At 72.9% G+C, this 44,766-nt stretch carries 40 protein-coding genes; 12 read left to right on the top strand and 28 right to left on the bottom strand.

Translation table 11 applies throughout. The features are described 5' to 3' along the window. Window positions 1-58: 58 nt before the first annotated feature. From proB to ABD993_RS26040, 8 genes are all read right to left on the bottom strand, one after another. Window positions 59-1,168, bottom strand: a complete 1,110-nt coding sequence (gene proB, locus ABD993_RS26075; protein WP_345423885.1) for a glutamate 5-kinase — start codon at window positions 1,166-1,168, stop codon at window positions 59-61. Between the two features lie 107 nt (window positions 1,169-1,275). Beyond that, entirely contained in the window at window positions 1,276-2,850 is a 1,575-nt protein-coding gene (gene obgE / locus ABD993_RS26070; protein ID WP_345423897.1) for a GTPase ObgE, read from the bottom strand. A gap of 69 nt (window positions 2,851-2,919) precedes the next feature. Continuing rightward, window positions 2,920-3,177: a 50S ribosomal protein L27 gene (gene rpmA, locus ABD993_RS26065; protein WP_345423882.1), complete on the bottom strand. Its 258-nt coding sequence runs from the start codon at window positions 3,175-3,177 to the stop codon at window positions 2,920-2,922. A 13-nt stretch (window positions 3,178-3,190) separates the two neighbouring features. Next, a complete protein-coding gene (gene rplU, locus ABD993_RS26060; RefSeq protein WP_345423879.1) occupies window positions 3,191-3,499 on the bottom strand; it encodes a 50S ribosomal protein L21 in 309 nt (102 codons plus the stop codon). Window positions 3,500-3,631: 132 nt separating this feature from the next. Then, on the bottom strand, window positions 3,632-7,327 hold the full coding sequence (locus ABD993_RS26055; protein ID WP_345423876.1) for a translation initiation factor IF-2 N-terminal domain-containing protein: 3,696 nt from the start codon (window positions 7,325-7,327) through the stop codon (window positions 3,632-3,634). 165 nt (window positions 7,328-7,492) lie between these two features. Then, entirely contained in the window at window positions 7,493-8,266 is a 774-nt protein-coding gene (locus ABD993_RS26050) for a TIGR03936 family radical SAM-associated protein (protein WP_345423873.1), read from the bottom strand. Window positions 8,267-8,400: 134 nt separating this feature from the next. Further along, window positions 8,401-8,922 (bottom strand): GNAT family N-acetyltransferase, encoded by a 522-nt coding sequence (locus ABD993_RS26045; RefSeq protein WP_345423870.1) that lies wholly within the window; start codon window positions 8,920-8,922, stop codon window positions 8,401-8,403. Beyond that, the gene (locus ABD993_RS26040; RefSeq protein WP_345423867.1) at window positions 8,915-10,849 is read right to left on the bottom strand and encodes a TIGR03960 family B12-binding radical SAM protein; all 1,935 of its coding nucleotides are present in this window, start codon (window positions 10,847-10,849) and stop codon (window positions 8,915-8,917) included. Before ABD993_RS26040 ends, ABD993_RS26045 begins: the two co-directional genes overlap by 8 nt. Before the next feature lie 88 nt (window positions 10,850-10,937). On the opposite strand from ABD993_RS26040, the gene ABD993_RS26035 reads away from it, so the two are divergent. Both ABD993_RS26035 and ABD993_RS26030 read left to right on the top strand, forming a co-directional pair. Further along, window positions 10,938-11,732 (top strand): class I SAM-dependent methyltransferase, encoded by a 795-nt coding sequence (locus ABD993_RS26035; protein WP_345423864.1) that lies wholly within the window; start codon window positions 10,938-10,940, stop codon window positions 11,730-11,732. A gap of 184 nt (window positions 11,733-11,916) precedes the next feature. Continuing rightward, window positions 11,917-13,446, top strand: coding sequence for a hypothetical protein (locus ABD993_RS26030; RefSeq protein WP_345423861.1), 1,530 nt, complete (start codon window positions 11,917-11,919; stop codon window positions 13,444-13,446). Between the two features lie 30 nt (window positions 13,447-13,476). Here the strand turns inward: ABD993_RS26030 and dapA are convergent, their stop codons facing one another. After that, window positions 13,477-14,355, bottom strand: coding sequence for a 4-hydroxy-tetrahydrodipicolinate synthase (dapA, locus tag ABD993_RS26025; RefSeq protein WP_345423858.1), 879 nt, complete (start codon window positions 14,353-14,355; stop codon window positions 13,477-13,479). A gap of 129 nt (window positions 14,356-14,484) precedes the next feature. On the opposite strand from dapA, the gene ABD993_RS26020 reads away from it, so the two are divergent. Further along, window positions 14,485-15,843, top strand: a complete 1,359-nt coding sequence (locus ABD993_RS26020; RefSeq protein WP_345423855.1) for a hypothetical protein — start codon at window positions 14,485-14,487, stop codon at window positions 15,841-15,843. Window positions 15,844-15,894: 51 nt separating this feature from the next. Here ABD993_RS26020 and ABD993_RS26015 read toward each other — a convergent pair whose 3' ends face one another. The 9 genes from ABD993_RS26015 to ABD993_RS25975 all read right to left on the bottom strand — a co-directional run bounded on the left by ABD993_RS26015 (window position 15,895) and on the right by ABD993_RS25975 (window position 24,828). Then, window positions 15,895-16,719 carry an ABC transporter permease gene (locus ABD993_RS26015; RefSeq protein WP_345423852.1) on the bottom strand — a complete coding sequence of 275 codons (825 nt, stop codon included), beginning with the start codon at window positions 16,717-16,719 and terminating at the stop codon, window positions 15,895-15,897. Then, a complete protein-coding gene (locus ABD993_RS26010) occupies window positions 16,716-17,522 on the bottom strand; it encodes an ABC transporter permease (protein WP_345423849.1) in 807 nt (268 codons plus the stop codon). Before ABD993_RS26010 ends, ABD993_RS26015 begins: the two co-directional genes overlap by 4 nt. Window position 17,523: 1 nt before the next feature. Continuing rightward, window positions 17,524-18,447 (bottom strand): ABC transporter ATP-binding protein, encoded by a 924-nt coding sequence (locus tag ABD993_RS26005; protein WP_345423846.1) that lies wholly within the window; start codon window positions 18,445-18,447, stop codon window positions 17,524-17,526. Between the two features lie 54 nt (window positions 18,448-18,501). Next, window positions 18,502-19,014, bottom strand: coding sequence for a GNAT family N-acetyltransferase (locus tag ABD993_RS26000; protein WP_345423843.1), 513 nt, complete (start codon window positions 19,012-19,014; stop codon window positions 18,502-18,504). After that, window positions 19,011-19,421, bottom strand: coding sequence for a nucleoside-diphosphate kinase (ndk, locus tag ABD993_RS25995; protein ID WP_345423840.1), 411 nt, complete (start codon window positions 19,419-19,421; stop codon window positions 19,011-19,013). The genes ABD993_RS26000 and ndk overlap by 4 nt, the downstream gene beginning before the upstream one ends. 27 nt (window positions 19,422-19,448) lie before the next feature. Continuing rightward, window positions 19,449-19,820, bottom strand: a complete 372-nt coding sequence (locus ABD993_RS25990; protein WP_345423837.1) for a DUF4233 domain-containing protein — start codon at window positions 19,818-19,820, stop codon at window positions 19,449-19,451. Window positions 19,821-19,912: 92 nt separating this feature from the next. Beyond that, complete coding sequence (locus ABD993_RS25985) at window positions 19,913-21,445, bottom strand: bifunctional folylpolyglutamate synthase/dihydrofolate synthase (RefSeq protein WP_345423834.1); 1,533 nt, start codon at window positions 21,443-21,445, stop codon at window positions 19,913-19,915. Next, window positions 21,442-24,069, bottom strand: coding sequence for a valine--tRNA ligase (locus tag ABD993_RS25980; protein WP_345423831.1), 2,628 nt, complete (start codon window positions 24,067-24,069; stop codon window positions 21,442-21,444). Before ABD993_RS25980 ends, ABD993_RS25985 begins: the two co-directional genes overlap by 4 nt. A gap of 66 nt (window positions 24,070-24,135) precedes the next feature. Then, complete coding sequence (locus tag ABD993_RS25975; RefSeq protein WP_345423828.1) at window positions 24,136-24,828, bottom strand: hypothetical protein; 693 nt, start codon at window positions 24,826-24,828, stop codon at window positions 24,136-24,138. 90 nt (window positions 24,829-24,918) lie between these two features. On the opposite strand from ABD993_RS25975, the gene ABD993_RS25970 reads away from it, so the two are divergent. From ABD993_RS25970 to ABD993_RS25960, 3 genes are all read left to right on the top strand, one after another. Then, window positions 24,919-25,341: a PPOX class F420-dependent oxidoreductase gene (locus tag ABD993_RS25970; protein ID WP_345423825.1), complete on the top strand. Its 423-nt coding sequence runs from the start codon at window positions 24,919-24,921 to the stop codon at window positions 25,339-25,341. A gap of 89 nt (window positions 25,342-25,430) precedes the next feature. Next, on the top strand, window positions 25,431-26,336 hold the full coding sequence (locus ABD993_RS25965) for an AurF N-oxygenase family protein (protein WP_345423822.1): 906 nt from the start codon (window positions 25,431-25,433) through the stop codon (window positions 26,334-26,336). Between the two features lie 13 nt (window positions 26,337-26,349). Further along, entirely contained in the window at window positions 26,350-27,768 is a 1,419-nt protein-coding gene (locus ABD993_RS25960; protein ID WP_345423819.1) for an FAD-dependent oxidoreductase, read from the top strand. Between the two features lie 3 nt (window positions 27,769-27,771). On the opposite strand, the gene ABD993_RS25955 is transcribed toward ABD993_RS25960, so the two are convergent. Genes ABD993_RS25955 through ABD993_RS25945 form a run of 3 tightly spaced genes read right to left on the bottom strand, consistent with a single transcriptional unit; the run spans window position 27,772 to window position 29,451 of the window. Beyond that, window positions 27,772-28,080 carry a DUF6457 domain-containing protein gene (locus ABD993_RS25955; protein ID WP_345423816.1) on the bottom strand — a complete coding sequence of 103 codons (309 nt, stop codon included), beginning with the start codon at window positions 28,078-28,080 and terminating at the stop codon, window positions 27,772-27,774. A gap of 16 nt (window positions 28,081-28,096) precedes the next feature. Then, window positions 28,097-28,228, bottom strand: coding sequence for an MFS transporter small subunit (locus ABD993_RS25950; RefSeq protein ID WP_345423813.1), 132 nt, complete (start codon window positions 28,226-28,228; stop codon window positions 28,097-28,099). Further along, the gene (locus ABD993_RS25945; protein ID WP_345423810.1) at window positions 28,225-29,451 is read right to left on the bottom strand and encodes an OFA family MFS transporter; all 1,227 of its coding nucleotides are present in this window, start codon (window positions 29,449-29,451) and stop codon (window positions 28,225-28,227) included. Before ABD993_RS25945 ends, ABD993_RS25950 begins: the two co-directional genes overlap by 4 nt. 9 nt (window positions 29,452-29,460) lie before the next feature. On the opposite strand from ABD993_RS25945, the gene ABD993_RS25940 reads away from it, so the two are divergent. After that, a complete protein-coding gene (locus ABD993_RS25940) occupies window positions 29,461-30,450 on the top strand; it encodes a CaiB/BaiF CoA transferase family protein (RefSeq protein ID WP_345423894.1) in 990 nt (329 codons plus the stop codon). Window positions 30,451-30,544: 94 nt separating this feature from the next. Here the strand turns inward: ABD993_RS25940 and clpX are convergent, their stop codons facing one another. From clpX to ABD993_RS25910, 6 genes are all read right to left on the bottom strand, one after another. Next, window positions 30,545-31,822, bottom strand: coding sequence for an ATP-dependent Clp protease ATP-binding subunit ClpX (gene clpX / locus ABD993_RS25935; RefSeq protein ID WP_345423807.1), 1,278 nt, complete (start codon window positions 31,820-31,822; stop codon window positions 30,545-30,547). Window positions 31,823-32,018: 196 nt separating this feature from the next. Further along, entirely contained in the window at window positions 32,019-32,672 is a 654-nt protein-coding gene (locus ABD993_RS25930) for an ATP-dependent Clp protease proteolytic subunit (protein WP_345423804.1), read from the bottom strand. Continuing rightward, complete coding sequence (locus tag ABD993_RS25925; RefSeq protein ID WP_345423891.1) at window positions 32,672-33,271, bottom strand: ClpP family protease; 600 nt, start codon at window positions 33,269-33,271, stop codon at window positions 32,672-32,674. The genes ABD993_RS25930 and ABD993_RS25925 overlap by 1 nt, the downstream gene beginning before the upstream one ends. Window positions 33,272-33,513: 242 nt before the next feature. Continuing rightward, window positions 33,514-34,944, bottom strand: coding sequence for a trigger factor (gene tig, locus ABD993_RS25920; RefSeq protein WP_345423801.1), 1,431 nt, complete (start codon window positions 34,942-34,944; stop codon window positions 33,514-33,516). Window positions 34,945-35,041: 97 nt separating this feature from the next. Then, window positions 35,042-35,371: an Asp23/Gls24 family envelope stress response protein gene (locus ABD993_RS25915; protein WP_345423798.1), complete on the bottom strand. Its 330-nt coding sequence runs from the start codon at window positions 35,369-35,371 to the stop codon at window positions 35,042-35,044. A 68-nt stretch (window positions 35,372-35,439) separates the two neighbouring features. Continuing rightward, entirely contained in the window at window positions 35,440-35,607 is a 168-nt protein-coding gene (locus ABD993_RS25910; protein ID WP_345423888.1) for a CsbD family protein, read from the bottom strand. 142 nt (window positions 35,608-35,749) lie between these two features. On the opposite strand from ABD993_RS25910, the gene ABD993_RS25905 reads away from it, so the two are divergent. Genes ABD993_RS25905 through ABD993_RS25895 form a run of 3 tightly spaced genes read left to right on the top strand, consistent with a single transcriptional unit; the run spans window position 35,750 to window position 37,313 of the window. Beyond that, window positions 35,750-36,346, top strand: coding sequence for an RNA polymerase sigma factor (locus ABD993_RS25905; RefSeq protein ID WP_345423795.1), 597 nt, complete (start codon window positions 35,750-35,752; stop codon window positions 36,344-36,346). Beyond that, a complete protein-coding gene (locus tag ABD993_RS25900) occupies window positions 36,337-36,987 on the top strand; it encodes an Asp23/Gls24 family envelope stress response protein (protein WP_345423792.1) in 651 nt (216 codons plus the stop codon). Before ABD993_RS25905 ends, ABD993_RS25900 begins: the two co-directional genes overlap by 10 nt. Beyond that, window positions 36,984-37,313: an Asp23/Gls24 family envelope stress response protein gene (locus tag ABD993_RS25895; protein ID WP_345423789.1), complete on the top strand. Its 330-nt coding sequence runs from the start codon at window positions 36,984-36,986 to the stop codon at window positions 37,311-37,313. The genes ABD993_RS25900 and ABD993_RS25895 overlap by 4 nt, the downstream gene beginning before the upstream one ends. A 51-nt stretch (window positions 37,314-37,364) precedes the next feature. Here the strand turns inward: ABD993_RS25895 and ABD993_RS25890 are convergent, their stop codons facing one another. Then, window positions 37,365-38,045, bottom strand: a complete 681-nt coding sequence (locus tag ABD993_RS25890) for a (2Fe-2S)-binding protein (protein ID WP_345423786.1) — start codon at window positions 38,043-38,045, stop codon at window positions 37,365-37,367. A gap of 506 nt (window positions 38,046-38,551) precedes the next feature. On the opposite strand from ABD993_RS25890, the gene gltB reads away from it, so the two are divergent. Together gltB and ABD993_RS25880 are read left to right on the top strand one after the other, a co-directional pair. Beyond that, complete coding sequence (gene gltB, locus ABD993_RS25885) at window positions 38,552-43,141, top strand: glutamate synthase large subunit (RefSeq protein ID WP_345423783.1); 4,590 nt, start codon at window positions 38,552-38,554, stop codon at window positions 43,139-43,141. Then, window positions 43,134-44,585 carry a glutamate synthase subunit beta gene (locus ABD993_RS25880; protein ID WP_345423780.1) on the top strand — a complete coding sequence of 484 codons (1,452 nt, stop codon included), beginning with the start codon at window positions 43,134-43,136 and terminating at the stop codon, window positions 44,583-44,585. The genes gltB and ABD993_RS25880 overlap by 8 nt, the downstream gene beginning before the upstream one ends. Window positions 44,586-44,766 lie beyond the last annotated feature (181 nt).

Raw genomic sequence — 44,766 nt, 5'->3', positions numbered from 1 at the left:
CATTCGCCTGGGCGTGTCACCCTGCCCACCGCGTCACCAACCTCCGTAAGTAGGACAGCTAGTAGGTCACGAGGTCGTCCGCGTGCACGATCTCCCGCCGGTACGCCCGCGGGAGGTCGGCGGACCGCTTGCCGATGATGCCCGCGAGCTCGGTGGCGTCGTAGTTCACGACGCCCCGGGCGACGACGACGCCACCGGGCCCGAGCAGGTCCACGACGTCCCCGGACACGAAGTCCCCGGCGATGCCGTGCACGCCCGGCGCGAGCAGCGACCGGTGCCGCTCGACGACGGCGGCGACGGCCCCCGCGTCCAGGTCCAGGCTGCCCCGCACATCCGCGGCGTGCCTCATCCAGAACCGGCGCGCGGACATCCGGCGGCCGGAGGCGCGGAACGCGGTGCCGACCTTGGGACCCTCCGGGTCCAACGCGTCCGCGACGTCCTCGGCCGCGGCCAGCAGCACCGGGATCCCCGAGGCCGACGCCATCGCCGCGGCGGTGATCTTCGTGGCCATCCCGCCGGTGCCGAGGCTGCCCCGGCCGGGCTCGGCGATGGTGACCTGCAGGTCCTCCGGCGAGTCCACCTCGGGGACGAGGGTGGACCCGGCGCGGCGGGGGTCGCCGTCGTAGAGCCCGTCGACGTCGCTGAGCAGGACCAGCGCGTCCGCCCCGACGATGTGCGCGACGAGCGCGGCGAGCCGGTCGTTGTCCCCCACCCGGATCTCGTCCGTCGCGACCGTGTCGTTCTCGTTGACGACGGGGATGACGTCCAGCCCGAGCAGCCGCTCCAGCGTGCGCTGGGCGTTCTTGTAGTGCGAGCGGCGGATCATGTCGTCCGCGGTGAGCAGGACCTGGCCGATCCGCTGGTCGTGGCGCAGGAAGCTCGCCGAGTAGGCGTGCGCGAGCTGCAGCTGCCCCACACTCGCCGCGGCCTGCTGGGTGGCGAGGTCCCGCGGCCGCTTGGCCAGCCCCAACGGCGCGAGACCGGCCGCGATCGCCCCGGAGGACACCAGCACGACCTGCGACCCGGAGGCCCGCCGCGCGGAGAGCGCGTCCACGAGCCGGTGCAGCCGCGCAGGATCGAGCCCGCCTGCGAGCGAGGTCAGCGAGGAGGACCCCACCTTGACCACGACGCGCCGGGCCTGCGCGATCAGCTCCCGCGTCTCACTCACGACGACGCCCCCCGTCCGACTCGCCCGTCAGGGGTGGGGGACTCGCGGGGCGGGGGACGGCGTTCCGCGAGTCCCGCACCGTCCGCGCTCGAGTCGGACGGGCGCGCTCACCGACCACCGGGCTCGTCCTTGTCGCTCCACACCTCGAACCCGTCCTCCGGGAGCGCGAAGACCTCGTCCTCGTCGACGGCGTCGTTCGTCCACCGCGCCTCGTGGGCGTAGCTCGCGCCCTCCGCCAGCTCGGCGTCCGAGAGGTGCTTGCGGCGAGCGAGCTTGGCGAGCTTGCGCTCCGTGGCCGGGATGCGGGTGGCGCCGCCCTCGACGCGGACGTCCGTGCCGCGGCCGGACATGACCCGCGCGATGCCCGCCGGGGTGCTGGGCTGCCAGTCGAAGGTGATGTCGCCGATCGTGACCGGGCAGCCGGGCTGGGCACCGGCCTCGGCCAGGGCGTCCTCCACCCCGAGCCGGGCGAGGCGGTCGCCGAGGTAGCCGACGGCCTCGTCGTTCTCGAAGTTCGTCTGCCTGATCCAGCGCTCGGGGCGCGCGCCCTTGACCAGGAACCCGCCTTCGAGCAGCGGGTCCGAGACGATGGTGAAGCCCTGGTCGTCCACCGCGGTCGGCCGCAGCACGATCCGCGTGGGCTCCAGGATCGGCTGGGCCGCGCGGTAGGCCGCGACCTGCTCCCCCATCGCGAACGACAGCTCGCGCAGGCCCTTGTGGGCGGCCGCGGAGATCGGGTGGATCGGCCAGCCGAAGCGCTCGGTGAGGTCCGCGGTGACGATGTCGACCAGGTCCGCGGCGTCCGGGACGTCGATCTTGTTCAGCGCGATCAGCCGCGGCCGGTCGGAGAGCTCGCCGCCGAGCGCGGGGGTGTAGCGGGCGAGCTCGTCCTCGAGCGCCTGGACGTCCGCGACGGGATCGCGGCCGGGCTCGAAGGTCGCGCAGTCCACCACGTGGACCAGCACGGAGCAGCGCTCGATGTGGCGCAGGAAGTCCAGCCCCAGCCCCCGGCCCTCGGAGGCGCCGGGGATCAGCCCGGGCACGTCCGCGACGGTGAAGATCTCGTCCCCGGCGGTGACCACACCGAGCTGCGGGACGAGCGTGGTGAACGGGTAGTCGGCGATCTTCGGCCGCGCCGCGGACAGGGCCGCGACCAGCGAGGACTTGCCCGCCGACGGGAAGCCGACCAGGCCGACGTCCGCCATGGAGCGCAGCTCGAGGGTGAAGTCCCGGGTCTCCCCCGGCTCGCCGAGCAGCGCGAACCCGGGCGCCTTGCGGGCGCTCGACGCGAGCGCGGCGTTGCCCAGCCCGCCCCGACCACCCTCGGCGGCGACGAACTTCGTCCCCGGCCCGACCAGGTCGGCGACGATCTCGCCCCGCTTGTCGAACACGACGGTCCCGTCCGGGACGCGCAGCTCGAGGTCCTCGGCGTTCGCGCCCGCGCGGAACCCGCCCTGGCCCTGGGTGCCGCTCTTGGCCACGGCGTGCGGGCGGTGGTGGAAGTCCAGCAGGGTGTGCACCCCGGGATCGACCACGAGGATCACCGAGCCGCCGCGGCCGCCGTTGCCACCGTCCGGGCCGCCGAGCGGCTTGAACTTCTCCCGGTGGATCGACGCGCAGCCGTTGCCGCCCGCTCCTGCGGTGGCGTGCACGACGACCCGGTCGACGAACCGCGACATGATTCTCCTTCTACACGCGAAAACGGCGGACCCCCACGGGGCCCGCCGCTCGCGAAACGGTGTGGTCGGGCCTCAGGCCTCGACCGGCACCACGTTGATGACCTTGCGGCCACGTCGGTGGCCGAACTCGACAGCACCCTCGACCAGGGCGAACAGCGTGTCGTCGCCTCCGCGACCCACGCCCTCGCCCGGGTGGAACCTGGTGCCGCGCTGGCGGATCAGGATCTCGCCCGCGTTGACGGTCTGGCCGCCGAACCGCTTGACGCCCAGCCGCTGCGCGTTCGAGTCGCGCCCGTTGCGGGAGCTGGACGCACCCTTCTTGTGAGCCATGGCGCAGGTCTCCTTACGCGCTGATGCCGGTGACCTGGACCCTGGTCAGCGGCTGACGGTGGCCCTGACGCTTGTGGTACCCGGTCTTGTTCTTGAACTTGTGGATGCGGATCTTCGGGCCCTTGGTGTGCTCGACGACCGTGGCGGTCACCGAGGCCTTGGCCAGCGCATCCACATCGGTGGTCAGCTTGTCGCCGTCCACGAGCAGCACGGCGGGCAGGCTGATCTCGGCGCCGGGCTCACCGTCGATCTTCTCGACGGTGACCACGTCGTCGACGGCCACCTTGTACTGCTTACCGCCGGTCTTGACGATCGCGTACATCGTTGACGCACGACTCCTGAAACTCTCGGGGGGACTGATGGGCGCCTGCTGTAGCGATCACAGCGCAGCGCACGCCGGACCGCACGGGCCCGACTCCTTGCGTCCCAGGGTACGGAAGGGGAATTCGCAGGGTCACACCGGGTCCCCCCCGGCTGTGTCCACCGCACTGTCCTGCGTCCCCGCCCCCGCGGTCACGGTGACCGCGGCGGCGTCCTCGCCGTCGACGGGCGGGCCCGCCGGCCGCGAGGCTCCCCGCCGCGACCTGCGCGGACGGGTCACGACGGCGATCTCCGGCTCCGGTGCGGGAGCCGGCGTCTCGACGACGACATTCTCGGGCACCGCGACGACGACCGGCTCGGCCGCCGTGCTCGGTGCCCCGGCCGACCGGGTCACCCGGCCCCGACGCTTGCGCGGGGCGGGTGCCGCGGCGACCGGCTCGACGGCCGCGGCCTCGGTCGAGGACACGTCCTCGGTCTCGGTCTCGGTCTCGGGCTCGGTCTCGGCTACGGACTCGGCCTGCGCGGCGGCCACGGGTGGGGTGCCCGTCGCCGGGAGTCCGGTGGCCGGGGCACCCGTGACGGGGGCCTCGGCGTCCTCGAGCGGCTCGACGGTCACGGGCTCGGTCTCGGGCTCGGTCTCCGGCTCGGTGACCTCGACCGGCACGGCGATCGGCGAGTCCTCGGCGGGGACCACCACGGCGGTCTCCTCCGCGGGCACCTCGACCGTCGTCGCCTCGGGAGCCTCGGGAGCCTCGACAGTCGCGGACGTCACGACCACGGCCTCGACCGCACCCGTCCCGCCCGCGGGCCGCTCGACCCGGCGACGCCCCCGCCGCTTGGCGGGCCGCCCGGTGTCCGGCTCGTCGAAGCCCACCGGGGCGGGCTCGGCGATCGGGGTGGCGGCGACGCCGGCGGGCACGTCCGCGGTCTCGACGTCCTCGACGTCCATCACGTCCGCGGCCCCACCCTGGGTCGCGGCGGCGACCATGGCCACCGCGGCGGCCGCGGAGGACCGGCCGTTCTGCGGCGGCTCCTCGGCGCGGTCGTCTCGCCCGCGGCGGTGTCGACGGCGCCCGCCCCCGGGCTCCTCACGGTGCCCGTTCTGGCCGGTGGGCGCGTGGTCGTGCACCGTGGGCTCGACGCCGTCGATGGTCACGACGACCCCGCGCCCGCGGCAGTGCTCGCAGGTCGCGGAGAAGTGCTCCAGCAGCCCGCCACCGACCCGCTTGCGGGTCATCTGGACCAGGCCCAGCGAGGTGACCTCGGCGACCTGGTGGCGGGTGCGGTCCCGGGCCAGGCACTCGGTGAGCCTGCGCAGCACGAGGTCGCGGTTCGCCTCGAGCACCATGTCGATGAAGTCGATGACGATGATGCCGCCGACGTCTCGCAGCCGGAGCTGGCGCACGACCTCCTCGGCCGCCTCCAGGTTGTTCCGGGTGACGGTCTCCTCGAGGTTGCCGCCCGAGCCGGTGAACTTGCCCGTGTTGACGTCGATGACGGTCATCGCCTCGGTCCGGTCGATCACCAGCGTGCCGCCCGACGGCAGCCAGACCTTGCGGTCCAGCGCCTTGAGCAGCTGCTCGTCGATCCGGTACTCGGCGAAGACGTCCTTCGGGCCGACGTGGCGGTGCATCCGCTCGGTCAACTCGGGCGCGACGTGCGAGACGTACTCGGACACGGTCTGCCACGCCTCGTCGCCGGACACGATCAGCGAGGCGAAGTCCTCGTTGAACTGGTCCCGCACGACCTTGACCAGCAGGTCCGGCTCCTCATAGAGCAGCGTCGGGGCCTTGGGCGCCTTGGGACCGGTCTTCGTGGACTTCTCCTTGACGACCTCCCACTGCGCCTGCAGCCTGCGGACGTCTCGCTCCAGGGCCTCGTGCGACACACCCTCGGACGCGGTCCGGATGATCACCCCGGCCTCGCTGGGGACGATCTCCTTGAGCATGTCCTTGAGCCGCTTGCGCTCGACGTCCGGCAGCTTGCGGGAGATCCCCGCCGCGCCGCCGCTGGGCACGTAGACCAGGAAGCGGCCCGCGAGGCTGATCTGGGTGGTCAGCCGGGCGCCCTTGTGCCCGACGGGATCCTTCGTGACCTGCACGAGGACGCTGTCGCCGCTGCTCAGGGCCTGCTCGATGCGCCGCGCCTTGCCGTTGAGGCCCGCGGCGTCCCAGTCGACCTCACCGGCGTAGAGCACGGCGTTGCGGCCGCGGCCGATGTCGACGAACGCGGCCTCCATGCTCGGCAGCACGTTCTGGACGCGGCCGAGGTAGATGTTGCCGACCATCGACGAGTTCTGCTGGGCGCCCCCGGCGATGAAGTGCTCCACGAGCACCCCATCCTCGAGCACGCCGATCTCGGTGCGCTGCCCCGTCTGGCGGACGACCATGGACCGGTCGACCGACTCGCGGCGGGCCAGGAACTCCGACTCCGACAGGATCGGCGGGCGGCGGCGACCGGCGTCCCGGCCGTCCCGGCGGCGCTGGCGCTTGGCCTCCAGGCGGGTGGAGCCGCGGACGGACTGCACGCCGTCGTCCTCGCGCTCCCGGACCTGCCGGACCTTGGTGACCGTGTGGGGCGGGTCGTCCTCGCCCTGCTCCTCCGCCGAGTCCGACGAGCCCTTGCGACGACGGCGGCGACGGCGACGGCGCGAACCGCCCTCGTCCCCGGCGTCCTCGGAGTCCTGTGAGTCCTCGGAGTCCTGTGCGTCCTCGGAGTCCGACTCCTCGCCCTCGTTCTCGGAGTCCTCGTCCGAGACCTCACCCGTCTCGTCCCCGGCCTCACCGTTCTCCCCGCGGCCACGGCCACGGCCACGGCGCCCGCGGCGACGACGACGGCGGCTCGCGCCGTCCTCGTCCTCGTCCTCGGAGTCCTGGTCGAGGTCCTCGGCCTCGGCGGACTCGTCCTCGGTCGCCTCCGCCTCGGGCTCGGGGGCGGTGTCCCGGGCGCCGCGGCCCCGGCGCCGCGAGCGGCGGGGGGTCTCCTCGGCGGTCTCCTCGGGGGCCTGCGCCTCGGCGGCCTCCTCGGCGGGGGCCTCGGCCTCCGCGGCAGGCTTGCGACGGCTACGGGTCCGCTTGGGCTCGGCGGCGGGCGGCTGGAACAGCGGCGCGGGCGGGGCGAAGAGCGGCGAGAGCGGGGCGTCCGTGCTGCTCTCGGCGGCGGTGTCGGTGGCGGCGGTGGAGTCGCCGAGCGTGGCGGCGGCCGTGACGCGGCCGGTCGTGTCGGCGCCGGTGGAGTCGGGGGTCGAGTCGGCGCCCGTGGTCTCGGCGGTGGAGCCGTCGAGGGTCGCGGTGGCGGCCGGGTCGGCCTTCCGGCGGCGGGAGCGGGAGCGGGCGGGCTTGGCGGGCGCCTCGGACGCGGCCTCGGGCGTCCCGAGCGCCTCGGCCGCACCGGCGGCGTCGAGAGCGTCCGCCGGGCCGGTGTCCGCGCCGGTCTCGCCGTCGCTCGTGGTGGCGGTCGTGGTGGCGGGGTCGGCCTTCCTCCGCCGCGAGCGGGTGGGCTTGGCGGGTGCCTCGACCGCGGCCCGCGGGGCCTCGGTGGCCTCCGCCTCCGCCTCGGAGGGCACCGGCGAGGCCGGATCGGCCCCGACCTCCGCGGCGGTACCGACGGGGGACCCCAGCAGGGCCGTGACCACCTGCTCGGCGGTCTTGCGGTCCACGCCCGCCTGGGCGCTCGACGCCGGGCTACCGACGTCGGCGAGGGCGGCGAGGACCTCCTTGCTGGTCTTGCCGATCAGCTTGGCGAGTGCGTGCACTCGCAGCTTCTCGGGCAGGTCCGACACGGAGAACAGCCCGCCGGTACCACCGGCGGGCGCATCGTTGATCGACATTCAGCTCCTTCGCCCCCGGGCGCCCCGGGAGGAGGCGGCCGCACAGGGGCCTTACGCGTTCTCCCGCCACGCGGTGCGGGGCGGGCAATCCTGGTCGCTACGGCGGTGCTCGGCGACGCGTTGCCTTCGGGTCTGGCACCGTTCCGCGCTGTCGGGGCCGGGTCGTCAAACCCTGCCGGGGCCGAGCGGATCGGCGAGGCGGTCCCGGTCGTCGAGCAGGCCCTGAGCCATCCGGGTCGCCTTCGCGGGCACCGGGGGCCTCAGCCCTGCGACAACGTCGAGTGCGCCCAACACGTCGTCGGGTCGAACAGCGGGTGTCGTCTGCCGTACGACCGCCGTCAGTATCGCACAGACTCGGCCCGCGGCGTCCGCCTGCGGTGTGACGCCGGCCGGCGCATCCCCGCCGACCTCCGCCCACGCCACCGCGGCGCGGACGTCGATCTGTCGCTTCCCCGACGGCATGATCCGGTCCACCACCAGGGAGTCCTTCGCCATCAACGCGTCGACGGCGGCACGCAGATCGCCCTCGGCGACCCCGTCCAGCTCGATCCGCCAGAGGCTCGCATCCACCCGGTCGGCGAGGGCGGGCGGTGTGGCGACGACCGCGTCGAGGATGTCCAGCCCGTCCGGGAGGACCTCGTCCAGGGCCGTCCGGACCAGCGTGGGATCCATCTCCCGGGTGAGGCCGATCTCGAAGTACTCGGCCTCGCTCGCGGTCCCGGTGGGCGCGGCGCCGATCCAGGAGATCCGCGGGTGGGGCGAGAAGCCGTGCGAATGCGACACCGGTACCCCGGACCGCCGCACCGCCCGCTCGACGCTGCGCGCCACGTCCCGGTGCGACAGGAACCGCAGCCGCCCGCGCTTGGCGAACCGCACCCGGATGCGCTGCACCGTGGGTGGGGCGGGGTTCGCGGCCTCCCCGGGCCGGACTCGAGCCATGGTGGGCAGCGTAACGACCTGGTGCTCGGGGACCCCAAGCGCCATGCAGCGACGCTCGGGGACCCCCAGCGTCACCCCGACGCGGCACTCGGGGACCCCGGGCACCGCGGAGTGGCGCTTGGGGTCCCCTAGCGTCATGCCGGGCCGCCGCCCGGCCGGTCGGGTTCGAGGACCAGCAGGGTCTCCCCCGCGGGCCGGAACCCGGCGCGGCGGTAGAAGGTCGTGCTGCGGGCGGTCGGGGCGAGGATCAGCCGCCGGTACCGCCGCTCGCGGGCATGGTCGATCACGGCGTCGAGCAGCGCCCGCGGTACCCCGCGGTCGGCGAAGGCGGCGAGCACGAAGGCGTTCCCCACCTGCCCGACGCTCGCCGCCCGCGTCCCGGGCCGGGGCATCGGGACGATCTCGACGACGTTGATCGACCCGATCGGCGTCCACCCCGCCCGTTCGCTGCCGACCTCGGCGAGCCAGAACGTCCGCCGGGGCTGTTCGGTGCGGGCCCACTGGGCGAAGCCGGCCTCGAAAGCCGGGTCGTCCACCGGCCGTCCGGCGCGCTCCTCCGCCCAGGCGCGACGGAGCCCGGCGAGGGCGTCGACGTCCCGCTCGTCCGCGACCCGGATGGTGATCTCCCGGGTGCCGGCTGACCCCTCCTCAGGCACCCAGCTCCCGTCCGATGGGGTTGACGACGGTCAGCGGGAGCAGGGGCTTCCCGCTCGGCCCGACCTCGATGTCCGTGCCGGTGGAGGGGCACACGCCGCAGTCGAAGCACGGGGTCCAGCGGCAGTCGTCCTGCTCCTGCTCACTGAGCGCGTCCTGCCAGTCCTGCCAGAGCCAGTCCCGCTCCAGGCCGGAGTCGAGGTGGTCCCAGGGCAGGATCTCGTCCTCGCCGCGCTCGCGGGTGGTGAACCACTCCAGCGAGACGCCCCGCGGCTCCAGCTCCGCGGCGGCCGCGGTGATCCAGCGGTCGTAGGAGAAGTGCTCGGACCAGCCGTCGAACCGGCCGCCCTCGCGCCAGACCCGCTCGATCACCGAGCCGACCCGCCGGTCCCCCCGCGCGAGCAGGCCTTCGATCAGCGAGGGCTGCCCGTCGTGGTAGCGCATGCCGATGTTCTTGCCCAGCTTGCGGTTGCTGTTGACCGCCTCGCGCAGCTTGCGCAGCCGGTTGTCGACGACGTCCGGGTGCGCCTGGGCGGCCCACTGGAACGGCGTGTGGGGCTTGGGGACGAACCCGCCGATGGAGATCGTGCAGCGGACGTCGTTGCGCCCGCTCGCGGCGCGGCCCGCCTGGATGACCCGGTGCGCCATGCCCGCGATCTCCAGGACGTCGGAGTCCTCCTCGGTGGGCAGCCCGCACATGAAGTAGAGCTTGACCTGCCGCCAGCCCTGCGCGAACGCCTCGGAGACGGTGCGGATCAGGTCCTCCTCCGACACCATCTTGTTGATCACCTTGCGGATCCGCTCTGACCCGCCCTCCGGGGCGAAGGTCAGCCCGGAGCGGCGGCCGTTGCGGCTGATCTCGTTCGCGAGGTCGATGTTGAAGGCGTCCACACGGGTGGACGGGAGCGACAGCGAGGTGTTGGTGCCCTCGTACCGGTCCGCCAGGCCCTTGGTGATCTCGGCGATCTCCGAGTGGTCCGCGGAGCTCAGCGAGAGCAGGCCCACCTCGTCGAACCCGGACGCCCGGACCGCGGAGTCCACCATCGCCCCGACACCCTGGAGCGACCGCTCCCGCACCGGGCGGGTGATCATGCCCGCCTGGCAGAACCGGCAGCCGCGGGTGCAGCCGCGGAAGATCTCGACGCTGGCCCGCTCGTGCACGGTCTCCGCCAGCGGGACCAGCGGCGCCTTCGGGTAGGGCCACTCGTCCAGGTCGGAGGTGGTGCGCTTCTGCACCGAGGCCGGGGCGCCGTCGATCGGCGTGACCGCGGTGATCGCCGTGTCGTACGCGACCTCGTACAGCGAGGGGACGTAGCAGCCGGGGGTGTGGGCCAGCCTGCGGAGCAGCTCGCGGCGGTCCGTCCCGGACGTCTTCCACTCCCGGACGACGTCGGTGATGTCCCCGACGACCTCCTCGCCGTCTCCGAGCACGGCGACGTCCACGAAGTCCGCGATCGGCTCCGGGTTGAACGCCGCGTGCCCGCCCGCGACGACGACGGGGTGCGTCTCGTCCCGGTCCCGCGCGTGCAGCGAGATGCCCGCCAGGTCGAGGGTGGTGAGCAGGTTCGTGTAGCCGAGCTCGGTCGAGAACGACACCCCGAGCAGGTCGAACGCACCGACCGGGTGGTGCTGGTCGACGGTGAACGCGGGGACCCCGTGCTCGCGCATGAGCTTCTCGAGGTCCGGCCAGACGGCGTAGCAGCGCTCGGCGAGGGCGTCGGACCGCTCGTTGAGGACCTCGTAGAGGATCATGACGCCCTGGTTGGGCAGCCCGACCTCGTACGCGTCCGGGTACATCAGCGCCCAGTGGACCGCGGCGGCGTCCCATGGTTTGGCCTGCGCGTTCAGCTCACCGCCGACGTACTGCACGGGCTTCGACACGCGCGGCAGCAGGGGCTCGAGGTCAGGGAAAACGGACGCGGGGCTCACGCGGACCCAGGGTAGCCCGCCCCGTCACACGCTTCCGCACACGGTGGGTCGGCAGCCTCTGAGCTCCCACCGAGACAGGAGCACTCCCATGACCACCACCACCGCCATCGACGCCGTCCGCACCAAGCACCGCGCGCTCTGGGCCTCCGGCTCGTACGCGACCGTCGCCGCCGACCTGATCCCCACCCTCGGGGCCGCCCTGGTCGAGGCGTCCGGCATCGGCTCCGGCGACCGCGTCCTCGACATCGGCGCCGGGACCGGCAACGCGTCCGTCCCGGCGGCCCGGACGGGTGCGTCCGTCGTCGCCTCGGACCTGACACCCGAGCTGCTCGACGTCGGGCGGGCCGCGCACCCGGAGATCGAATGGGTGGAGGCCGACGCGCACGCCCTGCCGTTCGAGACCGCCGAGTTCGACGCCGCGCTGTCCTGCGTGGGGATCATGTTCGCCCCGTTCCACGCGCGGGCCGCGGGCGAGCTGCTGCGGGTGGTGCGCCCGGGCGGGCGGATCGCGCTGCTGAACTGGACGCCGGAGGGGTTCGTCGGGCAGCTGTTCGCGACGATGAAGCCCTTCGCCCCGCCGCCCCCGCCCGGAGCCTCCCCCGCACCGCTGTGGGGGCGGGAGGACCACGTCCGTGAGCTGCTCGGGGACGGGGTGCGCGGCCTGACCGCGGTCCGCGCCACGGCGACGTTCGACCTCGGCCTGGACCCCGAGGGGTTCCGCGAGTGGTGGAAGGCGAACTACGGCCCCACGATCGCGACCTACAAGGCCCAGGAGGACCCGACCGCCCTCGACACCGCGTTCCTCGGGTTCCTCGAGCGCACCCGGCAGCCCGACGGCACCTGGGAGTCCGAGTACCTCGTGGTGACGGCCGACCGGACCTAGCCGCCCTCCGGGCACGTTTCGTGCTGTCGGCGCTGCATGATCGCCGTTTCCGCGCGGTCGGCGCGGCGCGGACCGCGCTGTGAGCACGAAACGTGCCACCGAGGGCGGCCCGGATCCGCCGATCGGGCGTGTCGGGGTGTATCGGGCGGTGGGACTCCGGGGTCCTTCTCTGCGGGAGGAGCGCATGCGGACGGTGGTGCGGTTGCTGGGGCCGCCTCGGGTCGAGGGGCCGCCGCTGCCCGTGCCCCGGGGTCGCAAACCCTGGGCCCTGCTCGCTCTGCTGCTCACCTCCACCGGCCCGGTCCCCCGCGGCCGCGTCCTGGAGCTGCTCTTCCCGGACGCCGAGGATCCCCAGGCCGCCCTGCGCTGGACGCTCAGCCAGGCCCGGCGGGCGGTCGGCCCGGCGATCCGGATCACCGGGGACCCGCTGACCTGCGAGCTCGCCGAGGACACCGTCGTCGACGTGCACGACCTGCTCGCCGGCCGCGCCCCCGTCGGCTGGCCGCTCGCGGAGGCCACCCTCCCGCTGCTCGAGCACGCCGAGCCGGACGTGCCGGAGTTCGCGGCCTGGCTGCACGGGCGTCGGCACACCCTGGCGCTGGCCGGGGCCCTGCTGCAGCGCGCGAGACGACGGCGCGCCCAGTCCCCCGCCAGCCGGGTCGCCGTCCGGGAGCTGGTCCGGGTGGGTGAGCAGGTCATGGACGCGGGCGCGGCGCGGGACGGCACGGCCATCCTGCGCGGCGCCGTCCTGCGGGCCCGCGAGCTGGGGGACGACGTCGTGCTCGCCGAGGCCCTCGCGTACTACGGCCGCGCCTACGTCCACGCCGTCGCCAGCACGGACGCGGGTGCGATCGCCGCGCTGCGCGAGGCGGACCGGCTCGCCACCCGCGAGGGATCGGCCACGATCGCCGGACTGGCGCGGCGCGAGCTGGGGTTCGTGGCCACCGCCACCGGGGACCAGGAGGGAGCACTGCGCTGGCTCGCCCGGGCGGAGGCGGCCGCCGGGGACGTCGCGGAGGAACGTGCCGCCGTCGCCTACGGGCGGGGGTTCGCCCTGGTCGACACCGCGCTGGACGCCCAGGCCCTCCCCCAGCTGGACGCCGCGGTCGGGCTCACGACGACCGCCGAACGCCCCCGCGCCCACGCCGCCGCCCTCGCCATGCGGGCGCGGGCGAACCTCCAGCGGGACCTCGACGAGCAGGCGGAGGCGGACATCGCCGCCGCGCGCGCGATCACGACGGGCCTCGGCTGGCAGTCGATGCGGCCGTGGATGGACAACCTGTACGGCGAGGTGCTGCTGCGGGCGGGGCGCATCCGGGAGGCCGAACAGGTACTCGCCGACGCGCGGACCCTCGCCGAGGTCCTCGGCGACGCCTGCTGGGTCGCCCTGACCAGCCGGGGGCTCGCCACCGCGCGAGCCCGGCTCGGCGACCCGACCCGGGCGGCGGACGAGCTCGACGCCGCGTGCCGCACCCTCGTCGGGGACCAGGACGTGTGCTGCTGGATCGAGCTGCACCTGCGGGACACCCTGTGCGCCATCACCACCGAGCTCGACCGGGACGCCGCCCTACGGCAGGCAGCGACCCTGGCCCACCGCGCCGACCGCACGGGCCTCGTGGGCTACCGCGTCCGCGCGGCGGGACATCGCGCGAGGCTCGGCGACCCGGATGCGGCCGCCGAGGCTCGCGCGAGGACGGCCACCCTCAGGGCCTGAGACCAGGCCTCGTGGAGATCATCAGGCGGGTCAGGCGAGGAGGCCCGCCATCCGGAGCGCCGCGCGCACGTCCTCGTGGTGCCACTCGTCCAACGGCACCAGCGGGAGCCGGATGCCGAGCTCGATCAGCCCCATCTCCGCCAGCGCCCACTTCACCGGGATCGGGTTGGACTCGGAGAACAACGCGCGGTGCAGGCCCGCGAGGTCGGCGTCGATCGTGGCCGCCTCCTCGGCGTCCCCGGCGACCGCGGCCTTGCACATCCGCGCCATCGCCTCGGGCGCGACGTTCGCCGTGACCGAGATGTCGCCGTGGAACCCGGCGAGCATCGAGGCGCGGGCCGTCGCATCGTCACCCGAGTAGAGCGCGAAGTCCGGCAGCTCCAGCGCGACGAGGTCCCGCACCCGGTCCAGGTCGCCCTTCGCCTCCTTGAGCCCCACGATGTTCGGCACCGCGGCGAGCCGCTCCACGGTCGACGGGAGCATGTCGCACGCCGTGCGCCCGGGGACGTTGTAGAGGTACTGCGGGAGGTCGACGGCCTCGGCGATCTTGCGGAAGTGCTGGTAGAGGCCCTCTTGCGGAGGCTTGTTGTAGTACGGCGTGACCAGCAGGGCGCCGTCGGCACCCGCCGCCGCGGCCGCCTTCGTGAGGTGGATGGCCTCGTCGGTGTTGTTCGCGCCGGTGCCGGCGATGACCTGCACCCGTCCGTCGACGACGTCGATCGTCCGCCGGATGACGTCGGTGTGCTCCTCGACCGTCAACGTGGACGACTCGCCGCTCGTCCCGACCGAGACGATCGCCGCCGTGCCCGCGAGCACCTGGCGTTCGACCAGGCGCTCGAGCGCCTCGAAGTCGATCGCGCCGTCCGCCTTCATCGGCGTGACGAGGGCGACGAGGCTTCCGGTGATCATTTCTTCCGCCTTCCGTGTCCTGCTGGGCCGACGGCGACGGTAGCAAGTCGTGGGTGGTGCTGGCCCCACCCTCGATCCGGGGGCCGGCACGGGCGACCCGGAGCCCTCCCGTCCCTAGCGTTCCCTCCCATGAGCAGCACGCGCATCCTGCAGGCCGGATCGGTCTCGGCCGCCCTCGCCGTCGCGGCGCTGGGCCTGCCGTGGTGGTCCACCGCCGTCACCGCGGTGCCGCTGGACGACATCGTCGACTGGCACGCCACCACACTGCTCGGCGTGCGCCTCGTGGGCGGGGTGCCGTCCCTGGTGCTGGTCGCGCTCGCCGTCTGCGCGGCCCTGGCGGTGCGGCTGCCCGCTCCCCTGCACGCGGCGGCGGTCGCCGCGGCGGGCGGGGCGTCGGTCGCGGCGGGTGCGGGGGTGCTGGCCCAGCAGGGCGCCCTGCTGCCCGGCCCCTGGCTGACGACGGCCGCGGGCTCCGCCGCCGTGCTCACCTCGCTGACCGGGTCCCGCCGGTTCGTGGCGGCGGTCGCGGCCGCCCTGCCCGTCCCGCTGGTCCTGCACCTGCTCGCGACGGGTCCGCAGCCGAGGGCCGAGGGCCCGTTCGTCCGGCTCGCCCCACTGACCTCCGAGGGCACCCTCGAGTCCGGCGCGGTCGCGCTCGCCGGGCCCGCCGGAGCCGCGCTCGCGGTGCCGGTGGCGGGAACGGTCGGGTACGCGGGCCCGGGCGGGATCGCGACGGTCGGCCCCGACGGGCGCGTCGAGCTGCGCGCCGCCGCCGACGGCGGCTTCCCCGACCGCGACCCGTACCCGATCACCGGGATCGTGGCGCCGGGCCCGTCTCCGCTCGGGACGGTCGTCTCCTGGACCGGCCCGGACACCTTGACCGTCCGCGGGGTCGACCGCGACGCGTCCGTGCACGTCACCGGGGTCGACCTCGCGACCCGCCCCGGTACCGACGGCTCGGTATGGCTGCGCACGACCGACGACGGCCCCGGACCGGACGTGATGCGCAGGCTCGACCCGCAGGCGCTGCTCGAGTCGGCTCCGCGGGCCGCGACCGTCCCGGCGACGGACCTGCCGCGACCCGCGACCTCCCCCGGACTCGACGACGCGGACCCGTTCGCGCTGCTGCCCGTGCCGGGCGGCCTCCTCGCCCTCGGTGGCGTCGAGGGCGAGTGGCGGCTGCGGCACTACGGCCCCGAGGCCCCCGTGGACCTGCCCGCCTGCGTGGTGTCGGGCGGACGGCTCGCCGCGGACCACGACGGCGTGTGGTTCACCCAGGGACGCGCCGACGGCAACCGGCTGATGCACCTGGCCGCCGACGGCACCCTCACCACGGTGCCCGACCGGCTGCCGGGCCGGGTCGAGTCGCTGACCGTCGCGACGGACGGCACCCTCGGCCTCCTCGTCGGACCGGTCGGGGACGGCCCGGGGCTGTGGACGCTCGACCGTCCGCTCGACCACCTGGTCGCGTCCCCCTGCGCGGCCTGACCCGAGCGCCCGGAGCACCACCCGGACCAGTACGCCCGTACTCACCTCACCTCACCTCAGCAACAGCGCGTGCAGCCGCCGCGCCGCGAACAGCACTCCGACCATCGCCATGACCGCGAAGTACGCGAGGTGCCCGAGCATCCCCGCCTGCACCGCCCCCGTGGTGAGGCCGCGCATCAGCTCGACCGCGTGGAACAGCGGCAGACACTCGACCACGATCTGCAGCGCCCGCGGGTACACGCTGAGCGGGTAGAAGGTGGTGCCGAACAGGAACATCGGCAGCACCGCGAGGGTGACCAGGTCGAAGTCCTGCCAGGACCGCATGAACGACGTCGCCGCCATCCCCACCGCCGCGAACGCGAACGCCACCAGCAGCGCCACGGGCAGCGCCAACAGCGCCCACGGCGAGGTGATCAGCCCGGCGACGGCCATCACCGTGAGGAACCCGGTCGCGTAGAGCCCACCCCGCAGCAGCGCCCAACCGATCTCACCCAGCGCGATGTCCAGCGGGCCGAGCGGCGTGGCGAGCATGGCGTCGTACAGCTTGGAGTCGCGGAGCTTGAAGAAGACGTTGAACGTGGAGTCGAAGACCGCGCCGTTCATGGCCGACGCGGCCAACAGCCCGGGGGCGATGAAGGCCGCGTAGCTCAGCTCCCGGCCGTCCGGCCCCGGCAGGGTGCCGACCAGCGCGCCCAACCCGGTCCCCATCGCCACCAGGTAGAACACGGGTTCGGCGAACCCGGACAGGATCGCGGGCCAGGTCCGCCGCGACGCCGTGGCCGAGCGCAGCAGCAGCATCCGGGACCGGCCCGCGTAGCTCCCCGCGGGCAGGAGCCACTCCCAGCGGCCGATCCCGCCCGCCACCTGCGCGGTCATCGCGCCAACCTCCGCACGAACAGGCGCACCGACAGCACGCATCCGATCCCGACCAGTGCCAGCAGAGAGGCGAGGTGGCCCAGCACCGCACCCGCCCCGGGCGCCGCGACTCCGGCGGCCCATCGGGCCAGCTCGGTCCCGTGCCACAGCGGCGACACCCACGCGAGCGGCTGCACCCAGCCCGGGAGGTTCCCGATCGGGAAGAACGTGCCCGAGAACAGGGTCATCGGCAGCACGACGAAGCGGAACAGGGCGTTGAACGCCGCGCCCTCGTCCCGCCGGCTCGCCGAGAACGCCATGACCGGCGCCGCCACCGCCGCCCCGGTGAGCACCGCCGCGACCACCGACCCCAGCACCCCGATCGACCGCACCCCGCCGAACAGCGCGATCACCGCCACCGAGACCAGCCCCGTGAGCAGGGACTTCGTGGCCACGAACGCCAGCTGCGCGAGCGCGACCTGGCCCCCGGTGATGGGTGTGGCGGTGGTGGCCTCGTACGTGCGGCGCCACTTGAAGCCGGCGAGCACCGGGTAGCTCATCTCGAAGGCCCCGGTCTGCACCGCGGACATGGCCAGCAGCGCAGGCGCGAGCCAGACCAGGTACTCGACGCCGCCGGTCGCCTGCGCCGCCCCGGCCCCGACCAGGCTCCCGAACCCCAGCCCGAACGCGAGCAGGAACAGCAGCGGCTGCAGCACCGACGAGATCGCCGTGGCCCGCCAGTTCCGCGCGTACCACCGCAGATGGTGTTCCAGCACCAGCGCGATGCCGTGGACCCGCCCGGGTGCGTGTGCGACCTCGCCCATGTCAGTCCACCAGGGTCCGGCCGGTGAGGCGGAGGAACACATCCTCCAGCGAGGAGCGCCGCACCAGCGCCGACAGCGGCCGCACCCCCGCCGCGTGGACCGCGGCCTGCGCCCGGTCCCCGTCCGCGACGTAGAGCAGCGCCCGGTCCGGCAGCAGCTCGACGCGCTCGGCGTGCGGTTCCAGCTCCCCCACCGGCGGCGCGACGTCCGACGGGAACCGCAGCTCCAGCACCTCCCGGGTGGACCAGCGCTCGATCAGCTCCGCGGGCGAGCCCTCCGCCACGATCACTCCGCCGTCCATGACACAGAGCCGGTCGCAGAGCTGCTCGGCCTCGTCCATGTAGTGCGTGGTGATGATCTGCGTGACGCCCTCGCGCTTGAGCCGGTACAGCCGCTCCCACAGCAGGTGCCGTGCCTGCGGGTCCAGCCCGGTGGTCGGCTCGTCCAGCAACAGCAGGTCGGGGGTGTTGACCAGCGCACGGGCGATCGTCAGCCGGCGCTTCATGCCGCCGGACAGCGCATCCACCTTCTCACCCGCCCGGTCGGTGAGCTGCGCGAACTCGAGCAGCTCGGCCGCCTTGGCCCGCACGTGCCGCCGGGACAGCCCGAAGTAGCGCCCGTAGACCTCCAGGTTCTCCCGCACCGACAGCTCGACGTCCAGGTTGTCCAGCTGCGGGACGACGCCCAGCCGCGCCCGGATCACCGGCCCCTCCCGGTCCGGGTCCCGGCCCAGCACGCTCAGCTCGCCCGCGGACCGGGGGGACACGCACGCGATCATCCGCATGGTCGACGACTTGCCCGCCCCGTTGGGCCCCAGGAACCCGAAGACCTCGCCCTCGGCCACGTCCACGTCGATCCCACGCACGGCCTCGAACTCCCCGAAGCTCTTGCGCAGGCCGCGCGCCTGGACCAGTCCGTCCCCCATGCCCGAAACGCTAGGCGAGGACCCCGACACTTTCTCGTCGATATCGGATCCCGTTCACAGGTCCAGCTGGAACCAGTGCTCGTCGCGCACGTCGTCCGGCCCGACGCGCAGGGCCCGCGGGAACCGCCCGACCTCGGTCCAGCCCTGGAGCCGGTAGAACTCGGGCAACCCGGTACCGCCGCGGGCGGAGAGCAGCAGCTGGTCGAACCCCAGCTCCCGGGCCCGGTCGACGGCTGCGGCGAGCAGCAGGCCGCCGAGCCCGCGGCGCTGCCGCTGTGGGGCGACCATCAGCCGCAGGACCGTGGCCCGGTGGGCGACGACCGGCCCGGCGCCGGGCTGGAGGAACACCGCACCGGCGAGCCCGTCGAGCGCGATCATGTGCAGCCTGCCCCGCCGCACCTCGTCCAGCGTGCGCGCGGCCAGCTCCCGGATGTCCGTCTCGGGTGCGTCCGGGGCGAACCCGACGGCCCCGCCCGCGCGGGTCACGGCGACCCAGAGGTCGGCGAACCGCTCGGCGAGGCCGGTCGGGTCGGTGACGGGGGCGGCCGTGGAGCCGCCCGCACTCACAGGCCGGGGAACCAGAGCTTGATCTCGCGCGCCGACGACTCCGGCGAGTCCGAGCCGTGCACGAGGTTGGCCTGGGTCTCCAGGCCGAAGTCGCCCCGGATGCTGCCGGGCGCCGCCTTCTCGACGGGGTCGGTGCCGCCTGCGATCTGCCGCCAGGCCGCGATCGCGCGCGGGCCCTCGGCGACCGCCGCGAGGACCGGGCCGGAGGTGATGAACTCCAGCAGCGACTCGAAGAAGGGCTTGCCGTCGTGCTCCGCGTAGTGCTGCGCCGCGAGCTCCCGGTCGACGGTGCGCAGCTCGACGGCCACCAGCGTCAGTCCCTTGCGCTCGATGCGCGCCAGGACCTCTCCGATCAGGTTGCGGGCGACGCCGTCGGGCTTCACGAGGACGAGAGTGCGTTCAGTCACGGTCGCCGAGCGTAGCGACGACCGCGATCACCCCTGCTGGGAGGGCAGCTCTCCGCGTGCCATCCGCCCGGCCACGTCCCGGCGCATCCACAACAGGATGCCCCAGACCAGGGCGAACAGCCCGAAGACGATCCAGAGGGAGAAATGCAGGAACCCGCAGGCGCCGAGGGCGACCTGCAGACCCAGCGCGACCTGCAGCCCCCACGGACGCCGCTGCACACCCGACGCGAGGATCATCAGCACGCCGAGCACGGACACCAGGGTGACGGTGAGCGGCGTGGTGGCCGCGCCGTCGAACCGGCCCACCACCAGCAGCGCCAGGAGCACCACGATCGCCTCGAGCACCAGGACCCCGGCGCAGATCCCTCGGAAGCCCTTCATCGGGTCGGGAGCGCTCACGTCGGCGCTCCGCCGAGGGTCGCCATCCTCACGTCGGCGCTCCGCCGAGGGTCGCCATCCTCACGTCGGCGCTCCGCCGAGGGTCGCCATCCTCACGTCGGCTCCTTCCCGAAGATCGTGCGGGTCTCCCCCGCGGTCACCACGGAGCCGGTGACGATCACGCCGACGCCCGAGTCCCCGCCCTCCTCGGCCAGCTCCACGCCCTGCCCGATGGCCGCCTCGAGGTTCGGCTCGACGCTGACGCGCTCCCGGCCGAACACCTCGACGGCGACCTCACCCAGCTCGTCCGGGTCCATCGCCCTGGCCGACGAGTTCCGCGTCACCACGACCTCGTGCAGGGCGGGTTCGAGCGCTTCGAGGAGGCCCTTGGCGTCCTTGTCCCGCATCACCCCGATGACCCCGACGAGCCGGGCGAACCGGAACTCCGAGAGCAGCGTGGCCGCGAGCGCGCGGGCGCCGTGCGGGTTGTGGGCGGCGTCGATGAGCACCGTGGGCTGCCCGGCCCCACCGGACACCGGCTCGAGCCGCCCCGGCGAGCTCACGGACCCGAACGCCGCCCGCACCGCGTCCGCGTCCAGCGGGTTCTTCGGCCCCGCCCCGACGAGCGCCTCGGCCGCGGCCAGCGCGATCGCCGCGTTCGACGCCTGGTGCTCGCCGTGGAGCGGCAGGAAGATGTCGTCGTACCGGCCGGACAGACCCTGCAGCTCCAGCCGCTGCCCACCGACCGCCAGCTCCCGCTCCCGGACGCCGAACTCGGCGCCCTCGCGAGCCACCTCGGCCCCCACCTCGGCGCAGCGCTCGATCAGCACCTCGGCGACGTCCTTGTCCTGCGCGGCGAGGATCGCGACCGAGTCCGCCTTGATGATCCCGGCCTTCTCCCGCGCGATGCCGGTGATCTCGGTGCCGAGGAACTCGGCGTGGTCCAGACCGACCGGGGTGATCACGGCGACCTTGGCGTCCACGACGTTCGTGGCGTCCCACCGCCCACCCAGCCCGACCTCGACGATGCCCGCCTCGACCGGCGCGTCCGCGAACGCCGAGTAGGCCATCGCGGTGAGCACCTCGAACTTCGACAGCGTGGTGCCGCTCTTCGCGTCCACCAGCTCCACGAACGGCTCGACGTCCCGGTACGCCTGGACGTACCGCTCCGGCGTGATCGGCCGGTTGTCGAGGTTGATCCGCTCGGTGGCGCGCTGCAGGTGCGGGCTGGTGTACCGGCCCGTGCGCAGCCCGATCTCGCTCAGCAGCGCGTCCACCATCCGGGAGACCGACGTCTTGCCGTTGGTCCCGGTGATGTGCACGACCGGGTAGCTCGCCTGCGGGTCGCCGAGCACGTCCACCAGGGCCCGGATGCGGTCCAGCGACGGCTCCATGACCGTCTCCGGCCACCGTTCGTCCAGCACCGACTCGACGGCCAGGAACTCCGCGTACCCCGCGACGGTGGACTGCGCCGGCACCACGTCCGGGGTCTCGCCGCCGCGGATCTGCTCGAGCACGGCGGCGATGACCGCGTCCTCCGCCGACTCCTCGGGCGACCGGATCGCGCCCTCGCCCTCGGGCAGCTCCTCGGGGTGGTCGGGGTACTCCTCCGGGTACTCGCCCCGCGCCTCGTCGTCTCCGCTCATGACTCGGGCAGCCCCGCCAGCCGGGCGGTGACCCGCTCGATCTCCGCGACGGCGGCCTCGCGCCGCGCCCGGATGCCGTCGACGACCTGGGCCGGGGCCTTCTCGGTGAACTTGGGGTTCCCGAGCTTCCTGTCGGCCTGGTCCAGCTCCTTCTGCGCGGCGGCCAGGTCACGGCCGAGCCGGGCGCGCTCGGCGGCGACGTCGATCGCGCCCGAGGTGTCCAGCTCGACGTGGATGGTCCCCGACGACAGCGCGACCTCCACCGTGGCGGTGGGGGCGAACTCCGGCCCGGCCGCCTCCAGCCGGGTCAGGAACCGGGCGGCGGGCTCGTGCGCGGTGAGCCCGGCCGCGTCCAGCCCGACCAGCCGGGCCTGGACCGACCTGCGGTCCGGCAGGCCCTGCTCGGTGCGGAACCGACGGACCTCGGTGATCAGCTTCTGGACGGACTCCACCCGCGCGACCGCGCCCGCGTCCACCGGCAGCCCGGTGTCGGCGCCGGGCCACGACGCCGTCACGACCGTCTCCCGGCCGGTGAGCGCGGTCCACAGCGCCTCGGTGACGAACGGGGTGATCGGGTGCAGCATCCGCAGCAGTGCGTCCAGCACGTGCCCCAGGACGGCCCGGGTGCCCTCGGCGGTGGCCGGGTCGTCCAGCTGCGGCTTGGCCAGCTCCAGGTACCAGTCGCAGAGCTCGTCCCACGTGAAGTGGTAGAGCCCCTCGGTGGCCTTGGCGAACTGGAAGTCCTCCAGCAGCGCGTCCGTCTGCTCGCGGACCTCGCGCAGCCTGCCGAGGATCCAGCGGTCCGCGTCCGTCGGCTCCGCGGGCAGCGGCAGGGCCGGGTCCGCGCCGTTGGCCAGCGCGAACCGGGTGGCGTTCCACAGCTTGGTGGTGAAGTTCCGCGACCCCGCGACCCACTCGGTGGACAGCGACATGTCGGTGCCCGGGTTGGACCCGCGCGCGATGGTGAAGCGCAGCGCGTCCGCTCCGTAGGAGTCGATGAGCTCCAGCGGGTCGATGACGTTGCCCTTGGACTTCGACATCTTCTTGCCGTGCTCGTCTCGGATCAGCCCGTGCAGGTAGACGTCGGAGAAGGGGGTCTCCCCCATCGCGTAGGTCCCGAACATCATCATCCGGACGACCCAGAAGAACAGGATGTCGTAGCCGGTGACCAGCACGGAGTTCGGGTAGTAGCGCTCCAGGTCCGGCGTGGAGTCCGGCCAGCCCAGCGTGGAGAACGGCCACAGGCCCGAGGAGAACCAGGTGTCGAGGACGTCCTCGTCCTGCCGCCAGCCCTCGCCGGTCGGCGGCTCCTCGTCCGGCCCGACGCAGACCATCTCGCCCTCGGGCCCGTACCAGACCGGGATCCGGTGGCCCCACCACAGCTGCCGCGAGATGCACCAGTCGTGCATGTTGTCGACCCAGTCGAAGAACCGCGACGACATCTCGGCCGGGTGGATGCGGGTGTCGCCTTTGCGGACGGCGTCCCCCGACGCCTTCGCCAGCGACTCGACCTTGACCCACCACTGCAGCGACAGCCGCGGCTCGATGATCACGCCGTTGCGCGAGTCGTGGCCGACGGAGTGCAGGTAGGGCCGCTTCTCCGCGACGATCCGGCCCTCGGCGCGCAGCGCCTCGGTGACCGCGGTGCGCGCCTCGAACCGGTCCAGCCCGTCGAACCGCGTGCCGGTGTTCGCGATGACCCCGGACTCGTCCATGATCGTGGGCATCGGCAGGTCGTGCCTGCGGCCCATCTCGAAGTCGTTCGGGTCGTGCGCCGGGGTGATCTTGACGGCGCCGGAGCCGAACTCCGGGTCGACGTACGGGTCCGCGATGACGGGGATGTCCCGCCCGGTCAGCGGCAGCCGGACCGTCTTCCCGACCAGGTGCGCGTACCGCTCGTCGTCCGGGTGGACGGCGACCGCGGTGTCCCCCAGCATCGTCTCGACGCGGGTGGTGGCGACGACGATCGAGTCCTCGCCGTCCCCGTACCGCATGGAGACGAGCTCACCCTCGATCTCCTTGTGGTCGACCTCGATGTCCGAGATGGCGCTCTGCACCGCGGGCGACCAGTTGACCAGGCGCTCGGCGCGGTAGATCAGCCCATCGTCGAACATCTTCTTGAACACGGCGCGGACGGCCCGGGACAGCCCCTCGTCCAGCGTGAACCGCTCGCGGGACCAGTCGACCCCGTCTCCCAGGCGGGCCATCTGCCCGAGGATCGCGCCGCCGGACTCGGCCTTCCAGTCCCAGACGCGCTGGACGAACGCCTCGCGCCCCAGCTCGCGCCGGGTGGGGCCGCCCGCCTCGGCGAGCTGCCGCTCGACGACGGCCTGGGTCGCGATGCCGGCGTGGTCCATGCCGGGCAGCCACAGCGCGTCGAACCCCTGCATGCGGCGCCGCCGCGTGAGGATGTCGATCAGCGTGTGGTCCATGGCGTGCCCCAGGTGCAGGCTGCCGGTGACGTTGGGCGGGGGGATGACGATGCAGTACGGGTCCCTGCCGGACTCCGGGTGCGCGGTGAAGTACCCCTTGTCGACCCAGCCCTGGTAGAGGGCACCCTCTACCTCCGCCGGGCTCCACTTGGGGGGGAGTTCGGCGGTCTTCTCAGGCAGGGTCTCGGTCACGCCCTTGAGTCTACGAGGCCCCCACGACGTGTTTCCGTGGCCCCGCGGAGTTGTCCACAGGCGGCCTCAACCGGGGATGAACGCCGCCTGGAGATGGTCGAAGCCCAGGACCGGGGCGAGGGACCCGGTACGGATGAGCACGGGATCGAGGGCGCGGACCTGCCCGCTGGTGGGCTCGTAGACCCGCCAGGTCCCGTCGTCCGCGATCCGGAGAGCGAGGGTGTAGTGCCGTGGGACCGCGGTGCCGACCAGCAGCGGGACCGGCCGCCGCGCCGCCAGCGCGGCCTCGACCTGCCGGATCACCAGCTCGGTGTCCGCGGCGGAGGCGTCGTCCACCCACCGCAGCCGGTAGCGCCCCGCCCCCGGGGCGTGTCGGTGGAGCCAGCGCAGGAAACCCCAGGGCGAGGTGCCCAGCGCGCGGGGCCAGAGCCGGTTGGTCTGGCGGTGGATCTCGCGCTGCCGGGCGTCGTAGCGGGCGGCGAAGCCGCGCACGATGCCCGCCGAGTCGGTCTCGCGCACCTCCAGTTCGGCGAGCGCCGCCGGGTCCGCCCAGGTCGCGAGGGCCAGCAGGACCGCCGAGCCGCAGGTCGTGCCGTCCACCTGGTCCAGCCGTGCCCCGGCGTGCCGCTGCTCGCCCAGCGCCTCGGCGACCAGGGGGCGGCGGTCCCCGGACAGCGCGGACACCGCCGCCACCGGCACCACGACGGGGCGGCTCACCAGCCGCTGCCATGCCCGTCCGAGGGCCCCGATCGTCCGCACCCGGCTCACCCTAGAGGGTGATCGACCCCGGCCGTGACCGCCGAGTCCCGCCCCGCCGCCCGAGTGATCGCCGAGGCCTAGGTTGTGCTCATGACCGACCTCACTCCCGAGATCACCGCGTTCCTCTCCCACGGCACCCGGACGGGCATGCTCGCGTGGACCGCCTCCGACGGTCGCCCGCTCGCCGCCCCGGTCTGGTTCCTGGTCGAGGACGGCGCAGTCGTGTTCAACACCGGCAGGGACACCGCGAAGGGGCGGGCCCTCTCCCGGGACCCGCGGGTCACGCTGGTGGTCGACCTGCCGGAGCCGCCGTACGCGTTCGTGCAGGTCCAGGGCATCGCGGCGCTCTCCGAGGATCCCGAGGAGCTGATCCGCACGGCCACCGCGCTGGGCGCGCGCTACATGGGCGCGGACCGTGCCGAGGAGTTCGGGCGGCGCAACGGCGTGCCGGGCGAGCTCGTCGTGCGGATCCGGCCGATCAAGGTGAACGCGCACCTGGACATGACCGCCTGATCGGGCGTCCAGGGTTGCGCGGTGCGTGTTACCGGCGGTAACGTTACCGCCGGTTACACCGAATGCCGTCGATCCGCGAGGGAGCGACCATGAACGGCACGACCGTGCAGGAACAGGCCGAGGTGCACGAGAACGTCGCGGCGAGGCTGCTGCGCTCCTCCGCCCAGCTGTCGTACGACCCCGCCGTCGAGGTGGACTGGGACACCCCGCTCGACACCGGGATGCACGGGGCCAGCCCGGAGTGGAGCACCCTCTACGGCACCGCCTACTGGGACGAGCTGACCGAGGCGCAGCGCCTCGAGCTCACCCGGCAGGAGTCGGCGTCGGTCGCGAGCACCGGCATCTGGTTCGAGATGATCCTGCAGCAGATGGTGCTGCGGGACTTCTACGCCAAGGACCCCACCGACCCGGCCTTCCAGTGGGCGCTGACCGAGATCGCGGACGAGTGCCGCCACTCGATCATGTTCGCCCGCGCCGCCGCGAAGCTGGGTGCCCCCTTCCACCGGCCGCGCAGGCTCGCCGTCGAGCTCGGGCGCGCGTTCAAGACCCTGGCCCGCGGGGAGGCCGCCTACGCGGCGATCCTCGTCGCGGAGGAGGTCCTGGACGTCATGCAGCGGGACTGGATGCGAGACGAGCGGGTCCTCGGGTTCGTGCGGACGATCAACAACATCCACGTCGTCGAGGAGTCGCGGCACATGCGCTTCGCCCGCGACGAGGTGCTGCAGCGGTCCGCGACCACGGGCCCGCTGCGCAGGCGCTGGAACGCCTTCGTGATCGCCGCGGCCGCCTACTTCATCGTGACGAGCATGGTCGGGCCGCAGGCGTACGCCGCGGCGGGCCTGGACGTCGACCGCGCGGTGCGCGAGGCGAGGACCAACGAGCACCACCGCGCGATGCTGCGTTCCAGCTGCACCGGGCTGATGGAGTTCCTCGGCTCGGCGGGGCTGCTGACCAAGGCGGCGCGGTGGATCTACCGCCGCGCGAACCTCCTCTGAGCCGGCGCCACCCATGCCGTTCGCGATCACGCAGACGTGCTGCACCGACGCCTCGTGCGTCGCGGCCTGCCCGGTCAACTGCATCCACCCGACGCCGGACGAACCGGACTTCGGCACCACGGACATGCTGTACGTCGACCCGCGGACCTGCATCGACTGCGGCGCCTGCGCGGACGCCTGCCCGGTCGACGCGGTGTTCCCGGCCGAGTCACTGCTCGGCAGCCCGTATCCGGAGATCAACGCCGCGTACTACGCGGACAGGCCGCTGACCCCGGCCACCGGGCCGACGTTCCACCAGTGGGGCCCGCCCGCGTTCGACCGGGTCCTGCCCGCCGGCTTCCCCGCGCTGGACGTGGCGGTGGTCGGCACCGGACCCGCAGGCATGTACGCGGTGCAGGACCTGCTGCTGCACACCCCCGCCCGGGTCACGGTGTACGACCGGCTGCCCGTCGCGGGCGGGCTGGTCCGGTTCGGGGTCGCGCCGGACCACCCGTCGACCAAGCGGATCGGCGAGGTGTTTGCGCGCCACCACGGGCACGAGCGGGTCCGGATGCGGCTGGGTGTCGAGATCGGGCGGGACGTCACCGTCGAGGAGCTGGCCGCCCGGCACGACGCGGTGATCTACGCGGTCGGGGCCTCGGAGTCGCGGTCGCTGGGGGTCCCCGGCGAGGAGCACACGGTGCCCGCCACGACACTCGTCGGCTGGTACAACGGCCACCCCGAGGTCCCCGCGGACGCCGTGGACCTGACCGGCGAACGGGTCGTGGTCGTGGGCAACGGCAACGTCGCCCTGGACGTCGCGCGGATCCTGACGGCCGATCCCGCGGCTCTCGCCGACACCTCCATCCCCCCGGCGGTGCTGGCGCGGTTGCGGTCGGGATCGGTGCGCGAGGTCGTCCTGCTCGCCCGGCGCGGGCCGGAGTCCGCGGCCTACACCCGGCCGGAGCTGCTCGCGGTCCGGTCGAACCTCGTCGTAGACGACTCGGACCCGCGGGTGGGGAAGGCGATCGACTCGGCGGCCCCCGGCGAGCACGCCGCTCTCCTGCAGGGAGTGCGGCGCGAGCGGATCGACTGGTCCGCGCCGGTCGGGGGCGAGCGCCGGATCGTGCTGCGCTTCCACTCCGCCCCGGAGTCCTTCGCGGCGTCGGCGGTACGCACCACGGACACCGAGATCCCGGCCGATCTGATGGTCCGTGCGATCGGCCACCGGGGCAGGCCGCTGCCGGGGCTCCCGTTCGCGGACGGGATCGTGCCGAACGAGAAGGGCCGGGTCTCCCCCGGCACCTACGTCGTCGGCTGGGTCAAGCGGGGCTCGACGGGCGGGATCGGCGCCAACCGTACCGACGCCGCGGAGACCGTCGGCCGCCTGATCGAGGACGCGGCCACCGGCGCGCTGGGGCGCCGGCGCCGCCGGTCACTGCTGCGCCGCTGACCCCTATCCGCGCTGCGACTGGTCGTTGGACGCCACACCGCGCTCGGTGTCGGCGCCCCAGCCCGCGGCCAGCGCCGCGATCTTCTGCGCGTAGTCCGCGGCGGCGACCTGCGGGTCGTCGGCGCGGCCCGCGGCCACCCCGATCAGGAACGCCGTCACGGGGGCGGCCGGGCGACTGACCCCGTGTGCGACCTCCGAGGTCAGGTCGAGCACCGCGTCGACGCTCTTGTCGCTGTCCACCTGCCCCTCGAGACCGAGCTCGAGGGACACGGCGGTCAGCCATTCGGTCATGGCCTGGGAGTCGTCACTCATGGCGGGGAGGTACCCGTTATCCGCCGAACAACGCGGGAATCTTGATCACGAGCTGCCACAGGCCGTAGAGGAACGGCAGCCCGACCCACAACCACGCCACGACGACGAGCACCGTCGGCGCCTTGCCCTGCTGCGTCTGGTCGCTCACGCCTGTGCCCCCGAGGTCCGCGCGGTGTCCGGTTCCGGTTCGTGCCACTTGTCCGCCACCGGTCTGACCAGCTCGTTCGCCACGAAGCCGAGCACCAGCAGGACGATCATGACCAGGAAGGCCGGGGTGTACTTCGACGGCCCCGCGATGTCGGAGCGGGAGTCCGCGATCGCGTTGACGATGATCGGGCCCAGGACGCCCGCGGTGGACCAGGCGGTGAGCAGCCTGCCGTGGATCGCGCCGACCTGGTAGGTGCCGAAGAGGTCCCGCAGGTAGGCCGGGATCGTGGCGAACCCGGCGCCGTAGAACGACAGGATCAGGCACGCGCACAACAGGAAGACGGCCTTGTTGGTCTCCCCGATGAACGTCAGCGCGACGTAGAGCAGCGCCCCGACACCGAGGTAGATCCGGTAGATGTTCTTGCGGCCGATGAGGTCCGACAGCGAGGACCACACGAACCGGCCCAGCATGTTCGCCAGCGACAGGATCGACACGAACGCGACCGCCGCGGCCGTCAGGGTCCGGGCGGGCGAGGAGTCGCGGAAGAAGTCCTGGTAGATCGGGTTGGCCTTCTCCAGGATGCCGATGCCTGCGGTCACGTTGAAGCACAGCACGATCCAGAGCAGCCAGAACTGCGGAGTCCTGATCGCGTTCGCGGCGGAGACGCCCGCCTTGCTGACCATGGCCCTGGTCCTCTGCACGGCCGGGTCCCAGCCCGCGGGCCTCCACCCGTCCGCGGGGACGCGGATCAGTAGCCAGCCCATCGTCATGAACACCGCGTAGACCAGGCCGTGGATGAGGAAGGCGAGCGCGATCCCGTTCGTGTCGGGGTCGTTCCCGCTCGCCCCGAACGCCGTCAGCATCGACGACGTCCAGGGGTTGGCGATCAGCGCGCCGCCGCCGAAGCCCATGATCGCGATGCCCGTGGACAGGCCCGGGCGGTCCGGGAACCACTTGATGAGCGTCGAGACCGGCGAGATGTAGCCGATGCCGAGCCCGATCCCGCCGATGCCGCCGTACCCGACGACGACCAGCCAGTACCACCCCAGCCAGATGCCCAGCGCCGAGACGAGGAACCCCGTCACGAAGCAGGCCGACGACACCGCCATGGCCCACCGCGGGCCGTTCGAGTCCACCTTCGTCCCGAACACCGCGGCCGACAGGCCCAGCATCACGATGCCGAGCGTGAACGGCAGGGCGCTGGCCACGCCCCCGATGTCCATGCCCTCTGGATCAACCGCGGCAAGCGGTCCGTGGTGCTGGACCTCAAGTCCGACGACGGCCTGGCCGCCGCGCACCGCCTGGTCGCCACCGCGGACGTCGTGCTGGCGAACCTCGGGCCGGGCGCGACCGCCCGGCTCGGCCTCGACGGCGACACCCTGCGGGCGGCACGACCGGAGCTGGTCACCTGCGAGCTGTCCGGGTACGGCGAGGGCGGCCCGTCGGGCGGGCGCAAGGCCTACGACGCGCTGATCCAGTCCGAGGCGGGCCTGCTGGAGCTGACCGGCGAGGGCGACGTGACCGCACGGACCGGCATCTCGGTGGCCGACATCGCGGGCGGGGTGCAGGCCCAGTCGGCGGTGCTGGCGGCCCTGTTCCACCGCGAGCGGACCGGGGAGGGCGCGACCCTGCGGATCTCCCTGCTCGAAGCGCTGGTCGAGTGGATGCAGCAGCCGATGCTGTACGCGCTGGGCACCGGGCGGGCACCCGTCCGCGCGGGCGGGCACCACCCGTCGATCGCGCCGTACGGTCCCTTCCCGTGCGCCGACGGCGCCGTCCACCTGGCCGTGCAGAACGAGCGGGAGTGGGTCCGGCTCTGCACGACCGTCCTCGGCGACGCCGGCGTCGCCACCGACCCCCGCTTCACGACGGTCTCGGCGCGAGTGGCGAACCGACCGGCTCTGCACGCGTTGCTGGAGAGCCGGTTCTCGGCGCTGACGCAGGAGCGGCTCGGCGCGCTCCTCGACGAGGCCGACATCGCCTGGTCCGCGGTCGGGCACGTCGCCGAGCTCCCCGAGCACCCCCAGCTCGCCGCCCGAAAGCGCTTCGCCCCGGTCACCGTCCCCGGCGGAGCCCCCGTGCCGATGGCGCTCCCGCCCGTCGACTCCAGCGCCTGGACCCCACCGCTCGACGCCGAGGTCCCCGCCCTGGGCGCCCACACCGCCGAGATCCTCGCCGAGCTCGGCTACGCCCCCGCGGAGATCGCCGCCCTGACGGCCTGACCTCTGTCCGACTCGGATGTCGGAGGTGAGGGGCTCGCGGAATGCGGGACGCCCGGCTCCCTGGAGGGAACCGGGCGTCCGGGTCGTGCCGTGCTCAGGCGGAGCGTTCGCCGCGCTCGCGGCGCGGGGGGCGCCTCGGGACGATGGTGGGGTTGACGTTGTTGCGGACCGTCTCCCCCGTGACCACCACGCGGGCCACGTCGTCCCGGCTCGGGATGTCGTACATGACCGGGAGGAGGACCTCCTCCATGATCGCGCGGAGACCGCGGGCGCCGGTGCCGCGGAGGATGGCCTGGTCGGCCACCGCCTCCATGGCGTCGTCGCTGAACTCCAGCTCCACGCCGTCCATCTCGAAGAGCTTGCGGTACTGCTTGACCAGCGCGTTCCGCGGCTCGGTGAGGATCTTGACCAGCGCGTCCTTGTCCAGCGAGGTCACCGACGCCACCACGGGGAGGCGGCCGATGAACTCGGGGATCAGGCCGAACTTGATCAGGTCCTCCGGCATGGTGTCCGCGAAGGACTCCGCGCCGTCCAGCTCCTTGTTGGACCGGATCTCCGCGCCGAAGCCGAGCCCGCGCCGACCGACCCGGTCCGAGATGATCTTCTCGAGACCCGCGAACGCGCCCGCCACGATGAACAGCACGTTCGTGGTGTCGATCTGGATGAACTCCTGGTGGGGGTGCTTGCGCCCGCCCTGCGGCGGCACCGAGGCGGTGGTGCCCTCCAGGATCTTCAGCAGCGCCTGCTGCACGCCCTCGCCGGAGACGTCCCGCGTGATCGACGGGTTCTCCGACTTGCGGGCGATCTTGTCGACCTCGTCGATGTAGATGATCCCGGTCTCGGCACGCTTCACGTCGTAGTCCGCGGCCTGGATCAGCTTGAGCAGGATGTTCTCGACGTCCTCACCCACGTACCCGGCCTCGGTCAGCGCCGTGGCGTCCGCGATCGCGAACGGGACGTTCAGCAGCTTGGCCAGGGTCTGCGCGAGGTAGGTCTTGCCACAGCCGGTCGGCCCGAGCATGAGGATGTTCGACTTGGCCAGCTCGACCCCGTCGCCGTCCCCGCGCGAGCGGTCCCCGGCCTGGATGCGCTTGTAGTGGTTGTAGACGGCCACGGACAGCGTCCGCTTCGTCTGCGCCTGGCCCACGACGTACTGGTCGAGGAACTCGTGGATCTCGGCGGGCTTGGGCAGCTCGTCGAGCTTCACGTCGCCGGTCTCGGCGAGCTCCTCCTCGATGATCTCGTTGCAGAGATCGATGCACTCGTCGCAGATGTAGACGCCGGGACCGGCGATGAGCTTCTTGACCTGCTTCTGGCTCTTCCCGCAGAAGGAGCACTTGAGCAGGTCACCGCCGTCACCGATGCGTGCCATGAATGCAGCCCCAGTCCCATCCGGTGTGGCCTGGTCGGCCACGCCCACGTCGTCACAGACGGTACCTGCCAGAAGCCGCCCCCGCGATGGATCGATGGTCCTTCTCGCGGGTCCGGTCGGCAGACGGTCGTTATCGGTGCGTCCGTACAAGTTGCGGGCGCCGGGACCCGAGGGTCCCGGCGACCACCGGTCGTGCCTAGCCGACCGCGGAGAGCTTCCGGCTCTGGATGATCTCGTCGACGATCCCGTAGTCCTTGGCCTCGGTGGCCGTGAGGATGCGGTCCCGCTCGATGTCGTCGTGCACCTGCTGCGGCGTCCGCCCGGTGTGGTGGGCGAGCGTGCCCTCGAGTAGCGCACGCATCCGGGTGATCTCCGCGGCCTGGATCTCCAGGTCGGACACCTGGCCGTAGAAGCCCTCGGTGGCCGGCTGGTGGATCAGGATCCGCGCGTTCTGCACCGCGAGCCGACGCCCGGGGGTACCGGCGGCGAGCAGCACGGCCGCGGCCGACGCCGCCTGCCCGAGGCAGACGGTCTGGATGTCGGGGCGGATGAACTGCATGGTGTCGTAGATCGCCATCAGCGACGTGAACGACCCGCCGGGCGAGTTGATGTACATCGAGATCTCGCGGTCCGGGTCCGCCGACTCGAGGCACAGCAGCTGGGCCATGACGTCGTTCGCCGAGGCGTCGTCGATCTGCACCCCGAGGAAGATGATGCGCTCCTCGAAGAGCTTGTTGTACGGGTTCGACTCCTTGACCCCGTACGAGGTGCGCTCCACGAAGGACGGGAGCACGTACCGCGACTGTGCCGACTTCGGGGCGGAGCCCCCCGGCATCTGGAAACCACTCATCACGCGTTCCCGTTCTCGCTCGGGTGCGGGAGGTCGCCCGCACGCGACACGACGTGGTCGACGAACCCGTACTCCAGGGCCTCCTGCGCGGAGAACCACCGGTCGCGGTCGAAGTCCTGGGTGATCTTCTCGACGGTCTGGCCGGTGTGCCCGGCGATCAGCGCCGCCATCTCCTGCTTGTGCCGACGGAACAGCTCGGCCTGGATCCGGATGTCCGACTCCGAGCCGCCGACGCCCGCCGACGGCTGGTGCATCAGGATCTGCGTGTGCGGCAGCGCGTACCGCTTGCCCGGCGTGCCTGCGGAGAGGAGGAACTGCCCCATCGACGCGGCCAGGCCCATCGCGGTGGTCGACACGTCGCAGGAGATGAACTCCATCGTGTCGAAGATGGCCATCCCCGCGGTGACCGAACCACCCGGCGAGTTGATGTAGAGCGAGATGTCCGCCTCGGGGTCCTCCGCGGCGAGCAACAGCATCTGCGCGGCGATCCGGTTGGCGATCTCGTCGTCCACCTGCTGCCCGAGCACCACGATCCGCTGCTGCAGCAGCCGCTCGAACACCGAGTCGGACAGCGTCATGCTCGAGGGGCCCGAGCGCATCTGCAGCGCCCGGCGATCCTCCACGAGACGGTCCGCGATCGAGCGCGGGCCGGTGTCCTGCTGACTCACTTCACCCTGCCTTCTGCTGGCTACTCGGGGGTTCGCACGTCCGGCGGTCCAGAGACCGCCGGATGCCTTCTGGGCCCGACCCTACGCGGACGCGGGGCCGGACGGACGGATCAGGACGGCGTGTTCGCCGACAGCGCAGCGACCACCCGTCCGTGCAGGTCAGGGCGGTGTGATCAGGACTTCGCCGCGGTCTCGGCCGGGGTCTGCTCGGCCGCGTCCGCGGTCGTGTCGCCCGCGATCTCCTCCGTGGCCGCCTCGACCACCTCGGGCTCGTCCGCCGCGTCGTCCCCGATCAGGTCCGACAGGTCGACGGGCTCGCCCGCCCCGTCGGTGACCGTGGCCGCGCGCACCGCGACGATCAGCGCCTTGGAGCGCCGCACGTCCTGGAAGATCGCGCCGAGCTGGCCCGCCTGCTGGATGCGCTGGACGAACTCCTCCGGCGCCATCCCGTACTGCTGGGCCTGGTAGACGATCCGCTCGGTGAGCTCCTGGTCGCCGACCTGGACCTCCTCGGCGTCCGCCAGCGCGTCCAGCACGAGACGGGTCTTGACCGACTTCTCGGCCTCGGCCTTCGTCTCGCTGTCGAACTCCTCGCGGGTCTTGCCCTGCGTGGTGAGGAACTCGTCGAACTTCTCGTCGCTGTGGTCGAACGCGTGCACCGCGTCGTGGTGGCGGGACTCCACCTCGGCCTCGACGATCGACTCCGGCAGCGGGACCTCGACAGCGGCGACGATCTCGTCCAGCACCTTGTCGCGGGCCTCCGTGACCTGCTCCATGCGGCGCACGCGGCCGAGCCGCTCCTTGAGGTCCGCCACCAGCTCGTCCAGGGTGTCGAACTCGCTGGCGAGCTGGGCGAACTCGTCGTCCGCCTCGGGGAGCTGGCGCTCCTTCACGGCGGTGACCTTGACGGTGACCTCCGCGTCCTTGTCCGCGTACTCGCCCGCGACGAGCTTCGAGGTGAACGTCTGCTCCTCGCCCGCCGACAGGCCGGTGATGGCCTCGTCGATGCCCTCGATCAGGCCGCCCTGGCCGACCTGGTAGGAGAACCCGGTGGTCTGGGCCTCCTCGACCTCCTCGCCGTCGACCGTGGCGGACAGGTCGATCTGGACGAAGTCGTCCTCGGCCGCCGGGCGCTCGACGCCGGTCAGCGTGCCGAACCGGGCGCGCAGCTGGTCCAGCTGCTCGGTGACCTGCTCGTCGGTGACCTCGACGTCGTCCACGGTGACCGTGATGCCGTCCAGCTCGGGCAGCGTGATCTCCGGGCGGACGTCCACCTCGGCGGTGAACGCGACCTTGTCGCCGTCCGCGAGCTCGGTGACCTCGATGTTCGGCTGGCCGATGGGCTTGACGTCCTCGGCGGCCGCCACGGCCTCGCTGTACTTGGCCGGGACCGCGGAGTTCAGCACCTCGTCCAGCACGACGCCGCGACCGAGCCGCGCGTCGAGGATCCGGGCCGGGGCCTTGCCCTTGCGGAAACCGGGGATGTTGACCTGCTGCGCGATCCGCTTGTAGGCGCGGTCGAACTCGGGCTTGAGCTCGTCGAACGGCACCTCGACTGTGAGCTTGACGCGTGTCGGGCCGATGTGCTCGACGGTGCTCTTCACGGTGGGGACTCCTCGGACTGCTTCGCTCTCGTGGCCCTCGTCGGAAGGGGCCGGATTCCGCCGCGGCGCGCTGCGCCGGGCACGTGTCCGGGCGAGTCTAGGCGAGAGGCGGTGCGGGCGTTCCGGCCGGTCGGGCGCCGCCCGGTTCACCGGCGACCTCGACGTCCACCACGGTCACCGCGACCTCGCGCTCCCCCAGCACCCCGCGCACGGCCGCGGCGATCTCGTCCGCCACGGCGGGCAGCGGCACGGGCCACGGCCAGCGCGCCACCACCGCGACCTCGACCGTCTCCGGCGGCTCGCCCAGCCGGACCCCGGTGACCCGGCGCCCGGGGAGGTGGGAGGCGACGGTGCCGAACGGCCCACCGTCCATCCGGACGACCGCGGGATGGCTCAGTACGGCCTCGGCGACCTGCTCGGGGGTCATCCCCCGAACGTAGCCGACGGCGGCCTCCCGAGCAGGGAGACCGCCGTCGGCGGTGGGGTACCGGTCGCTCAGCGCTTGAAGACGTCCTTGACCTTCTCGCCCGCCTGCTTGACGTCCGCGCCCATCTGGTCGGTGCGGCCCTCGGCCTCGAGCTGCTCGTCGTCGGTCGCGCGGCCGGTGGCCTCCTTGCCCTTGCCCGCCAGCTCCTGCGCCTTGTTCTCCATCTTGTCCTTCATGCCCATGACGACCTCCTGGGATGCGGTGTCCGACGGGCGCGCGGGGTTCGCGACCACTACCGTCGGACTCGGATCCGGGGTTCCCCGGAAAGTCCCGCCCCACACCTCGGGGACGGGGTCACGAAGGAGCGTCGTGCACGCGATGCGGACCGATGGACGGCAGCCGGCCGGGGCGCCACCCCCGCCCGCCGCGCCCCCGGAGCGGGGGCTGGACGACGCCACGCTCGTCGTCCGGGCCCGCGAGGGGGACGTCCACGCCTTCTCCGAGCTGGCCGAGCGCCACCAGGCCGCGCTGTTCCGGCTGGCCCTGCGCATGGTCGGGAACTCCGACGACGCCGAGGACGCCCTGCAGGACTCGCTGCTGGACATGTGGCGGCGGCTGGACCGCTTCCGCGGCGACTCGGCGTTCACCACCTGGGCCTACCGGATCGTGACCAACCGCTGCCTGGACCTGCTGCGCAGGCGCCGGACCACGGTGCCGGTGGAGGAGGTCGAGGAGCGGCTGGCCTCGCCGACCAGCACCGAGCACACCGCCGAGGTGGACGCCGGGCTGGTCGCGCTGCGCGCCGCCCTGCTGACCCTGCCGGACGAGCAACGGGCCTGTTTCGTGCTGCGCGAGCTGGAGGGGCTGGGGTACACGGCGATCGCGGAGATCGCGGGGACGTCGGAGACCGCGGTGCGCGGACGGATCCACCGGGCGAGGACGACACTGGCGGGGGTGATGCGGTCATGGCGGTAGAGGACCTGCGGATCGACCCGCTGGCGTGCGGGCGGGACGCGGCCGACGTGTGGGACCACGCGGTGGCCGGGACGCTGGACGACCACGAGCGGACCTGCCCGCACTGCCGGGCGGCCGCCGCGGACGCCGAGGGGCTCGACGGCGTGGTGCACCGGCTCGCCGCGGAGCGCCCGTACCCGCCGCCCACCGTGCTCGACGCGGTGCTCACGTCGGTCCGGGACGCCGTCGTCGCGGAGCTGCGGCCGCAGGACCTGCTGGCGCTGGACTCCCCCGCGGGCCCCGCCCGCCTGTCCCGCGCCGCGGCTGCGCGGGTGCTGCGGCACGTGGTGGACGGGATGGACGGGATGCGGGCGCGGAGTTGCCGCATCTGGGAGACGGAGCTTGCGGAGTCGACCATCGGCACGCAGACGGAGCCTGCGGAGTCGACCATCGACACGAAGACGGATCCTGCGGAGTCGACCATCGGTACCGCGGGACGGGGCTATGACGTCGCGGTCGCCATCACCGTCACCGCCCGCTTCGGCGTGGACCTGGCCTCGGTGACCGCACGGGTGCGGCAGATGGTGGTCGCGGCGGGCGAGCAGGCGTTGGGGGTGCCGGTGAGCAGGGTGGACATCACGGTGGTGGACCTGTGGGAGTGAGCGTCGGGTTCGGGGACGCGGCCGTGGCCCGGATCGCCGCGGCGGTCGCCGCCGAGGTGCCGGGGGTCGTCGCGCTGCGCCCGGACCTCGGGCAGACCCTGTTGGGCATCGCGGGCTCGCTGCTCGGGGAGTCCGGCGTCGGGACCGGGGCGACGGCCGTCGTCGAGGGGGGCCGGGCCGAGATCACCCTGACCCTGGTGACGAGCCTGGGCCACAACACCCGGGACCTCTGCACCGCGGTGCAACGCGCGGTGGCCGCACGGGTGCAGCAGGACACCGGCCTCACCGCGGTCGTCACGGTGACGGTGGCGGACGTCCTGCTCTGACGCTCGGGGCGCCCCAAGCGTCGCTCGGTGGCGCTTGGGGCGCCCCGAGCGTCACGGAAGCAGCGCGCAGTCCCCGCACTTCCCGCCGTCGGGCAGGCGGTAGTAGAGGCAGCACGAGCGGCGACGGAAGGTCCAGTCCCGGTCCGGCGGCTCCGGCGCCCGCCGCTCCCCCGCGTCCGCGAGCAGCGGGTGGGCCAGCACCGCGTCCACGACCTCCGTGGCGCGGGCGCCGCCGAGCATCCGCTTCGCCCCCGCGACCGACGAGGCGACGTTGCCCCACAGCAGCCGGGCCGACACCTGCTCGGACACCGCCTCGACCAGCGGCGCCGCGATCTCCTCGGCCACCAGGGCGGGCAGCTCGGCGGGGTCGCGCCGCGCGGCGGTGTCCGTCCACAGCGGCCATGGGCCGGTCACCGCGACCCGCCAGAAGAGGGTGTCCGGGCCGAAGGCCGGCAGGACCCCGTGCCGGACGACGGCGGCGATCGGCGCGGAGACCAGGCGGGCGGCCAGCCCCTGCAGGGCGATCGACGCCGCCACCCGCTCCTCGACCGCGGGGCCGCCCAGCACCCGTCGGACGTGGGCGACCCGTTCGGCGAGCGCCGCCGAACCGGCCAGCTCCCGCAGCGGCCGCCAGGTCGGGTCGACCTCCTCGGCCGGGTCCGTGGACACCGCGAAGAACGGCCCGACCCGCCCGACGTCCGCCAGCACCGACCGCACCGTTCCCTCGACCACGGCGCCATCCTGCGCCGGCGCGGCCCGCGAAGGGGCCGCGGACCCCACCGTCCCGTGAGGTGCCCCGCGTCACCTCACCCGTCCGGGTGCAGCCGTCCGGGTGCCGCTGACCAGCCCGAAAGGCCCAGGACGCGATCGTCGGCCACCCTCTTCGTCGCAGGTCACAGCGAGGATCGCGGCTATCCCTGGCGCGGGGTGGGGGTCGCGTGTAACTCTTTGCGCGGCGAGCGTGTACCCGACGCTGCGTGCTGCCCGCCCACGAACACCGAGAGTGCAATCCGCCCGGCCGGCCCCGATGCAGGGATCCGGCCGAGAAACGTGCGTCCGAACCACAGCAGGAGACGAGAGGCGCGGTTCGGACTCGCGTGCACCCGAACGGAGCAGCGCAGACGCTCCGTCGGAGCATCGCTGTATTCTGGACCCCCTTGTGGAACACCGTGGGACCGTCCGCGGTCCCCGTCGTCCCGATGCGAAGTCGGGGTGCACCGAGACGACAGGAGGAGCTGTTGGCTGCGACGAGCAACCGCCCCGGACAGGCCTCGCCGACGATCGGCGGGCTCTACTCGCCCGATCACGAGCACGACGCCTGCGGTGTCGCGCTGGTCGCGGACCTGAAGGGCCGCCGCGACCACTCGATCGTCGAGAAGGCGCTCACCGCGCTGCTCCGCCTCGAGCACCGCGGTGCCCGCGGCGCGGAGGAGAACACCGGTGACGGCGCGGGCATCCTGATCCAGGTCCCGGACGCCTTCTACCGCGACGTCGTCGACTTCGAGCTCCCCGAGGCGGGCGCCTACGCCACCGGTATCGCCTTCCTGCCGCGAGACCCCGCCGCGGCCGCCGAGGCCACCGCTCAGATCGACGAGCTCGCGGCGCAGGAGAACCTGCGCGTGCTCGGCTGGCGCGACCTGCCGACGGACCCGGAGAAGGCCGATCTCGGCCCCACCGCGCTCGCGGCCATGCCCGGGTTCCGCCAGCTCTTCGTGGCGGGCATCGAGACCGGCATCGTCAAGCCGCCGCCCACCGACATCGAGCTCGAGCGGCGCACCTTCTGCCTGCGCAAGCGGATCGAGCACGAGACCGGCGTCTACTTCCCGAGCCTGTCGCCGCGCACCATCGTGTACAAGGGCATGCTCGCCGAGCCGCAGGTCGAGGCCTTCTACCCGGACCTCTCGGACGTCCGCGTCACGAGTGCCCTGGCGGTCGTGCACTCGCGCTTCTCCACCAACACCTTCCCGGCGTGGCCGCTGGCCCACCCGTACCGGTACGTCGCGCACAACGGGGAGATCAACACCCTGCGCGGCAACCGCAACTGGATGAAGGCGCGCGAGGCGCTGCTGGCGTCCTCGAAGCTGCCCGGCAACCTGGACCGGCTCACCCCGATCGTCACGCCGGACGCGTCCGACTCGGCGACCTTCGACGAGGTGCTGGAGCTGCTGCACCTCTCCGGCCGGTCGCTGCCGCACGCGGTGCTGATGATGATCCCCGAGGCGTGGGAGAACCACGCCGAGATGGACGCCAAGCGCCGCGCCTTCTACGAGTTCCACTCCAACCTGATGGAGCCGTGGGACGGGCCCGCGCTCGTCGCGTTCACCGACGGCACCCAGATCGGCGCGGTCCTGGACCGCAACGGCCTGCGCCCCGCCCGCTACTGGGTCACCGAGGACGGGCTGGTCGTGCTGGCCTCCGAGGTCGGCGTGCTGGACGTCGAGCCCGGCCAGATCGTGCGCAAGGGCAGGCTCGAGCCGGGCCGCATGTTCCTGGTCGACACGGCCGAGGGCAAGATCGTCGCGGACGAGGAGATCAAGGGGTCCCTGGCGGACGCCCTGCCCTACGAGGAGTGGCTGCACGCGGGCCGCATCGCCCTCGAGGACCTGCCCGAGCGGCAGCGCGAGAGCCCCACGCACGTGGAGCTGACGCTGCGCCAGCAGTCCTTCGGCTACACCGAGGAGGAGCTCAACCTCCTGCTCAAGCCGATGGCCAAGGCGGGCGCCGAGCCGATCGGCTCCATGGGCAACGACGCGCCCATCGCCGCGATCTCGGAGAAGCCGCGGCAGATCTACGACTACTTCATCCAGCTGTTCGCGCAGATCACGAACCCCCCGCTGGACGCGATCCGCGAGGAGCTCGTCACCTCGCTGCGCTCGCTGCTCGGCCCCGAGGAGAACCTGCTCGAGGCCGGACCCGCGAACTGCCGCCGGATCGTGCTGCCCTTCCCCGTGCTGGGCAACGACGACCTCGCCCGCATCGTGCACATCAACGACGACGGCGACATGCCCGGCTTCGCCTCGTACACCGTCAAGGGCGTCTTCCGCGCCGCGGACGGCGGCGAGGGCCTGCTGCAGCGGCTGCAGGAGATCCGCGGCGAGGTGTCCGAGGCGATCCAGAACGGCGCCCGGCTCATCGTGCTGTCCTCGCGCGGGATCGACGCCGAGCACGCCCCGATCCCATCGCTGCTGCTGACCGGCGCGGTGCACCACCACCTCGTCCGCGAGCGCACCCGCACCCGCGTCGGCCTGATCGTCGAGTCCGGGGACGCCCGCGAGGTGCACCACATCGCGCTGCTGATCGGCTACGGCGCGTCCGCGGTCAACCCGTACATGGCCATGGCCACCGTCGAGGACCTCGCCGAGCGCGGGGACATCCCCGGCGTGGACGCGAAGACCGCGGCGAAGAACCTGGTCAAGGCGCTCGGCAAGGGTGTCCGGAAGACGATGTCCAAGATGGGCATCTCGACCGTGGCGTCCTACACCGGCGCGCAGATCTTCGAGGCCGTCGGGCTGGGTAGGGAGGTCATCGAGACCTGCTTCGCGGGCACCACGTCCCGGATCGACGGCGTCGGGTTCGACGTGCTCGCCGAGGAGGCGCTCAAGCACCACAAGCGCGCCTTCCCGTCGGACGGCACCCGCGCCTCCCACCGCGCGCTCGTCGTGGGCGGTGAGTACCAGTGGCGCCGCGAGGGCGAGCTGCACCTGTTCAACCCGCAGACCGTCTTCAAGCTCCAGCACTCGACCCGCTCCGGGAAGTACGAGATCTTCAAGGAGTACACCCGGGCGGTCGACGACCAGGCCAAGCGGCTGATGACGATCCGCGGCCTGTTCTCCTTCAAGCAGGGCGTGCGCGAGCCGGTCCCGATCGACGAGGTCGAGCCGGTCGAGTCCATCGTCAAGCGCTTCGGCACCGGCGCCATCTCCTACGGCTCGATCAGCCAGGAGATGCACGAGACCCTGGCCATCGCCATGAACCGGCTGGGCGGGCGCTCGAACACCGGCGAGGGCGGCGAGGACCCGGACCGCTTCACCCCGGACGCCAACGGCGACTCGCGGCGCAGCGCGGTCAAGCAGGTCGCGTCCGGCCGCTTCGGCGTGACCAGCGAGTACCTGGTCAACGCGGACGACATCCAGATCAAGATCGCGCAGGGCGCCAAGCCCGGCGAGGGTGGCCAGCTGCCCGGCAGCAAGGTCTACCCGTGGATCGCGACCACCCGGTACTCCACGCCGGGCGTCGGGCTGATCTCGCCGCCGCCGCACCACGACATCTACTCGATCGAGGACATCAAGCAGCTCATCCACGACCTCAAGAACGCCAACCCGCGGGCCCGCATCCACGTGAAGCTGGTCAGCCAGGTCGGCGTCGGGACGGTCGCGGCGGGCGTCGCGAAGGCGTACTCGGACGTCGTGCTCATCTCCGGGCACGACGGCGGCACCGGCGCCTCGCCGCTGTCGTCGATCAAGCACGCGGGCGGCCCGTGGGAGCTCGGCCTGGCCGAGACCCAGCAGACGCTGCTGGCCAACAACCTGCGCGACCGGATCGTCGTGCAGGCGGACGGGCAGCTCAAGACCGGCCGGGACGTCGTCATCGCGGCGCTGCTGGGCGCCGAGGAGTTCGGTTTCGCGACCGCTCCACTCGTGGTGAGCGGCTGCATCATGATGCGGGTCTGTCACCTCGACACCTGCCCGGTGGGGGTCGCGACGCAGAACCCGGTGCTGCGCAAGAAGTTCGACGGGCGGCCCGAGTACGTCGTGAACTTCATGCGGTTCATCGCCGAGGAGGTGCGCGAGCACCTGGCGGCGCTGGGCTTCCGTAGCATCTCCGAGGCCGTGGGCCACGCCGAGATGCTGGACACCGAGGCCGCGCTGCACCACTGGAAGACCCAGGGCCTCGACCTGCGGCCGATCTTCCACACCCCGGAGCTGCCCGAGGGCGCCTCCCGGCACCAGACCAGGGCGCAGGACCACGGCCTGGAGAAGGCGCTGGACAACACCATGATCCAGCTGGCCGAGGGCGCGCTCAAGAGCGGCGACAGGGTCCGGCTGGACCTGCCGGTGCGCAACGTCAACCGGACCGTCGGGACCATGCTCGGCTACGAGCTGACGAAGAAGTGGGGCCGCGAGGGCCTGCCGGACGACACGATCGACGTCACGCTGACCGGTTCGGCCGGGCAGTCGCTGGGCGCGTTCGTGCCGAAGGGCATCACGCTGCGGATGGTGGGCGACACCAACGACTTCTTCGGCAAGGGCCTGTCCGGCGGTCGGCTGATCCTGCGGCCGGACCCGGCGGCGTCCTTCGCGGCGGAGGACAACATCATCGCGGGCAACGTGATCCTCTACGGGGCCACGTCCGGTGAGATGTACATCCGCGGCATCGTCGGCGAGCGCTTCTGCGTCCGGAACTCCGGCGCCGTGGCGGTCGTCGAGGGCGTGGGCGACCACGGCTGCGAGTACATGACCGGCGGCCGCGTGGTCGTCCTCGGCAAGGTCGGCCGCAACTTCGCGGCGGGCATGTCCGGCGGCACGGCGTACGTCCTCGACCTCGAGGCGGACGACCGGCGCCTGGCCAAGCGCGTCAACCCCGAGATGGTCGACATCGACCCGCTCGACGACGCCGACCGCGACTTCCTGCGGCAGGCCGTCGAGTCCCACCACGCGGAGACCGACTCCCCGGTCGCCCGCGCCCTGCTCGCCGACTGGGACGTCGCGGTGGAGCGCTTCGGCAAGATCATGCCGAAGGACTTCAAGCGCGTGCTGCAGGCCCGCGAGCAGGCCGAGAAGGATGGCCGCGACGTCGACGCGGCGATCATGGAGGCCGCACATGGGTGACCCGAAGGGCTTTCTGACCACGCCGCGCGAGACCCCCGTGCGCCGGCCCGTCGACCTGCGCCTGATGGACTGGCGCGAGGTCTACGAGGAGTTCCCGAAGGACCATCTGGAGAAGCAGGCGGGCCGCTGCATGAACTGCGGCATCCCGTTCTGTCACCAGGGCTGTCCGCTGGGGAACCTCATCCCGGAGTGGAACGACCTCGTCTACCGCCACGACTGGCGCGAGGCGATCGAGCGGCTGCACGCCACCAACAACTTCCCGGAGTTCACCGGGACGCTGTGCCCCGCCCCGTGCGAGGCGGCGTGCGTGCTCGCCATCAACGACGACGCCGTCACCATCAAGCAGGTCGAGGTCGAGATCATCGACCGGGCCTGGGACGAGGGCTGGGTGACCCCGGTCGTCGCCGCCACCAGGACCGGGAAGAAGGTCGCGGTCGTCGGGTCCGGTCCCGCCGGGCTGGCCGCCGCGCAGCAGCTCACCCGGGCCGGGCACGACGTCGTCGTGTTCGAGCGGGCGGACCGCATCGGCGGGCTGCTCCGCTACGGCATCCCCGAGTTCAAGATGGAGAAGGCGCGACTGGACCGGCGGCTCGAGCAGATGCAGGCCGAGGGCACGCATTTCCGCGCCTCGGTCAACGTCGGCGAGGACGTCACCGTCGAGCAGCTGCGGACCGAGTTCGACGCCGTCGTGCTCGCGGGCGGCTCCACGGTCGGCCGGGACATCCCGGCCGCGGGCCGCGAGCTGCAGGGCATCTACCAGGCCATGGAGTTCCTGCCGTGGGCCAACCGCGTCCAGCAGGGCGACCTGGAGGCCCCGGAGATCACCGCCGAGGGCAAGCACGTCGTGATCATCGGCGGCGGCGACACCGGCGCGGACTGCCTCGGCACGTCGCACCGCCAGGGCGCGGCGTCGGTCACGCAGCTGGAGATCATGCCCACGCCCCCGGAGCACCGCACCGACGGCATGCCCTGGCCGACCTACCCGATGGTCTACCGGGTCTCCTCGGCACACGAGGAGGGCGGCGAGCGGCTGTTCTCGGTGAACACCACCGAGTTCGTCGACGACGGCACCGGCAAGGTCAAGGCGCTGCGGCTGGTCGAGGTCAAGCGCGGCGCGGGTGGCTTCGAGGCCGTCGAGGGCACCGAGAGGGAGATCCCGGCGGACCTGGTCCTGCTGGCGATGGGCTTCGTCGGGCCGGAGAAGGGCACGCTGATCTCGGAGCTGGGCGTGGAGCTGGACGAGCGCGGCAACGTCTCGCGGGACCAGAGCTACATGTCGAGCGTCGACGGCGTGTTCGTCGCGGGCGACATGGGCCGCGGCCAGTCGCTGATCGTGTGGGCGATCGCCGAGGGCCGTTCCGCGGCCGCGGGTGTGGACGCCTACCTGACCGGCCGAGACGTCCTCCCGCGCCCGATCAACCCCACGGACCGCCAGATCGCCTGACCGGGCCCCGCGTAACGCACGAACGGCACTCTTGTGCGGACTTACCGCACGAGAGTGCCGTTCGTGCGTTCCGGGGCGTTCGCACAAACGGCACTTTTGTGCGGACCTAGCGCACGAGAGTGTGTGATGTCTCAGGACATGGGTGACAGTTCCGCATCAGGACATCGGTGACAGTTGGTGT

Origin of the sequence: Pseudonocardia xishanensis, from assembly GCF_039541715.1 — a bacterium.
Lineage (GTDB): Bacteria > Actinomycetota > Actinomycetes > Mycobacteriales > Pseudonocardiaceae > Pseudonocardia > Pseudonocardia xishanensis.
The sequence above is the reverse complement of the archived record's forward strand: the minus strand, read 5'-3'. Positions and strand labels throughout refer to the sequence as shown.

Coding starts and splice junctions, on each gene's coding strand:
- rpmA (WP_345423882.1), bottom strand. CDS start 3,177: ATGGCTCACAAGAAGGGTGCGTCCAGCTCCCGCAACGGGCGCGACTCG.
- rplU (WP_345423879.1), bottom strand. CDS start 3,499: ATGTACGCGATCGTCAAGACCGGCGGTAAGCAGTACAAGGTGGCCGTC.
- ABD993_RS26055 (WP_345423876.1), bottom strand. CDS start 7,327: ATGTCGATCAACGATGCGCCCGCCGGTGGTACCGGCGGGCTGTTCTCC.
- ABD993_RS26050 (WP_345423873.1), bottom strand. CDS start 8,266: ATGGCTCGAGTCCGGCCCGGGGAGGCCGCGAACCCCGCCCCACCCACG.
- ABD993_RS26035 (WP_345423864.1), top strand. CDS start 10,938: ATGACCACCACCACCGCCATCGACGCCGTCCGCACCAAGCACCGCGCG.
- ABD993_RS26030 (WP_345423861.1), top strand. CDS start 11,917: ATGCGGACGGTGGTGCGGTTGCTGGGGCCGCCTCGGGTCGAGGGGCCG.
- dapA (WP_345423858.1), bottom strand. CDS start 14,355: ATGATCACCGGAAGCCTCGTCGCCCTCGTCACGCCGATGAAGGCGGAC.
- ABD993_RS26020 (WP_345423855.1), top strand. CDS start 14,485: ATGAGCAGCACGCGCATCCTGCAGGCCGGATCGGTCTCGGCCGCCCTC.
- ABD993_RS26015 (WP_345423852.1), bottom strand. CDS start 16,719: ATGACCGCGCAGGTGGCGGGCGGGATCGGCCGCTGGGAGTGGCTCCTG.
- ABD993_RS26010 (WP_345423849.1), bottom strand. CDS start 17,522: ATGGGCGAGGTCGCACACGCACCCGGGCGGGTCCACGGCATCGCGCTG.
- ABD993_RS26005 (WP_345423846.1), bottom strand. CDS start 18,447: ATGGGGGACGGACTGGTCCAGGCGCGCGGCCTGCGCAAGAGCTTCGGG.
- ABD993_RS25985 (WP_345423834.1), bottom strand. CDS start 21,445: ATGAGCGGAGACGACGAGGCGCGGGGCGAGTACCCGGAGGAGTACCCC.
- ABD993_RS25970 (WP_345423825.1), top strand. CDS start 24,919: ATGACCGACCTCACTCCCGAGATCACCGCGTTCCTCTCCCACGGCACC.
- ABD993_RS25965 (WP_345423822.1), top strand. CDS start 25,431: ATGAACGGCACGACCGTGCAGGAACAGGCCGAGGTGCACGAGAACGTC.
- ABD993_RS25960 (WP_345423819.1), top strand. CDS start 26,350: ATGCCGTTCGCGATCACGCAGACGTGCTGCACCGACGCCTCGTGCGTC.
- ABD993_RS25955 (WP_345423816.1), bottom strand. CDS start 28,080: ATGAGTGACGACTCCCAGGCCATGACCGAATGGCTGACCGCCGTGTCC.
- ABD993_RS25945 (WP_345423810.1), bottom strand. CDS start 29,451: ATGGACATCGGGGGCGTGGCCAGCGCCCTGCCGTTCACGCTCGGCATC.
- clpX (WP_345423807.1), bottom strand. CDS start 31,822: ATGGCACGCATCGGTGACGGCGGTGACCTGCTCAAGTGCTCCTTCTGC.
- ABD993_RS25930 (WP_345423804.1), bottom strand. CDS start 32,672: ATGAGTGGTTTCCAGATGCCGGGGGGCTCCGCCCCGAAGTCGGCACAG.
- ABD993_RS25925 (WP_345423891.1), bottom strand. CDS start 33,271: ATGCGCTCGGGCCCCTCGAGCATGACGCTGTCCGACTCGGTGTTCGAG.
- ABD993_RS25915 (WP_345423798.1), bottom strand. CDS start 35,371: ATGACCCCCGAGCAGGTCGCCGAGGCCGTACTGAGCCATCCCGCGGTC.
- ABD993_RS25910 (WP_345423888.1), bottom strand. CDS start 35,607: ATGAAGGACAAGATGGAGAACAAGGCGCAGGAGCTGGCGGGCAAGGGC.
- ABD993_RS25905 (WP_345423795.1), top strand. CDS start 35,750: ATGCGGACCGATGGACGGCAGCCGGCCGGGGCGCCACCCCCGCCCGCC.
- ABD993_RS25900 (WP_345423792.1), top strand. CDS start 36,337: ATGGCGGTAGAGGACCTGCGGATCGACCCGCTGGCGTGCGGGCGGGAC.
- ABD993_RS25880 (WP_345423780.1), top strand. CDS start 43,134: ATGGGTGACCCGAAGGGCTTTCTGACCACGCCGCGCGAGACCCCCGTG.